The organism is Rhizobium sp. Leaf306 (assembly GCF_001423425.1).
GTDB classification, from domain to species: Bacteria; Pseudomonadota; Alphaproteobacteria; order Rhizobiales; family Rhizobiaceae; genus Neorhizobium; species Neorhizobium soli.
In genome coordinates this window covers 1-57,351 of the sequence record NZ_LMNX01000007.1, presented here as the reverse complement: position 1 = coordinate 57,351, position 57,351 = coordinate 1, and the positions used below count along the sequence as shown (strand labels likewise).

General features: G+C 60.5%; 53 protein-coding genes (1 of these 53 only partly in view). 28 read left to right on the top strand and 25 right to left on the bottom strand.

Annotated elements, in window-relative coordinates; all coding sequences use genetic code 11:
• The 6 genes from ASG19_RS22595 to ASG19_RS24660 all read right to left on the bottom strand — a co-directional run.
• Positions 1-235, bottom strand: the 5' portion of a protein-coding gene (locus ASG19_RS22595) for a sugar ABC transporter permease (RefSeq protein WP_062463209.1). 665 nt of this gene lie to the left of the window's left edge; the window shows 235 of its 900 coding nt (coding positions 1-235); it begins with the start codon at positions 233-235; the stop codon falls past the left edge of the window.
• A gap of 11 nt (positions 236-246) precedes the next feature.
• Entirely contained in the window at positions 247-1,314 is a 1,068-nt protein-coding gene (locus ASG19_RS22590; protein WP_062463206.1) for an ABC transporter ATP-binding protein, read from the bottom strand.
• Positions 1,315-1,384: 70 nt separating this feature from the next.
• On the bottom strand, positions 1,385-2,575 hold the full coding sequence (locus ASG19_RS22585; RefSeq protein WP_082476509.1) for an extracellular solute-binding protein: 1,191 nt from the start codon (positions 2,573-2,575) through the stop codon (positions 1,385-1,387).
• 75 nt (positions 2,576-2,650) lie between these two features.
• Positions 2,651-3,559 carry a dihydrodipicolinate synthase family protein gene (locus ASG19_RS22580; protein ID WP_062463203.1) on the bottom strand — a complete coding sequence of 303 codons (909 nt, stop codon included), beginning with the start codon at positions 3,557-3,559 and terminating at the stop codon, positions 2,651-2,653.
• Positions 3,556-4,254, bottom strand: coding sequence for a GntR family transcriptional regulator (locus tag ASG19_RS22575; RefSeq protein ID WP_082476507.1), 699 nt, complete (start codon positions 4,252-4,254; stop codon positions 3,556-3,558). The genes ASG19_RS22580 and ASG19_RS22575 overlap by 4 nt, the downstream gene beginning before the upstream one ends.
• Before the next feature lie 436 nt (positions 4,255-4,690).
• Complete coding sequence (locus ASG19_RS24660; RefSeq protein ID WP_082476506.1) at positions 4,691-4,900, bottom strand: tautomerase family protein; 210 nt, start codon at positions 4,898-4,900, stop codon at positions 4,691-4,693.
• Between the two features lie 390 nt (positions 4,901-5,290).
• On the opposite strand from ASG19_RS24660, the gene ASG19_RS24700 reads away from it, so the two are divergent.
• Both ASG19_RS24700 and ASG19_RS22570 read left to right on the top strand, forming a co-directional pair.
• Positions 5,291-5,743 (top strand): BA14K family protein, encoded by a 453-nt coding sequence (locus tag ASG19_RS24700; protein ID WP_200933939.1) that lies wholly within the window; start codon positions 5,291-5,293, stop codon positions 5,741-5,743.
• An 81-nt stretch (positions 5,744-5,824) separates the two neighbouring features.
• Positions 5,825-7,039 carry a patatin-like phospholipase family protein gene (locus tag ASG19_RS22570; protein WP_244476260.1) on the top strand — a complete coding sequence of 405 codons (1,215 nt, stop codon included), beginning with the start codon at positions 5,825-5,827 and terminating at the stop codon, positions 7,037-7,039.
• Here the strand turns inward: ASG19_RS22570 and ASG19_RS22565 are convergent.
• Positions 6,999-7,421, bottom strand: a complete 423-nt coding sequence (locus ASG19_RS22565) for an ABC transporter permease (RefSeq protein WP_062463200.1) — start codon at positions 7,419-7,421, stop codon at positions 6,999-7,001. The two genes, ASG19_RS22570 and ASG19_RS22565, sit on opposite strands and share 41 nt — an antisense overlap.
• Before the next feature lie 282 nt (positions 7,422-7,703).
• A complete protein-coding gene (locus ASG19_RS22560) occupies positions 7,704-8,090 on the bottom strand; it encodes a hypothetical protein (protein WP_062463197.1) in 387 nt (128 codons plus the stop codon).
• Positions 8,091-8,292: 202 nt separating this feature from the next.
• Here ASG19_RS22560 and ASG19_RS22555 point away from each other — a divergent pair, with 202 nt between their 5' ends.
• Together ASG19_RS22555 and ASG19_RS22550 are read left to right on the top strand one after the other, a co-directional pair.
• Positions 8,293-8,607 carry a hypothetical protein gene (locus ASG19_RS22555; RefSeq protein ID WP_244473955.1) on the top strand — a complete coding sequence of 105 codons (315 nt, stop codon included), beginning with the start codon at positions 8,293-8,295 and terminating at the stop codon, positions 8,605-8,607.
• Positions 8,604-9,227, top strand: a complete 624-nt coding sequence (locus ASG19_RS22550; protein ID WP_062463194.1) for an exopolysaccharide biosynthesis protein — start codon at positions 8,604-8,606, stop codon at positions 9,225-9,227. The genes ASG19_RS22555 and ASG19_RS22550 overlap by 4 nt, the downstream gene beginning before the upstream one ends.
• Positions 9,228-9,257: 30 nt before the next feature.
• Here the strand turns inward: ASG19_RS22550 and ASG19_RS22545 are convergent, their stop codons facing one another.
• From ASG19_RS22545 to ASG19_RS22525, 5 genes are all read right to left on the bottom strand, one after another.
• Positions 9,258-10,442 carry a M20 aminoacylase family protein gene (locus ASG19_RS22545; protein ID WP_062463191.1) on the bottom strand — a complete coding sequence of 395 codons (1,185 nt, stop codon included), beginning with the start codon at positions 10,440-10,442 and terminating at the stop codon, positions 9,258-9,260.
• 74 nt (positions 10,443-10,516) lie between these two features.
• Positions 10,517-11,296: an amino acid ABC transporter ATP-binding protein gene (locus tag ASG19_RS22540; RefSeq protein ID WP_062463188.1), complete on the bottom strand. Its 780-nt coding sequence runs from the start codon at positions 11,294-11,296 to the stop codon at positions 10,517-10,519.
• The gene (locus tag ASG19_RS22535; RefSeq protein WP_062463184.1) at positions 11,293-12,219 is read right to left on the bottom strand and encodes an amino acid ABC transporter permease; all 927 of its coding nucleotides are present in this window, start codon (positions 12,217-12,219) and stop codon (positions 11,293-11,295) included. The genes ASG19_RS22540 and ASG19_RS22535 overlap by 4 nt, the downstream gene beginning before the upstream one ends.
• Positions 12,216-13,103: an ABC transporter substrate-binding protein gene (locus ASG19_RS22530; protein ID WP_062463321.1), complete on the bottom strand. Its 888-nt coding sequence runs from the start codon at positions 13,101-13,103 to the stop codon at positions 12,216-12,218. The genes ASG19_RS22535 and ASG19_RS22530 overlap by 4 nt, the downstream gene beginning before the upstream one ends.
• Positions 13,104-13,163: 60 nt before the next feature.
• A complete protein-coding gene (locus ASG19_RS22525) occupies positions 13,164-14,132 on the bottom strand; it encodes a hypothetical protein (protein ID WP_062463182.1) in 969 nt (322 codons plus the stop codon).
• A gap of 101 nt (positions 14,133-14,233) precedes the next feature.
• Between ASG19_RS22525 and ASG19_RS22520 the strand changes: the two genes are divergently transcribed.
• Complete coding sequence (locus ASG19_RS22520) at positions 14,234-15,562, top strand: PLP-dependent aminotransferase family protein (protein WP_062463179.1); 1,329 nt, start codon at positions 14,234-14,236, stop codon at positions 15,560-15,562.
• A gap of 69 nt (positions 15,563-15,631) precedes the next feature.
• Here the strand turns inward: ASG19_RS22520 and ASG19_RS22515 are convergent, their stop codons facing one another.
• The 3 genes from ASG19_RS22515 to tauA form a co-directional block, all read right to left on the bottom strand.
• Entirely contained in the window at positions 15,632-16,486 is an 855-nt protein-coding gene (locus ASG19_RS22515) for an ABC transporter permease subunit (protein ID WP_062463176.1), read from the bottom strand.
• Positions 16,483-17,274: an ATP-binding cassette domain-containing protein gene (locus ASG19_RS22510; RefSeq protein ID WP_062463173.1), complete on the bottom strand. Its 792-nt coding sequence runs from the start codon at positions 17,272-17,274 to the stop codon at positions 16,483-16,485. The genes ASG19_RS22515 and ASG19_RS22510 overlap by 4 nt, the downstream gene beginning before the upstream one ends.
• 65 nt (positions 17,275-17,339) lie before the next feature.
• Entirely contained in the window at positions 17,340-18,347 is a 1,008-nt protein-coding gene (tauA, locus tag ASG19_RS22505) for a taurine ABC transporter substrate-binding protein (RefSeq protein WP_062463170.1), read from the bottom strand.
• Positions 18,348-18,564: 217 nt separating this feature from the next.
• Between tauA and ASG19_RS22500 the strand changes: the two genes are divergently transcribed.
• On the top strand, positions 18,565-19,308 hold the full coding sequence (locus ASG19_RS22500) for a sulfite exporter TauE/SafE family protein (RefSeq protein WP_062463167.1): 744 nt from the start codon (positions 18,565-18,567) through the stop codon (positions 19,306-19,308).
• Between the two features lie 27 nt (positions 19,309-19,335).
• Positions 19,336-20,097: an SDR family NAD(P)-dependent oxidoreductase gene (locus tag ASG19_RS22495; RefSeq protein WP_062463164.1), complete on the top strand. Its 762-nt coding sequence runs from the start codon at positions 19,336-19,338 to the stop codon at positions 20,095-20,097.
• 69 nt (positions 20,098-20,166) lie between these two features.
• Here ASG19_RS22495 and ASG19_RS22490 read toward each other — a convergent pair whose 3' ends face one another.
• Positions 20,167-21,549: an aminotransferase class III-fold pyridoxal phosphate-dependent enzyme gene (locus ASG19_RS22490; protein WP_062463161.1), complete on the bottom strand. Its 1,383-nt coding sequence runs from the start codon at positions 21,547-21,549 to the stop codon at positions 20,167-20,169.
• 105 nt (positions 21,550-21,654) lie between these two features.
• Positions 21,655-23,220 carry a PLP-dependent aminotransferase family protein gene (locus ASG19_RS22485; RefSeq protein WP_082476505.1) on the bottom strand — a complete coding sequence of 522 codons (1,566 nt, stop codon included), beginning with the start codon at positions 23,218-23,220 and terminating at the stop codon, positions 21,655-21,657.
• A 374-nt stretch (positions 23,221-23,594) separates the two neighbouring features.
• On the opposite strand from ASG19_RS22485, the gene ASG19_RS22480 reads away from it, so the two are divergent.
• Genes ASG19_RS22480 through ASG19_RS22460 form a run of 5 tightly spaced genes read left to right on the top strand, consistent with a single transcriptional unit; the run spans position 23,595 to position 29,855 of the window.
• Positions 23,595-25,184: an ABC transporter substrate-binding protein gene (locus ASG19_RS22480; RefSeq protein ID WP_200933938.1), complete on the top strand. Its 1,590-nt coding sequence runs from the start codon at positions 23,595-23,597 to the stop codon at positions 25,182-25,184.
• A gap of 10 nt (positions 25,185-25,194) precedes the next feature.
• Entirely contained in the window at positions 25,195-26,148 is a 954-nt protein-coding gene (locus tag ASG19_RS22475) for an ABC transporter permease (RefSeq protein WP_062463158.1), read from the top strand.
• Positions 26,145-28,067, top strand: a complete 1,923-nt coding sequence (locus ASG19_RS22470; protein WP_062463155.1) for a dipeptide/oligopeptide/nickel ABC transporter permease/ATP-binding protein — start codon at positions 26,145-26,147, stop codon at positions 28,065-28,067. Before ASG19_RS22475 ends, ASG19_RS22470 begins: the two co-directional genes overlap by 4 nt.
• Entirely contained in the window at positions 28,064-29,032 is a 969-nt protein-coding gene (locus ASG19_RS22465; protein ID WP_062463151.1) for an oligopeptide/dipeptide ABC transporter ATP-binding protein, read from the top strand. The genes ASG19_RS22470 and ASG19_RS22465 overlap by 4 nt, the downstream gene beginning before the upstream one ends.
• A gap of 10 nt (positions 29,033-29,042) precedes the next feature.
• On the top strand, positions 29,043-29,855 hold the full coding sequence (locus ASG19_RS22460) for a creatininase family protein (RefSeq protein ID WP_062463148.1): 813 nt from the start codon (positions 29,043-29,045) through the stop codon (positions 29,853-29,855).
• A gap of 91 nt (positions 29,856-29,946) precedes the next feature.
• On the opposite strand, the gene ASG19_RS22455 is transcribed toward ASG19_RS22460, so the two are convergent.
• On the bottom strand, positions 29,947-30,864 hold the full coding sequence (locus ASG19_RS22455; protein WP_062463145.1) for a LysR family transcriptional regulator: 918 nt from the start codon (positions 30,862-30,864) through the stop codon (positions 29,947-29,949).
• Between the two features lie 141 nt (positions 30,865-31,005).
• On the opposite strand from ASG19_RS22455, the gene ASG19_RS22450 reads away from it, so the two are divergent.
• The 8 genes from ASG19_RS22450 to ASG19_RS22415 all read left to right on the top strand — a co-directional run bounded on the left by ASG19_RS22450 (position 31,006) and on the right by ASG19_RS22415 (position 39,412).
• Positions 31,006-31,938, top strand: a complete 933-nt coding sequence (locus ASG19_RS22450; RefSeq protein ID WP_062463142.1) for a glyoxylate/hydroxypyruvate reductase A — start codon at positions 31,006-31,008, stop codon at positions 31,936-31,938.
• A gap of 362 nt (positions 31,939-32,300) precedes the next feature.
• Positions 32,301-33,350 (top strand): ABC transporter substrate-binding protein, encoded by a 1,050-nt coding sequence (locus ASG19_RS22445; protein WP_062463139.1) that lies wholly within the window; start codon positions 32,301-32,303, stop codon positions 33,348-33,350.
• Between the two features lie 17 nt (positions 33,351-33,367).
• Positions 33,368-34,462 (top strand): ABC transporter ATP-binding protein, encoded by a 1,095-nt coding sequence (locus ASG19_RS22440; protein ID WP_082476518.1) that lies wholly within the window; start codon positions 33,368-33,370, stop codon positions 34,460-34,462.
• Positions 34,459-35,328, top strand: coding sequence for an ABC transporter permease (locus tag ASG19_RS22435; RefSeq protein WP_062463136.1), 870 nt, complete (start codon positions 34,459-34,461; stop codon positions 35,326-35,328). The genes ASG19_RS22440 and ASG19_RS22435 overlap by 4 nt, the downstream gene beginning before the upstream one ends.
• 2 nt (positions 35,329-35,330) lie before the next feature.
• Positions 35,331-36,122: an ABC transporter permease gene (locus tag ASG19_RS22430; protein WP_062463133.1), complete on the top strand. Its 792-nt coding sequence runs from the start codon at positions 35,331-35,333 to the stop codon at positions 36,120-36,122.
• Between the two features lie 27 nt (positions 36,123-36,149).
• Positions 36,150-36,818 (top strand): RraA family protein, encoded by a 669-nt coding sequence (locus tag ASG19_RS22425; RefSeq protein ID WP_062463130.1) that lies wholly within the window; start codon positions 36,150-36,152, stop codon positions 36,816-36,818.
• Positions 36,819-36,893: 75 nt separating this feature from the next.
• Entirely contained in the window at positions 36,894-38,582 is a 1,689-nt protein-coding gene (gene ggt, locus ASG19_RS22420; RefSeq protein ID WP_062463127.1) for a gamma-glutamyltransferase, read from the top strand.
• A gap of 95 nt (positions 38,583-38,677) precedes the next feature.
• Entirely contained in the window at positions 38,678-39,412 is a 735-nt protein-coding gene (locus tag ASG19_RS22415; protein WP_062463124.1) for an SDR family oxidoreductase, read from the top strand.
• A 96-nt stretch (positions 39,413-39,508) separates the two neighbouring features.
• Here the strand turns inward: ASG19_RS22415 and ASG19_RS22410 are convergent, their stop codons facing one another.
• From ASG19_RS22410 to ASG19_RS22400, 3 genes are read right to left on the bottom strand one after another with little or no spacing between them, the layout of a single operon-like run.
• Entirely contained in the window at positions 39,509-40,924 is a 1,416-nt protein-coding gene (locus tag ASG19_RS22410) for an FGGY family carbohydrate kinase (protein ID WP_062463121.1), read from the bottom strand.
• Positions 40,921-42,165, bottom strand: coding sequence for an FAD-dependent oxidoreductase (locus tag ASG19_RS22405; protein ID WP_062463118.1), 1,245 nt, complete (start codon positions 42,163-42,165; stop codon positions 40,921-40,923). Before ASG19_RS22405 ends, ASG19_RS22410 begins: the two co-directional genes overlap by 4 nt.
• A complete protein-coding gene (locus ASG19_RS22400) occupies positions 42,162-43,556 on the bottom strand; it encodes an NAD(P)/FAD-dependent oxidoreductase (RefSeq protein WP_062463115.1) in 1,395 nt (464 codons plus the stop codon). Before ASG19_RS22400 ends, ASG19_RS22405 begins: the two co-directional genes overlap by 4 nt.
• Positions 43,557-43,808: 252 nt before the next feature.
• On the opposite strand from ASG19_RS22400, the gene ASG19_RS22395 reads away from it, so the two are divergent.
• Positions 43,809-46,670 (top strand): FAD-binding and (Fe-S)-binding domain-containing protein, encoded by a 2,862-nt coding sequence (locus ASG19_RS22395; RefSeq protein ID WP_062463112.1) that lies wholly within the window; start codon positions 43,809-43,811, stop codon positions 46,668-46,670.
• Positions 46,671-46,673: 3 nt separating this feature from the next.
• Positions 46,674-47,459, top strand: coding sequence for a DeoR/GlpR family DNA-binding transcription regulator (locus ASG19_RS22390; RefSeq protein WP_062463109.1), 786 nt, complete (start codon positions 46,674-46,676; stop codon positions 47,457-47,459).
• A 976-nt stretch (positions 47,460-48,435) separates the two neighbouring features.
• Here ASG19_RS22390 and ASG19_RS22380 read toward each other — a convergent pair.
• The gene (locus ASG19_RS22380) at positions 48,436-49,191 is read right to left on the bottom strand and encodes a hypothetical protein (protein WP_244476259.1); all 756 of its coding nucleotides are present in this window, start codon (positions 49,189-49,191) and stop codon (positions 48,436-48,438) included.
• Between the two features lie 152 nt (positions 49,192-49,343).
• Here ASG19_RS22380 and ASG19_RS22375 point away from each other — a divergent pair, with 152 nt between their 5' ends.
• The gene (locus ASG19_RS22375) at positions 49,344-50,858 is read left to right on the top strand and encodes an amidohydrolase family protein (RefSeq protein WP_244476258.1); all 1,515 of its coding nucleotides are present in this window, start codon (positions 49,344-49,346) and stop codon (positions 50,856-50,858) included.
• Between the two features lie 59 nt (positions 50,859-50,917).
• Here the strand turns inward: ASG19_RS22375 and ASG19_RS22370 are convergent, their stop codons facing one another.
• Positions 50,918-52,555 (bottom strand): alpha/beta-hydrolase family protein, encoded by a 1,638-nt coding sequence (locus tag ASG19_RS22370; protein WP_062463098.1) that lies wholly within the window; start codon positions 52,553-52,555, stop codon positions 50,918-50,920.
• A gap of 589 nt (positions 52,556-53,144) precedes the next feature.
• Positions 53,145-54,155, bottom strand: coding sequence for an NAD(P)-dependent alcohol dehydrogenase (locus ASG19_RS22365; RefSeq protein WP_156466593.1), 1,011 nt, complete (start codon positions 54,153-54,155; stop codon positions 53,145-53,147).
• Positions 54,156-54,303: 148 nt separating this feature from the next.
• Between ASG19_RS22365 and ASG19_RS22360 the strand changes: the two genes are divergently transcribed.
• The 5 genes from ASG19_RS22360 (at position 54,304) to ASG19_RS24035 (ending at position 57,160) form a co-directional block, all read left to right on the top strand.
• Positions 54,304-55,200 carry a LysR family transcriptional regulator gene (locus ASG19_RS22360; RefSeq protein ID WP_062463095.1) on the top strand — a complete coding sequence of 299 codons (897 nt, stop codon included), beginning with the start codon at positions 54,304-54,306 and terminating at the stop codon, positions 55,198-55,200.
• A 280-nt stretch (positions 55,201-55,480) separates the two neighbouring features.
• The gene (locus tag ASG19_RS22350) at positions 55,481-55,717 is read left to right on the top strand and encodes a hypothetical protein (RefSeq protein WP_139283871.1); all 237 of its coding nucleotides are present in this window, start codon (positions 55,481-55,483) and stop codon (positions 55,715-55,717) included.
• 375 nt (positions 55,718-56,092) lie between these two features.
• Positions 56,093-56,410: a hypothetical protein gene (locus ASG19_RS22345; RefSeq protein ID WP_062463086.1), complete on the top strand. Its 318-nt coding sequence runs from the start codon at positions 56,093-56,095 to the stop codon at positions 56,408-56,410.
• Between the two features lie 169 nt (positions 56,411-56,579).
• On the top strand, positions 56,580-56,888 hold the full coding sequence (locus tag ASG19_RS22340; protein ID WP_062463082.1) for a sigma 54-interacting transcriptional regulator: 309 nt from the start codon (positions 56,580-56,582) through the stop codon (positions 56,886-56,888).
• 128 nt (positions 56,889-57,016) lie between these two features.
• Positions 57,017-57,160, top strand: a complete 144-nt coding sequence (locus tag ASG19_RS24035) for a hypothetical protein (RefSeq protein WP_156466592.1) — start codon at positions 57,017-57,019, stop codon at positions 57,158-57,160.
• Positions 57,161-57,351: the final 191 nt, after the last annotated feature.

Here is a 57,351-nt window from a genome sequence, read left to right as displayed (position 1 = left end):
TCGCGGCGATCGTGTTGTAGAGATAGGGATCGGAGAAGAATGTGATGTAGTTGGCAAACATGCCGCCTTCGCGCAGCGGCTTGAAGGACAGCAGCAACCCGTGAATGAACGGGTAGATGAAGATCGCCAGCACGAAGAGCATGGACGGCAGGACGAGCAGCGTAACGCCGTCTATGCCGCGCAACGCAAGCTTTTGGCGAAATGAGGTTGTTTCCTGGGATGTGGAGGAGGTCATGGCCATCTCCTTCAGGCCGCAAACACGAGTGCGCGGGCCGGATCGATCGACAGCGACACGGTGCTGCCGGGTGCCGCCGCGTGATCGGCGTGGAAAATGATCTCCACCCCGTCCGGCGTTCTGGCGATGCCGACATATTCGCGGCCGCGGTATTCGATCGCCTCGACCGTGACGGGAACGCCGCCGGGAGCCCCGTCGGACAGCGTCACGTCGTCGGGACGAACGGCAAGGACCGCCGACGCGCCGGGCTGCAGGTCTTCGGCAACCGTGCCCGAGACGGAGAAGGAGCCGGCAGAAACCGTGGCGCGTTCGCCTTGACGCGAGACAACTTTGCCGGAGAAGCGGTTGCGGAACCCCATGAATTCGGCGACGTCCAGATGCGCCGGGCGCTCGTAAAGCTCATGCGGCGTGCCGACCTGGCGGATGGCCCCGTTGCGCAGCACCACGATCCGGTCGGCCAGCGACAGCGCCTCGTCCTGGTCATGGGTGACGTAGATGGTCGTCGCCTTCATCTGGTTGTGGATGCGGCGGATTTCGGCGCGCATCTCCAGCCGCAGCTTGGCGTCGAGGTTGGACAGCGGCTCGTCCATCAGCACCAGCGGCGGCTCGATGACGATGGCACGGGCGATCGCGACGCGCTGCTGCTGCCCGCCGGACAGCTGGCCGGGCAGTTTTTCCGCCTGACCTTGAAGGCGCACCAGCGCCAGTGCCTCATCGACCTTTGTGTCGATCTCGGCCTTGGGCCTTGAACGCATTTTCAGGCCGAAGCCGATATTCTTTCGCACGCTCATGTGCGGAAACAGGGCGTAGTTCTGGAACACCATGCCGAAGCCGCGGTCTTCCGGCTTGAACTGGTCGATGCGCTTGTCGTCGATATAGATCCCGCCGCCCGTCGTCGACAGGAGGCCGGCAATGCAATTGAGAGCGGTGGATTTGCCACAGCCGGACGGGCCAAGAAGTGCGATGAACTCACCCTTCTTTATCGACAGGCTGATGTCGCGCAAGGCATTCAGCGCTCCGAATGAGCGGCTCATCCGGTCGAGGCGGATTTCATTGAAGGGCATGGAAGCAAGCTGCATCGATCGGCCTCGTCATGGGAGAACATGGCCCCGCGGAGCGGAGGCCATGTGTATCCGGATATGTGTCTCGTTACTTGGCGACCGCTGCGACGTCTTCGTCCCAGCGGCGGAAGGCAACGACCAGCGCTTCCGGCTCGAGCGGCAGCTCGACCGGATTGTTCTTGATCCAGTCGTCGTATTCCGGACGGCCGAACTCGGCGATGGCATCCTGGCTAGCCTTGGGCGCCATCGAGAGCGGAACATCTTTGACGGCCGGACCCGGATAGAAATAGCCCTTGTCATAGGTGATGGCCTGCTGCGCCGGCTGCAGCATGAAGGTGATCATGTCGAGAATGACGGCCAGCTTTTCGTCCGAAATGCCCTTGGGCACGCTGATGTAATGCGCGTCGCAGACCCAGTGGAACCCTTCGAGCGTGCCGATGGCTGCCTCTTTCGGCACCACGCCGAGAACGCGCGGATTGATGTCCCAGCCGGTCGTGGTCACCGTCATGTCGCGGGTGCCTTCGCCGAATTCCTTCATCAGCGCGCCCGTGCCGGCGGGGTAGTATTCGATGTTCTTGTGCAGTTCCTTGAGGAAGGCCCAGGTCTTGTCCCAGCCCTTGACCGGATCCTTGGGATTGCTGTCCTTCAGAAGATAAGGCAGGCCCATCAGGAAGGTGCGGCCCGGGCCGGAATTGGCCGGCCGCGCATAGATGAACTTGTTGGGGTTCTGTCTCGTCCAGTCGAGCAGCTGTTCGGCTGTCTTCGGCACGGTCTTGACCTTGGCCGGCATATAGCCGAGCAGCGGACCAGACGGGTAGTAGGTGATGGTGACGCCGCGGCCCTTGGACAGCCCCTGCATGCGATAGGCCGGTTCCTGGTAGATAGCCTTCAGATCCGGCAGGCCGCTGTCCTTTATGGACGCAATATCGACCCACATGTCCTGTGCAAGGCCCGCCGAAAGCGCGTCCGGCCCTATCAGCACGACGTCAATATCGAGGCGCTTGGCAGCCTGTTGGGCCTTGATCTTGCCGGGCAGTTCCGGCGAGGTCGCCTTGGTGAACGTCATGCGCGACACAAGGTTGGGTTTTGCCGCCGCATAAGCGTCGAACGCCCCCTGCGTCAGCGCCAGATTGCCGGCCGCATCAACGATATTAAGCGTGACGGGCGACGTGGGCAGCGGCAGGCCGGCGGCCATGGCGCGAATGGACGAGAGCGTCATGGCAGCAGTGCTGGCTGCGGCAACGCCTAAGAAACCGCGGCGTGAAAATTTCGAATACATATTCATTCCTCCTCACCAGACCTGACTTAGCGTATCGGCGCAGGCGTGCCGGCATCGTAGTCCTCCCCGTCCCGCTTATGCGGGCATGGCCTCCCAGCCTTCGAGAATTGTTTCGAGAGCTTTGCGATCGTCAGCATCGAGCTTGGTCAAACCCGGCAGTCGAACAGGCCCGACGCTGTCTCCACGCAACGTCAGCGCCTCCTTGACGACCGTGACATTGGCACCGTTGTTGAACTTGGCCCGCAGCGCTTCGAAACCGGCGATCGGAGCGACCAGCATCCGTACCTTGCCGTAGTCTCCGGCCTCCAGCGCCATCCAGATCGCCATCGACCGCACTGGGTCGACATTGACCAGACCGGAGGTAAAGCCCTTGGCGCCAAGCGCGTAGAAGGGAGCCGCCCAGCCTTCCGCCAGACCGCAGATCCAAACCGCATCCGTTCCCTCCGTCGCGCGGACGCATTCGGAAAACAGCATCATGTCGGTCGATGCGAATTTGACGCCAGCGATGTTCGGATGCGTGGCGATCCGGGCGAGATCGTGGACGGCCATGGCATTGGAGCGCACATAAGCAACGAGCGGCAGCTCCGACGCTTCGGCAATGGCGATAAAATAGTCGGCCTGGGTCTTCGGCGCCGCGAACGGGTCGAGAGGATGATGGACCATCACGCCCTGCGCGCCTTCGCGCTTTGCCGACCGGGCGGTGGCGATGGCTTCGCCGATCGAGCGTCCGGCCGCCGCTGTAACGGCAGCCTTGCCGTCTGCCGCTGTGACGCAGATGGCCTGCAGGCGCAGCACTTCATCAGGCTGAAGGCTGTAGAATTCGCCGGTATTGCCACCAGTGACGATATTGTGGATGCCGGCGTCGGCGATGCGGCGAATGATCCTGCCGGTCATATGGGGTTCGATGGCGCCGAAATCGTCATAGGCTGTTACGTGGACGCCGGAGATTCCCCCAAGAGCCCGTCTATAGTCACGAATATTCATGCCCGATCTTTCTGATCTTCGGATTGAGACACGCGGATGAGATGCTTCTCACCCGATCGGATGACATGATCGCGCATTCGCTGCTCGGCGAGGTCCGGCTTGCGCTCAGCGATGGCGTCGGCAATGGCTTCGTGTTCTTCGACGGCGAGGAACCGCTCGCGTTCTTCCGAGAGCACGCTAAGGCGCGCCGTGTGATTGTAGATGCTCTGCCCGCCCTGCAGGCGACGCAGATAGGCGCAGCCCGAGGCCTCGTGAATGACGTTGTGGAACCGCTCATTGAGATTGATCAGTTCCAGGACATCCACCGTTTCGAGGCCTGTGCGCATTTCGATGAGGAGTGCGCGCATACGCAGGATCTGTTCCTCGGAGACACGCTTTGCCGCCTGCCGCGCGATCATGCTTTCGATCGCAGCGCGGGCCAGCATCATCTCTTCCGCCTGGGCCGGATCGAACGTCACATAGATCCCGCGACGCGGTTCTGACCTCACAAGCCCTTCGGCCTCCAGAATTCTGAACGCCTCTTTGAGCGGCGTCGTGCTTATGCCGAGACTGCCAGCCAGCTGCCGCTCGTTGAGCTTCTCCCCGCTCTTGAGCTTGCCCGACAGGATCGCATCGCGGACCAGTCCATAGACATGGCTGCGCAGACTTTTCAGAAAGACCGGCTCAACCGGCAAAAGCACATCGTCGCGTTCCATCCGTCCAGCTTTCCTCCCACGGTGAGGCTCGATCTAGCAGCTAGATAATGTCGTTTCAACTGAAATTTGAAATCTGATATATCAAACGCAAACAAAAAAGATTGCCCGTTACCGATCATGTGCGTGGCAGCCGACCTGCGTCGGATTTTGAATGCTGTGCCGCGCAGGCGAACTACAGCCTCCCACCGACCATTTACGATAGCGGGTATGAATGATCCATCGCCATGGATACGGTCAGTCACGCTCTTCGGCATGTTTCCAGGTGCAGTCAGAACACGGCAAAGATTTGTACCTTAGACTAGTGGCAATATCCGGAGGTTCGGGTTCCGGCGACTTAATAGGTCTCCTGCGTCTAAGAGATCCCGAACAGTGGAAACGTGATCTGCCTGACTACCCGTCACATCAACGCACATGGTCCTGCAATATGAGGTCCGCCTCACCGCTCGTTGAATGGAATTGCACCCTTTATCTTGTCAGCGAGAGTCGCCTCGATAATCTGCACCGTGACCGAGCCCGGCGCAGCTCCGAATTCCTCAACCACCGCGTCTGTAATTTTCTTCATCAGCTTGGTGTTTTGGTCGCGTGTCCGACCTGCCGCGCAAAAAACGTGAACCTCAGGGACGAATGTGACCCCATTCTTCGCGATATCTTCAGTATTTTCAGAGCCTAAAACCGCAATTGAGGCGCCATTCCACTAGTGCGCCCAGCTAGTTATAGTGTCTCGGAGTCGAGTGCTAACTGAGAATGTTCCTCCCGCACCACTACTACGCTCATGTCCGCGACGCAGATCCACCAGAACGCGGACACGTCGCGGCAACTGTCCGCGGGTAAGATAGACGAGTTGCACCGCGGCGCCGGGCTCGTCCTGGCCGGTCAAGACCTGCACCAGAGCGCTTATTCCCCGAGTTGTCTAATCTGTTGTTAAGATAATGACGACTTCAGTAAAGCAGAGTAAATAAGACGCTATCACACAGTAATCGCTCGATTTTTGCCATAGTGTGCCGACTTTGGTTCTCGCGTTAACGAGAGAACAACAATGAATAAATTATCGATTGCACTTCTGTCAGTGTCCGTCGTCATCGCCTCGCCGGCCTGGGCACAATTCTTCCCGCCTATTAATGAGGCCCCCAAATCCATCATTGTCGCGCAGAATGGGCCCGGTTTTTTGAACGGCTATCGCGGCGAACCTGAGCCGAGAGGCGGGTTACGTCGTGGCCTCGATGGATGGTGGTACCCACTGTCGGCGTTTGCGGCCGGCTCGATAGTTGGCGGAGCGATCGCCGCGCAGGATGATGGTCCGCCACCTCCACCTCCGGGTTACGAGCCGCCACCACCAGGATACAGACCACCTGGCCACCGCATGCGTCAGGATTTGCCACCGGAACATTTCGCTTGGTGCGCGAAGCGTTACCGATCCTATGTCGCATCTGACAACAGCTATGTTCCGCGAGCAGGAATACGCGCGCATTGCATGTCACCCTACAGCTAACGCGTAGTGTGAGAGCCGTCCTGATCGCGAAGAGCTTTCGCGATCAGGATAACGTTGAAGCGCTAATCAAGGCCTGCAAAATTGGCGTCACCCTTCCGTGCGGCTTTGATAAAGCTGCCAACGTTCTGCTTAAGAGGCGTGCTTAGCAGCCTCATCATCGCTCTGGGTTTGTTCGGCTGTACATCGGCAAGAGAGCCTTACTCTCGAGACGATGCGCGTGGCGCCGAGATCCCCGGATTTGCGAATGTGCGCAAGCCTTTGGACGGCGAAGTCGGACTATTTGCCAAGAAAAGAGTACCGCGGACACCATCTCCATTGCGGCATAAATATCTGGCAATTTCTGGCGGCGGCGCTGGCGGTGCGTTCTCTGTGGGCGCTCTCAAAGCGTGGTCGCAACGCGGCGACCGTCCAACATTCGACGTTGTCAGTGGCGTCAGCACGGGAGCACTCATCGCCCCGTTTGCGTTTCTCGGCCCTGACTACGACGATACGCTGGAGCATCTATACACGAGTGGAGTCGCTGAAGATCTGCTCCAACGCAGACCAATTATTTCTGGGCTTCTCGGCGAGAGCCTATACTACCAGAAGCCTTTAATGAACATGGTCGAGCAACACGTAACGCAAGAAGTACTCGACCGAATTGCGGTGGAATACCGAAAAGGCAGAGATCTTTTTGTCCTGACAACCAATCTCGATACTCAGCGCGGCATGCTCTGGGACATGGGCGCGATTGCCGCCAGCTCGCGCCCGGATGCGCTTAATCTGTTCCGCAATGTATTGGTGGCATCTGCCAGTATTCCCGGCGCTTTTCCAGCGGTAAAGATCATTGCTACGATCGATGGTCGAACGATTTCCGAGCTTCATTCAGATGGAGCCCCGTCTTCCCAGATCGTGACTGTTCCCGAAGCGATGTTGTCGGATACGAATGTCTCGTTGCCCGCAGTCATTCGCGGGGCGGACATGTATTTCTTAATCAACAATACACTGATGCCTGAGTTTTCTGTCACGTCCAATTCGACCGTACCCGTAGTGACGCGGGCTTACGCAAGCTTGGTTAAATCTCAGACACGGCAGTCTCTCTACGCGGCCTACGAGTATTGCAGGCGTACCGGAGTAAACTTCCACATGGCAGTCATTGACGCCCCTGTCCCCTACAATTTCAGTCAACCCTTCGGCAATGTGTACATGAGGGCGGTGTTCAAGATCGGTTACGATCGCATGGAACAGGGCCGGATATGGCGACAAAAGCCTATTTTCACTCCCGGCGTACCCCAAGCCCTTTCCGGTGCAAGATAGCTGTCTCGTTTGGCGACACGAGCATGATCGCAGCTGACGAGATCGCCCGGTCGAAAATTGAACCTCTCCAGATGGCGGCGACGATACCGAGACCGAGCGCCAGCGGAATGGTGATCGCCATGGTGATGGCAGCGAGTGTGAGCGAGTTCGGCAGGCGTTCGGCGACGAGGTTGGCAACCGGCCGGTCAGAGACATGCGAGTAACCGAGGTCGCCGGTCAGCAGCCCAAAAATCCACTCGAAATAACGCAGGATTGCCGGACGATCGAGACCGAGCGTTTCGCGAAGCTGGGATGCGGCTTCCGTCGTCACGGCTTGGCCAAGCAGTTCTTGTGAGGTATCGCCGGGCAACAACTCCGTGATGAAGAAGACCGCCAGCGACACGAGGAACAGCGACAGTCACTTCCAACGCATCGTGAATCCCGTCAAAGCACCACCGAGCACTTCCGCAAGGCGACCGACATCGGCTGTCGAAATCATCCCTCTGCGATTTTCTTCGAAGGGCAGGATGCCTAACCATGCTTGCAGCAAAAAAAAGCTGCTTGCTGAAAGCGCTGTGGCGCATGGCTAATTCAACGGTTGCGGCGGTGACGCTTCCAGTCCGAACGATCCCCTCAAGGAACAGTAGCAGCTCTTCTCAACTGTCTTCCGGAAGTTTCCCTTGGCTCATCCATGAGTGCGATCAAATAAAGCCATGATGACCAGCCCCGCTGTTACGCCGGCTGCAAACAGGCTCAATCCTAGAATAACACTCCTGGCTGACAGGACAGGCCGCTTGGAGACATTTGCATCGGCTTGATTGACGCCTGAGGCCTCAAGCACGATGTCTTGCTGGATCCGTTTCGGGGATGATCGAGGATCTTGCGCAGTCGGTTGCGCGGCTCCCCATGCAGGGACGTTGGCAACCGTCACCTGCCGGATCGTCTCTTCATCGTGTTTGACGGTGAATCTCACGGCGGAATCCGACTTCAACTTCGTGAGGACTTTCCGAGCGGCTTCAACTTCATCCGCACCCTCCACGAGCGACGTCTGGGTGACGAGGTAATATGGCATGCAGCATTGCTTTCTGTTCGCGCGATTGCAGTGTGATCGACCAGGCCGACTTGCGCCGTCAAGGCCCCACAGCCTTGAACACTCCCACTCCTCTTCCCAAATCATGTTCGACCCGCTGGTCCGGGCCCCTCTGGTGAAAGTCTTCGGCGCTTTCACGATGTCGGACCCCATACCGACAGATGCCGTAAGACACGGGACCAGGATGATGATCGCAGACATTGCCGCATGGATTTTTACGCTATTCGTTATCGATCCGCTGCATGCCGAGATGCGGCAACATCTCGATAACGCTAACGCGCCGGTAGAGCTTGTGCAGCAGTCGCGCCAATGCCTCGCTATTGAGGTTCCACGCCTCATCGACAAGGCCGGCAATGAGCCGGGCTGGGCGACGGCTACAGCGATCGGCATCTCGATTGGGTGGATGTCACCTGAACGGGTGTTTGATGGTGCCGATCCGAGCTGCGGCGCGTTGCGCGCACTGATCAGCACTAAAAATACGCGCGAGGCGGAAGGTTGACCCTGGCAGGGCCCGACGGCGAGCACGATACCGGCACAGCGTCCAAGACCTTGTCACATCTTGTAGCAAACGCACGCACCCGGGACGGCCTGACGATTGCCGACGCTCTCGAGCTCATAGGGAGGTCCGGCTTCGGTTTCGTGATGCTTCTTCTGGCACTGCCGGCGCTGATCCCGATCCCCGGTCCTTTCGGGATGATATTCGGCTCCGCGCTCGCAATTGTTTCGCTTCAATTCGCGATCGGACTGGAATCCCTATGGCTTCCGTCGCTGCTAGCCAATCGACGCATATCGGCAAAGGCATTCGAAGCGTTGGAGCGGTATGCATCGCCGTTGGTCCGACGGATCGAACAATTTGTCCGGCCGGGTCGGATGAAGGCATTTGCCGGACCACGCATGCCCTACCTGCTTGCGCTTCCGGTCTTCTGCCTTGCAGTCGCCGTCGCTCTGCCAATCCCGTTTGGAAACCTTGCCCCCGTTGCGGCACTCTGTGCGATCGCCATCGGTCTGATCGAGCGCGACGGTCTCGTGGTTCTTCTCGGGCTTAGTATGACGGCCATCGCGCTCGGCATCACGGGAGCGCTCCTTTACATGGCGGCTGGCGCCATCCCCTTGATTTAAGCTTCGTACTTCAGGACTTGCCAGTTTCGCCTACTGGTCGAGATAACGCTCTGCGAGCCGAGCCCACATCGCGGCCCCGGTGGTGAGGCTGCCGTCGTTGAAGTCATATCCCGAGGAGTGCAGGATTGCTGAGTCTTTGCCGTTTCCGAGACGCAGGAAGCTGCCGGGGCGATGCTGAAGGAAGTAGGAAAAATCCTCGCTGCCAGGAAGTAGCGGACATGTCGCCACGTTTTCAGCGCCGACTAGTTCCTCCGCGACGGCCTGGGCAAACGCGGTTTCCTTTTCCGAATTGACCACGACAGGATAGCCGTGTTCGTAGTCGATCTCGGTGGTGGCGCCATGCCCTTCGGCAACGCTTGCCGTCAGCTTGCGGATGCGCTCTTCGAGGAAGGAGCGGATCGCAGGATCAAAAGATCGCACGCTCATTGCGATCTTTGCCGTGTTGGCAATAACGTTCGAGGCTTCGCCGGCATGAATGGTGCTGACGGTCACAACCGCGGTCTGGGTCGGATCGACATTGCGTGACACGATCGACTGGAGTGTCATGACAAGGTTGCAGGCGATCAAGACCGGGTCCACCGTCAGATGCGGGCGCGACGCGTGTCCGCCCTTGCCGATGATGGTGATCCGGACGGTATCCCCCGCCGCCATGATCGGGCCCGGGCGCGTCAGCAGTGTTCCAGCCGGCATGCCGGGATGATTGTGCAGGCCAAAGATAGCGTCGATTGGAAACCGATCGAACAGACCGTCGGCGATCATCTTCTGGGCGCCGCTGACTTTTCCGGCTTCTTCCGCCGGCTGGAAGATTAGTGTCACGGTGCCGTTGAAACGCCGGGTCTCGGCGAGGTACTCGGCCGCTCCAAGAAGAACAGTCGTGTGGCCATCGTGCCCGCAGGCGTGCATCTTGCCCGGAAAAGTGCTAGCATAGGCCACGCCGGTCTCTTCCTCGATCGGCAAGGCGTCCATGTCCGCCCGGATACCGATGCTCCTGGTGCCCGTGCCATTCTTTAGCACCGCGACGACACCATGGCCGCCGACGCTGCGGGTCACGTCGTATCCCCAGCCTTCCAGCTTATCAGCGACGTAACGCGCCGTTTCGGCTTCTTCAAAGGAGAGTTCCGGGTGGGCATGCAGGTGATGGCGGGTCGCCTTCAGGTCTGCTTCCATGGCTTCGAAATCGGAGACGCGAGCGTAGAGATTGTCTTGACTTGGCATGCGGATTCCAGATTTTTTGAAGATTGGCGGACTGTTCCCCCGGCAATCAACCGAGGGCTCAAAGGGGATTTCGCTCAGAGGAAGCGCGACAGGAAAGACTGCGTGCGCGGATGCTGCGGATTGCCGATCACATCCTCGGGCTTGCCTTGCTCAACGATGACGCCGCCATCCATGAACACGACGCGATCGGCGGCTTCCCTGGCAAAGCTGATCTCATGCGTTACGACGATCATGGTCAGGCCCTGTTTTGCCAGATCCCGCATGGTCGCCAGCACTTCGCCGACCAGTTCGGGATCGAGCGCCGAGGTCGGCTCGTCGAACAGCATCAGCTTCGGCTTGATCGCCAAGGCCCGGGCGATCGCGACACGCTGCTGCTGGCCACCGGAGAGCTGGCGGGGATAGGCATCCACCTTTTCCGAGAGGCCAACCCGTTTCAGCAGCTGCTTGGCATTCTCGATGGCATCCTTGCGGCTTTCGCGGTGAACACCGACCGGCGCCTCGATGATGTTCTGCAGAACCGTCATGTGGGGGTAGAGGTTGAACTGCTGGAACACCATCCCGATCTTGCGGCGCTGCTTGGCAATGCCGATGGCGGACAGCTTTTCCAGACGGTCGTTTTTAAGCCTGTAGCCGATCTGCTCTCCATCCACTTCGATGAAGCCCTTCTGGATGGCCTCCAGATGGTTGATGCAGCGCAGGAAGGTCGATTTTCCGGAGCCGGATGGGCCAAGGATGACGACAACTTCGCCCGGCATGACATCGAGATCGATGCCCTTCAGCACTTCAAGATGATCGAACGCCTTGTGGACGTTCCGGGCCTGCACCAATGGCTTTGCGGTGTCGATCACGGTCAATGGCTCGCCTCCCCTGTCGCGGCTTCGACCTTGGCGACGCCGGCATTGCGGCGCTCGCTGCGGCCGTAATAGGCCTCGATATAGCTCTGGCCGAGATTGAGGACCGAAGTGATGAGCAGGTACCAGAGGACCGCGACCAGCAACATCGGTATGATTTCGAAGGTGCGGTTGTAAATCGACTGGACGGAGTAGAGCAGATCGGCCATGGCGATAACGCTGACCAAGGAGGTCGCCTTGATCATGCTGATCAGCTGGTTGCCAGTCGGCGGTACGATCGACCGCATCGCCTGCGGGATGATGATCCGCCACAGGGCACGACCCTTGGTCATGCCGAAGGCCTCTGCGGTTTCGGCCTGGCCGCGATCGACCGAAATCAGGCCGCCACGGATGATTTCCGCCATGTATGCCGCTTCGTTGAGAGCAAGTCCGACGATGGCAGCCGTCATCGGGGTGATCACCGAATTGGTGTCCCAGCTGGCCAGCGTCGGGCCGAACGGAATGGAGATCGAAATCTCCGGAAACAGCGTCGACATGTTGTACCAGAAGATCAGCTGGACCAAGAGCGGCGTGCCGCGGAAGAACCAGATGAACAGGGAGGCAAAACCGTTGGCGAGCCCGTCATTCGACATGCGCATGATGGCGATCACCAGGCCGATCACGACGCCGAGGATCATGGCGACCACAGTCAAGCCGAGGCTGACGTAAAGACCGCTGATTACGGTGGGATCGAAGAAGTACTGGGCGACGACCGGCCAACCGAAGCCTTCGTTATGGGCGATGATCCAGCCGAAATCTATGACGACAAAAGCGATCACCAGCCAAAGAAGCAGACGGCCGGTTCTGAAAGGCGTGTGGGCCGTCGCCACATCGCGAAAATTCGCAACGCCCTGAGGCGCCGCATCACTTTGTGTGCTGTTGATCATTTTGGAAGCTGCCCACCCAGATTGAGGCCGGGCTGCTTGATCATGTTGTTCTCGAGGCCCCACTTCTTCATGATTGCGCCATAGGTGCCGTTATCCATCAGTACCTTGATGGCATCGACGAAGAGCGGGCCAAGTGGCGAGCCCTTGGGGACGACCGCACCCTGGAAGATGTCTTCGAAACCGTTCTTCTGGCCGACGCCGGCCAATTCCAGCTGGCCATTCGCCTGGGAGACGAAGTAGGTCAGAGGCGCCTGGGAGGAGAAGAAGGCGTCAGCACGCTTGGAGCGGACGGCGAGGATGGATGCCGGCTGGTCCGTATAGGACTGGACCGTGACCGCCCCCTTGCCGTCAGCCACGCATTTTTCCGATTGGACCTTGATCACCCGTTCGGCAGAGCCGCCGGCCATGACCGAGACGCGTTGGCCGCAGGCCGTATCGAGCGACGTGACGCCCTTGGGATTTCCCTTCAGCGTCGCGAAAACCACGAACTCCTGGACCCAGTCGACAAAGTCGTTGGCCGTCTCGCGTTCCTTGTAGTCGCCGACCGGGCCGAAAGCGAACTGGTAGCGGCCCGAGTTCACACCCGCCAGCAGCGCCGGCAGGCCACCCACTGTGGCGTGCTCGATCTTGACGCCGAGAACCTGTCCCAGAGCGTCCGTGAGATCGGCGCTGGCACCGGTCATCTCCGTGCCGGTGACGATTTCATAGGGAGGGAAAGAGCCGTTGTTGACGGAGATCATCTTGCCGGCGGTCTTGATGTCTTCCGGCAGTCTGTCGTGCAGTTCCTTGTTCACGTCCAACTTCGGGGCAGCGTCCTGCGCCTGGGCGACACAGGCCAGAGCGACGCCGGCGAAGGTAAGAGCAATCAGTTTCTTATGCGACATGGTCATTCCCCTTGTTTTACGAATGCGTGTTTCTTCGGAACTTGCAGTTTCGGCGAGAGATCAGATCTGGTTGCCGTCCGTATCGAACTGGAAAAGCTCTTCCGGCATCATCTCGCGCTTCATGATGCCCTGCGCATGGAGCTCCTTGGCGAAGTCGCCAATCATCTTGCGGTTGGCAGCAAAGCCGCTGGCGTCCCACCCTTCAGGGAGTTCACGGGAGGTCTTGAGCACCTCATCGAACATCCACGGCGTGGTTTCCGCATACTTGCGGCGCTTCTCCGTCCACATTTTCTGGCTTTCATCAACGAGGCGGCTGATCTCGGCAATCACCCATGGATTTTCCGCCACAACCTCGGCCTTGATGCCGATCAGGTGCATGCCGGGCACATAACCGACGTCAGCGAAGTAGCGCTGCTCCTCGCTGCGGAAATCAGGAAGCACCTGACGGAAGGGCGAACCGGGTTCGAAATAGCCGTTCGGCATGAACGGTGTGAAGATCGCATCCAGCGCGCCTTCGCGCAGAAGGTCCACCATCGGCCGCTCGCCGGGGCATGCCTCGATCAGGCCGGGCTGCCCAAAACCATCAAGGCGGTCGGCGATCGGATGCGCTTCCGTCAGCCGTCCGGCATACCACATGGCATCGGTAACCTCGACACCTTCGCGGCGGATGGCGGCGCGGGTCCAGGTGTTGCCACTGTCTCGCCAGCCCGTGACCCCGATGCGCTTGCCGGCCAGTTGGTCAAGCGTGGTGATGTCGCTGTCGCCCATGGTCATGATGCAGCGGTGACGAAAGCCGCGCATGATGAAGTTGGGGATTCCGACAACGCTTTCATCGCCGTCGTGGCGCAGCTGGGTGTAGCGGCTGAAGGAGACTTCGGCCGCCTCGTGGTCCGGGTCCTTGCCAATGTGCGACACCAGCGTCCCGATGCGATCGACCTGAAGATCAAGCTTGTCGGAAGAGACATCGCCCAGGACAAGCGGCGTTATGTAGTCCCAGTCACGGAGTGCAATTCGAAGGCGCAGTGTCATTTGAGTTACTCACGACAGAAATGCTGATAGGCCGAAGATAAAATGTTCAATTCGAAATGATCAAACGGTATTACGTTATTGAACATTTAAATGGTGACGAAATGAGCGATGCCTATAATTCGAGCTGGTTTGCTGAAAAATTGACCGATCGCTCAATTCGCGGAATAGCGTTGGAGACCAGCGCCTTAATCCGGGCCGGAGCGCTGCCGGTCGGCGCTAAGCTGCCTCCAATCCGCGATCTGGCATTTTCGCTGGGCGTGAGCCCCGCGACCATTTCGGAGGCCTGGAGCGAGCTTCGTCGCCAAAAGATCATCACCGGGCGCGGCCGTAACGGCACCTGGGTGAGTGGCGACAGCTTTGTCGCCAAGCCGGAGCGACTGGCCAGTGTCGGCCATTACGGTGCCGGCGTGCTGGACCTGACCATGGCCGTGCCCGACAGGGCGTTGCTGCCGGCGCTCGGGAATGCACTGGTTCATGCGGTATCGACGGAGAAGCTGAACAGCTACGAGCGCAGTCGCATCCTGCCGGAGCTTGAGGCAGACGTTCGCAGGACCTGGCCCTACGAGGCGGAGGCATTTCTGGCGACGAACGGCGGATATAACGCGGTCTACACGCTGATCCATGCGCTTGTGCCGCCAGGTGCCGCCGTTGCCATTGAAGAACCGACGGGCATGCGGCTTCTCGATATCCTCGAGGATCACGGCGCCAGGATCGTGCCGGTCGTCTGCGATTCCGACGGCCCCCTGCCCGCGTCCCTAAGGCAGGCAATGCTGAGCAAGCCGGTCGCCTTCATATTCCAGCCAAGGCTGCACTCAGTGACGGGTCAGACCGTGGCAACCCGGCGAATGGCGGAACTTGCCGAGGAACTGCGTGATACCGACGTGCTGATCATCGAGGATGACGGCCTTGCGGATATTTCCGACGCGCCACGCCAATCGCTCGGGCGCGTGTTCCCCGATCGGGTCATCCATATCCTGTCCTATTCGAAGACCTTGGGACCGGATCTCCGCCTGGCGGTCCTTTCCAGCACGCGCTTGATCATCGAGCAGATCCAGTCCTACCGGAGTTTCAGCTCTGGCTGGACAAGTCGCATCCTGCAGGGCGCAGCCGCCTGGCTGCTGCGCGATGAGACGACGGCAGAAGGCTTGAAGGAGGCACGCCGGCTCTACCAGGCGCGCCGCGACAATCTTGTCAGGGCTCTGGCAGAGCGTGACGTGATCGTGCCGTCAGGCGGTGGACTCTGTGCCTGGGTTCCTGTGGCATCGGAGCCATTCGCTCTCGTCACGCTTGCAGCGCGCGGCATTGCCGTCCACCCGGGCAAGAAATTCGCGGTTCAGCCCACCCACCATCTGCGGGTGGCGACCAGCAACCTCACCGATCGATATGAAGAGGTTGCGAATGCGATTGCACTGGCCGCTTCGGGTGGTTAAGCACCCAACGCGCGGATACTTTGGCGGCACTGCCGGCGATCTGACCGCCGTCTCTGGCAGGTGCGCTTGCTAGGCCATGCCACGCCACGGAACCAGCTTCTTCTCCAGCCAGCGCATGGCAAATTCGAAGACCACCGCGAAGAAGCCGATCACAAAAATGCCCATCAACACGATGTCGGTGCGCAGGAAGTTCGAAGCGTTGAGGACCATCTGGCCGACGCCCGTCGAGGCCGCCACCATTTCGGCGGCAACCAGCGTCGTCCAGCCGACACCCATGCCGATCCTCAAACCGACCAGAATGTCGGGAAGTGCTGCCGGCAGGATCACGAAGCTCAGCAGCTGCAGGCGGCTGGCGCCCAGTGCTCGCGCAGCGTTGATCTGGTCGGACGAGGCGGCCAGCACCCCGGCGCGCGCGGCCAGCGCCACCGGTGCGAAACAGGCGAGGAAGATCAGCAAAACCTTCGAGGTCTCGCCGATGCCGAACCAGATGATCACCAGCGGCAGATAGGCGAGCGGTGGCAGCGGCCGGTAAAATTCGATGAAGGGGTCCAACATGGCACGGATAGCCGGGCTGATGCCCATGGCGAGGCCAACGGGAATGCCGACCAGCGCCGCGAGCAGAAAGGCGAAAACGACCCGGAACAGGCTCATCGCCACATGTTCCGTCAGCGGCGCCCCGTCAATTCGTCCATCGATCGCATCTGAAAACGCCTTGAGCACCGTCTCCGGCTTCGGCAGGAACAGCGGCTTGACAAGGCCGAGATGGGTGACGACCAGCCAGACGGCCAGCATGAAGGCCACCATCAGCAGGCTGATCAGGCCGATCTGCATGCCGCTGAGCGGCCTCCTACGACGGATTTTCTTAAGCTGCCTGCGGGCCGGGATGGCTGCCGTTACCGAATGACTTTCCGAGAGATCGTTCATGCTGCGGCCTCCCGTGTCATCCTGTCTCCCTGGTGGATGGCGGCAAGGACTTCCTCGCGAACAGCGATGAAGTCCGGCGAGGATTTTAACGCCCGCGCATTGCCGCTTTCGAGGAACCGCCTGCTGAACTCCAGCGGCATGATCCTGGCTATTCGGCCCGGTCTCGGCGTCATGATGATCAGTCTGGTGGCAAGGAAAATGGCTTCCTCGACGTCATGGGTGATGAAGAAAGCCATCTTGCTGGTCTTTGCCCAGACGCCGAGGATCAGCTCCTGCACCTGCTCACGGGTAAAGGCGTCCAGCGCGCCAAGCGGCTCGTCCATCAAAAGCATGCGCGGATCGGCTGCCAGCGCGCGGGCGATTCCGACGCGTTGCTGCATGCCGCCCGAAAGTTCGTAGATCTTCTTTTCGGCAGAACCGTCGAGCCTGACGAGTTCGAGCATGTGGCGGGCACGCTGAAGCCGCTCCGCTTTTGGCATGCCCTGCATGCGCAAGCCAAACGCCACGTTCTCGACGACGGACAACCAAGGCATCAGTGCGTGGCGCTGGAATACCACGCCGCGATCGGGGCCCGGTCCGCTCACCGGTTTCCCGTCGATCAAGATCGTGCCGTCGGTCACCGGCTGGAAACCGGCGATGCAGGAAAGAAGCGTGGTCTTGCCGCAGCCGGAGGCACCGAGCGCCACGACGAATTCTCCTGGTCCGATATCGAGATCGATACGCGATAGCGCGACAGTTCCTCCTTCGCCTTCTCCGTAGTGGACGCTTACATTGCGGATCTGAAGCATCGGGATCACTCCGTCAGAAGCTGTACCGGACCGAAATCCTCGGCCCGGCCTTTAAGAAACGTCGCTTACTTGGCGGCTGACTTCACATATTTGTCGGTCACGAAGGCCGCATAGTCGGGAGCGAGATCGGTGACACGGCCCTGTTCCTTGAGGAACTCGGAGGTCGATTGCAGAGCCTTGGCGGCACCGCCGCCAAGCCAGGCCGCCGACGCCTGTTCCTCAAGTGGCGGGAATTTGTAGGCGGCCATGCCGGCCGGAACGTCGGCGGCGTTCGCGCCGGTCCATTTGACGACAGCGCGAACCTCAGTGGAGTCCGGCGTCCAGGCGGCCTTGTTCTTGGCGTAGTCCGCGTCGGAGGCGGCCAGGAGCTTGACGAAGGTCGTCATGAACTCGGCATTGGCGTCGGCGAACTCGTCGGTGACGACGATCCCGTCAAAGGTCGCCTTGCCCTTGGCGGCGAAATCGCCCGCACTGGCGATGACGGTGCCGCTTTTTCTGGCGACATCGAGAACCGGTGCCCAGATAAATGTCGCATCGATGTCACCGCGTTCCCACGCGGCGGCGATTTCCGGCGGCCGCATGTTGAGCAGCTTGACGTCCTTGGACGAAAGGCCGGCTTCTGAGAGCGCATACATCAGTTGGTAATGCGAGGTCGACACGAACGGCACGGCAACCGTCTTGCCCTTGAGGTCTGCGATCGTCTTGATGTTGCTGCCGTTGCGGGCCACCAGCTGCTCGGCATTTGCGATGTCGTCGAGGATCCAGAACAGCTTGATCGGCAGGCCCTGGGAAGCTGCCGCCGCAACCGGCGAGGAACCAGCTTCGCCCATATTGACGTCACCGGACGACATGGCGCGGATGACGTCGCCACCCCCACCGAACTTCACCCATTTGATCTTGTAGCCGGTTTCGGCCTCGAGCTTGCCGGATTCCATCAGCACGCGGATGGGGGTCATCATGTCCTGATAGGCGAATGTCAGGCTTTTGTCCGCCGCCGAGGCGGTGACGGATGCGCCGAACACCATGCTGCAGGCCATGGCCACGGATGCGAATGCTTTGCTCAGGCGCTTCATGAACTTCACTCCTAAAAGAGGACCGGAAACTACCCGCATTAAGCGTGAAGCAATTGCCATGCCGAAAGAGCCAGTTGCGGCGATTTGACAGCCATCTGGCCCTGTGCATGTCGACTGGCCCCATCGTTGCTGCCGTCTGGCTCTCACCGGCATTGGCCCGTTTGCCTAGACCGGTCCGCAGAAGTGGCTCGGCAGCCGCTCTGGCTTGGGAGGGGAAATGGAGGCGCTGGCAATTGCAATCGTGACGATCGGCGCGGGCGGATTTCGCGGCGTGACCGGCTTCGGTTACGCGATGGTCGCCTCACTTGGGATCTCGGGGGCGATGATGCTGCCGGCCGTCAGCGTGCCATTCATTCTGTTCAACGATTTGCTTCTGACAGGCTTCACATTGCTCAATCGCAAGCATGGCGCGATTGACTGGGTTGCGGGCCGCATTCTTCTTCTCTCGGGTCTGTGCGGCGCCATCTGCGGCGGATTGCTGGCAGCACGGCTCGACGGAGACATCGCCCGGATGATGGTCGCGATTATCGTCGCGCTTACGGCCTGCGTGGCCATGATCCGCAATCCACCCAGTTGGCTGGCCGGCCGATCCATCGGCATGCTGATAGGTTTTACCGTCGGACTGCTGCTATCAGCCTTTGCCGTCGGCGGGCCGCTGGCGGCCGCATGGCTGCTGGCCGGCGGAACGCAGCGGCTATATGTTCGCGGCACATTGGCGGTCTTTTTCGGCGTCGTCGATCTCGCCAGCCTCGTCAGCCGTTTTTTTCTCGGCACGATCGATCTGCAGCTCATGCAACTGCTTGCCTTCTATTTCCCGCTGACGCTCGCCGGTTTCGGTGTCGGCTTTTTCCTGTCACGCCGAATGTCACCGGAGCTTTGGCATAGAGTATCGTCCGGCGGTCTGGTTCTGATCGCCACCATCGGCCTTGTCCAAGCCATCGGCGCATTCCTCGCCGTCTGATTTCTGATCCCCCGAAAGGAACCTATCATGTCGAAAACCGCCCTCATTACCGGCGCCACCGCGGGCTTCGGCGAGGCCATCGCCCGGCGTTTCGTGGCCGAAGGCTGGAACGTCATCGTCACCGGCCGGCGAAAGGATCGTCTCGATCAGCTGGTCCTTGAACTGGGAGGAGAGACACGCGCCATCGGTATCTGTTTTGACATCCGGGATGAGGCAGCCACGCGAGCTGCACTCGCGTCGCTGCCCTTGGACTTCCAGGCGATCGATGCCCTGATCAACAATGCCGGTCTGGCGCTTGGCACCGGAATGGCCGACACATGCGATCTTGCCGAATGGAAAACGATGATCGACACCAATATCACCGGTCTCGTCACCATCACCCGGCTTCTGCTGGAAACGCTGGTTACGCGCCGCGGGCTTGTGGTCAACCTGGCGTCGATCGCGGCCAACTGGCCCTATCCCGGCGGCAACGTCTATGGTGCCAGCAAGGCTTTCGTGCGCCAGTTCTCGCTGGGCCTGCGTAGCGACCTTTCGAGCAAGGGCGTACGCGTGACGTCGATCGAGCCGGGGCTGTCGGAAAGTGAGTTTACCCTGGTGCGCACCGGCGGCGATCAGGCGTCCTACGACCGACTGTATCAGGGCGCCAATCCGCTTCAGCCGGAGGACATCGCCGAAACCATCTACTGGGTCTCCAGCCTGCCGGCGCATGTCAACATCAACAGCCTCGAGATCATGCCGGTCAGCCAGTCCTGGGCGCCGTTCCAGGTTCATCGCGAACAGACGACCTGATCAGCCAATGAACAAGGGCCCGGCCAATCATGGCGAGCCCTTGTCTGGAACGGAAGCCGTGCGCAGCTGTCAGCCGAACACCTTTGTCAGCGCCCGATCGACAGTGGATGTGATCGCGTCGATATCAGCGGCCGTCGCGATCAAGGCCGGGCTGAAGCACAGCGTGTTGTTCAAGCCTGGCAGCGACCTATTGGTCGCGCCGATAATGACGCCATCGCTCAAGCAGGCACCGATGACTGCCTGAACCTGTTTTTCCTCGACGGGTGTCTTCGACTGCCGGTCGCTGACCAGTTCCGCACCGCAAAAAAGACCCAGACCCCGGACATCGCCGATTACCGCGTGGCGTTCTTGCAGCTCCCGCAGGTTGGCGCGCATACGTTCACCCATGCGGGTGGTGTTTTCCAACAGCTCTTCCTCTTCGATGATGCGCATGTTTTCCAGCGCAGCAACCGGGCCGGCAACACAGCCGCCAAACGTCGAGATGTCGCGGAAATAGGACATCGGGTCCGATGGGTCGTCCTTGAAGAGGTTGAAAACCTTTTCATGGGTGACGGTGCAGGAAATCGCCGCATAACCGGAGGCGACGCCTTTTGCCATTGTCACGAAATCAGGTTCGACGCCGAAATGCTGGTAACCGAACCATTTCCCGGTGCGGCCGATACCGCAGACAACCTCGTCGATATGGAGGAGAATGTCGTATTTCCGGCAGATTTCCTGGACCCGGGGCCAATAGCCGTCGGGTGGAACGATGACGCCGCCGCCGGCTGTGACGGGTTCGAGGCAGAGCGCGCCGATCGTCTGCGGCCCCTCCCGCAGGATGACCTCTTCGATGGCGTCGGCGGCACGCTCGAAGTAGTTGTCGATGTCGCCATACTGGCTGCGGTATTCGAGGCAATGCGGCACCTCGACGAAACCCTCGGGCAGCGGTCCGTACTGTTCGCGCCGTTCCGGCTGGCCGCCAGCCGCCAGCGTGCCGAGCGTGGTGCCGTGGTAATCGCGTTCGCGGTAGAGGATCTTGTATTTCTGGCCGCCATGATGACGATGCGAAATCTGGCGCACCATCTTGAAGACCTTCTCATTGGCCTCCGATCCTGAATTCGAATAATAGACGCGGCTCATGCCCGGCATCTTTTCGATCAGCTTTTGCGCAAAAAGCGCGCCCGCGACGGAGCCGGCGGAATTGGCGAAATAGTTGAGCTTGACAAGCTGATCGCGGACCGCGTCGGCAATGCTTTCCCGGCCAAAGCCGACATTGACTGTCCACACGCCGCCGGAAAGAGCATCCAGATATTCACGTCCGGTCGCATCCCAGACCCGCATGCCGCGTCCCTCGACGAAAATGCGCGGATCGGCCGTCTCGAAGGTCTTGTGCTGGGTCAAATGGTGCCAGACATGGGCGCGGTCGGCTTCGATCACGGCCTGGATATCGTTGGGCAATATCGCCGAATTCATGGGGCATCTCCTTGAACGTGGAATGTCCGCATAGCACGGCCCCGCAGCCTAGTGATGGCCCAACCCTCTCTGGTACCATCGAATGTCCGTTCTGGACCCACGGCGTCAGGGAGCGCTCAATGTCGGATGGAGGGAGGCGACCGCTCGACGTGGCACGGATGGCGCGACGGTTGGTCGGGACGGCTCGACGAATGGCGCCAGGCGCGACAGACCCGCCTCGATGCGGTTTGCCGCAATCGAACCGAAGCCGAGCCGGAAGAGGCGGCGGCCGTGCGCCGGATCGCTGAAGAAGATGTCGCCCGCTTCGACCAGGATGCCCGCCTGGCGGGCTGCCTCCATCATGCGGCGGGCGTCAAAATCCTTCGGTCCCTCGATCCAGAAGCTCGTTGCTCCCTCGCCTCGCGTCACCCTGCAGGATGGCAACAGATGCGGAAGGCATTCGGAAATGATCCGCGCCCTTTCCAGCATCACGGTTCCGGTGCGTTTGAGGTGCTGGCGGTAGTGGCCGAGCGCGATGAAGTTTGCGAGCGCACGCTGGTTGTTGGTGGGCGGGTGGCGCAGCATCAGGCGGCGCAGCACGCGCAGCTCGTCAATGACCGGGCGTGGCGCAACGATGTAGCCCACCCGCAATCCCGGTGCGAGCACCTTGGAAAAGCTGCCGACATAGATGACCCGACCATCGCTATCCAGGCTCTTGAGCGAGGGGATGTCACCATCGCTTTCAATCGAAAGATCGGCCTCGTAATCGTCTTCCACAATCAGGACATCATCGACACGCGCCGCCTGAAGCAACATTTTGCGGCGCTCGAGCGGCATCACCGACGTGGTCGGGCATTGGTGGCTGACGGTCAGGAAGGCGACGTTGCTGCGCGCAAAATTCGCATCCGGAATGACGCCCTGGCGGTCGAGGTTAAGGCAGACGATGTTCGATGTCGCGAGGCTCACCATGTTGCGCACATCCGGGTAACCCGGATCCTCGATGCCGGCCGCAGTGCGGCGGCTGACCAGCAGCTGCACGAGCATCGACAGGGCCTGCTGCGAGCCGATCGTCACGATGATTTCGCCAGCACCGGCAAAGATGCCGCGACGCGGAAGGACCTGGCTGCGCAATTGTTCGACCAGATCCGGGTCGTCATCATCGATCATGTCTCCCGCCCAGCCCTGGATCTCCCTGACACTGGACGCAGCGCGCACGGCTTCGCGCCAGTTGTTGGTCGGAAAGAGTGCCGGGTCGTATTGCCCGAACAGGAAGGGATAGGGATAGTCCAACCAGTCCCTCGGCTTGCAGATCTGCCGCTGTGCGGAGGGCTGGATGGCAAACCTTGCCTGCCACTGGTCGAACGAAGCCGACGGCGGCTGGTTGACCACCGGTGCCGCTCCGACGGCCGCCACGAAAATGCCGCTGCGCTCCTTCGAGATCAGGAAACCTTCGTCGGCCAGCAACTGATAGGCCGTCGTCACCGTGTTGCGGGCAATACCCAGAAGGGCCGCAAGCTGTCGGGTCGATGGTAATCTCGTATTGCGACTGAGCACACCGGTCTCGATGGCATTAACGATCATGCGGCGGATTTGCAGGTTGAGAGCCTGCCCGTCCTTGTTCAACGCACTGAACAGGCGCCGCCATGTGACATCCGTGACCGATTGCTGGCGCTGGTTTTTCAAAGTCTTCATGGCATGTGCGAAGCAAAGAACGGGCCAGTTCTCACCCTGTCGGTTACGGCTGATTGCAATATCCCCCTCCTCCGCCAAACCGGAGAATGGGAACGGCCTAAGCGCGGGTGTTTTGACCAACGCGCCGCCTTGAGACCTTCCGTATCGGTAGCCGCACCGGAGAAGTAACTGCACCGATTGGCCCATTAGAATAGGGATCGCGGAAAATAATGTTCGCATTCTTGTTTGCTAGGGCGCGAGATCTGATTACGATTTGTGCATTAGAATCAATTGGTAAATTATCAGGCAAACCCGTCTGATGGTGGCCGGCAAAGAAATCTATATTCCACCAAAATTTTTTCGATTGGACACCAGACGGCTTCGACGCTGGACTGATGGAACAACCGAAGCCGCATTTTCCCTCCAACAAACCCGAGGTATCTGTGACACCTTCCGACTGCCTGTCCCCCACCAGACGCGGTGTACTGATCAGCCTCGGCGCTGGCATTGTCGCGATGACCTTGCCGCACGGCACGCTTGCCCAGACACCGCCCTCCGTGTTGAAGTTCGGCCTCTCGACCTTCCCGCCGACCATCAAGCCCTTCGATAATACCGGGGGCGCTGCCAACACCGTCAAGCTGATGCTGTACCGCGGATTGATGGGTTACGACGCGAGCGGCAAGCTGGTGACCGAACTGGCCGAAAGCTTCTCATGGACCGACCCTACCACTGTCGTTTTCAAGCTGCGCCCGAACGCCGTCTTCCACGACGGCAGCCCGGTGACTTCGGCGGACGTTGCCTTCTCGCTGAACGAGATCACCAAGAATGGCTCCACAGCCTTTCTGAAAAGCGATCTCAAGATCATTTCTTCTGTCGAGGCGGTCGACGACAAAACGGTCAAGATCACCCTGAAAGCGCCGAGCGCCATTTTCCTTGACCTGCTGGCCAGCTATTGCTGCCCGGTGATTTCGAAGAAAAGCACCGACGGCGAGACGATCGGCGCCGGCCCCTTTACGTTGAAGGGCAGCGAAAAGAACGTCTATATCGAAGTTGCGCGCTTCAAAGACTTCTACATGGCCGACCAGCCGCGGGTCGAGGGCATCCGCTTCGTCGCCTATGCCGACGAAAACCTGCGTTATGCAGCACTCGAAGCCGGTGACGTCGACCTGATCGAATATCTTCCCTGGACGCAGTTCGACACGGTCGAGGCGTCCAAGACGCTGAAGATGAAGGCCACGCTGGGACCCTTCATGTTCCTACTGTTCAACGTCACCAGCGGCCCGTTCGCCAATCCCAAGGTGCGTCAGGCGGTTGGCTACGCAATCGAACGCCAGGATGTGGTCGATGCTGCCTTTGCCGGACGAGGCGAACCGCTGTTTGGTTTCCCGAACCCACGCGGCTCCAAATTTGATCTCGCCGATCCGGCCCATGAATGGAAATACGATGTCGAGAAAGCCAAGGCGCTGCTTGCCGAGGCGGGATATGCAAACGGCTTCGAATGCCGGCTACTGGCAACGGCCACCTACGGCATGCACCAGGACACCGCCTCCGTAGTCCAGGCCTATCTCGGCGCCATCGGCATCAATGCGACGCTCGATCTGCCCGACTGGGGCACCCGCGTGACGGCCGGCAAGGAAGGCAAGTATGACATCGCAGTCCACGGGACGTCGGGCAATTACAACGACCCCGATGCACTCTGGTCTCTGCTCTATTCCGGCAATCCGTCCTATCTGCAATCCTTCGGTTTCAAGAGTGCGCGCATAGACGGCCTGCTGGAACAGGGCCGCAACGAGGTCGATCCGGACAAGCGCAAGGCCATCTACCAACAGCTGGTCGTCGCCTATTACGAGGAGGTGCCGCAGGTTCCACTGAACTGGCGCATCCAGGCCTATGCCATGAAGCAGTCGGTCGAAGGCTTCGAGCAGTTGCCGGGCTTCCTCAGCGGTTCATCGGGTTACGCGCTCGACGAGACGAAATTCGCATAAGGAGCGTTGCATGCTGGCCTTCATTTCTCGTCGCATGGCGGCAGCTGTTGCCATGCTTCTGGTCATCGGCACGATCATCTTTTCGCTTCTCATCATCGTACCGGGTGACCCGGCCGAACTGCTGCTGTCGACCGGCGGCGGTTCCGCTTCCGCAGAAGCCATCGCCAATCTGCGGGTCAACATGGGCCTCGACAAGCCGGTCCTCACGCAATACGTGACCTTCCTTTACAATACCGCGCGGCTGGATTTCGGCACGTCGATTGTCGACAACGGCTCGATTTCCTCTGTCATAGCCCTGCGCCTTCCGCGCACGCTCGAAATCATTATCGCCGGCACGATTTTCGCGCTGTTGCTGGCCATTCCCGCGGGCACCGCGGCCGGATTGCGGGCAGGCGGAAAATTCGACATTGCCGCCTCCGCCATCAATGCGCTTCTGACCTCGATTCCGGGCTTCGTGCTCGGCACGCTATTCATCTTTTTCTTCGCACAGGTCCTGGGCTGGCTGCCGGCCGGCGGTTATGTCGCCTTCGCGGCCAATCCGATGCAGCATCTTCAGATGCTGGTTCTGCCCGCATTGACCGTCGGCCTGCACCTGGCGACGATCGTGTTTCGCATGACCCGGGCGAGCGTGCTGGAAATGCGGGGGCACGACTGGGTGCGCACCGCCGTGGCCAAGGGACTTCGCCGCAAGCGGGTGGTTCGCCGACACATCCTCTACAATGCGCTCGGACCGATCATCACCGTCGTCGGCCTGCAACTCGGCATCCTTCTCGGCTCTACCGTCCTTGTCGAGTTCATCTACAACTGGCCCGGCCTTAGTGGCCTGCTGGTTTCGGCGGTCGAACAACGCGATTACCCGACGGTCCGCGCCGTCATCCTGACCGTCGCGGCCATCTTCATCGGTATCAATCTCGTGATCGATATCCTGTCCTCGCTGCTTGATCCGAGGATCCGCCTGCAATGATGTCAGTCCGAAATTTTCCCAAGCGCATGATCCTGCCCAGCCTGTTTCTGGCAGCCTTGATCATCATTCCCTTTGCCGCTCCGCTGATCACTGCCGACGATCCCGTCAAGATCGCTGTTCGCTATCGGCTCGCCGCCCCTGACCTGGAGCATTGGCTGGGTCGGGACGAATTCGGCCGCGATCGGCTGGCCCGCGTGCTCTACGGCGGCCAGGTATCGCTGACCGTCGCTTTTGTGGCGACCACCATTGCCTGCATCATCGGTACGCTTTTCGGTCTGGTCGGCGCCTATTTCCGTGGACCCTCGGAATTTGTGACGAGCCGGCTATCCGACATCGTCCTCTGTTTCCCGCCCATCCTTCTGGCGCTGCTCGTCGTCACCCTGTTCGGACCGGGCAGCGTCACGCTGGTTGCCGTGCTCTCGGTCCTGTATTTTCCGACCTTTGCGCGCATTACCTTTTCCGAGGCACTGCGGGTTACCTCCCTTGATTTTGTCGAAGCGTCCCGCGCGCTTGGCACGCCTTCGTACCGCATCGTGCTTGGAACCGTTCTGCCGAACATCGCCGGCCCCCTGTCGGTTCAGTATTCGCTGACGGCAGCCGCCGCGATCACGATCGAAAGCGGCCTGTCCTTCCTCGGCCTCGGCGTGGTGCCGCCGGCCCCCTCCTGGGGCCAGATGATCCGCGGTGCGCGTCAATTCATGAACCAGGATCCGCTCGGCATCATGATCCCCTGTGCCGCTCTGGTGCTGACAATCTATGCCATCAACTTCTTCTGCGACCGCCTGCGCGACACACTGGACCCGAAAGGCACTTCAGGCAGCAGCATGGATGAGGTTTCCAAGCCGAAGTCGCGGGCAAATGCGCCGACCATCAAAGACCCGGACGTGGTTGCCGTCATCAACAACCTAAGGCTCGAGACTGCGCATTTCGGAACACCTGCCGTTATCGAGGACGTTTCGCTTACTTTGCGTGCCAACCAGTGCACGGCACTTGTCGGCGAAAGCGGATCGGGAAAATCGCTCTCGTCTCTGGCGCTGATGGGCCTCCTGCCTGGCGCTATCCGGCAGGTAGGCGGCACGCTGCAGCTGCGACGCAAGTCTGACGAGGTTGTTGACCTCGGCTTTCTCGATGCCCGCAGGCTCGAGGACATCCGCGGCAACGACATCGCCATGATATTCCAAGAGCCGATGACCTCGCTCAATCCGATCCACAAGATCAGCGACCAGATGATCGAGGCCATCACCGCGCATCGGCCGATGTCGAAGTCCGACGCCCGCGCCCATGCAATCGCGCTCCTGAAGCGCGTGGGCATGAACGACGCCGAGCGGCGGATCGACAGCTACCCCGACCAGATGTCGGGTGGCATGCGCCAGCGCGTCATGATCGGAATGGCGCTGAGCTGCGAACCGCGCCTGCTGATCGCAGACGAGCCGACCACCGCGCTCGACGTGACGATCCAGGCGGAGATCATCGAACTGCTGCAAACCCTGCGGCAGGATCAGGGGAACGGGCTCAGCCTGCTGTTCATCAGCCACAATCTCGGTGTCGTTGCAGATATCGCCGACCGCGTGGCGGTGATGTATTCGGGCCTGATCGTGGAGGAGGGTCCCGCCGCGCAAATCCTGCGCGATCCGCACCACCCCTATACACGTGCCCTGATCGAAAGCATGCCGTCCTCGCATGAAGAGCTGAACTCGGCCCGTGGTGACCGGCTTCCAGCAATTTCAGGCACGCCACCGCTACCATCTGCCCGCCCCTCGGGCTGCACGTTCCGTGACCGCTGTCCAATCGCGTTGCCGGCCTGCGCCCACATCCGGCCGGCCCTTTATCCGAGCGCAGACGGCGAACGCGCCGTGCGCTGCCTGCGGGCGCCGGAAGCACCGGCGGGCGTGATGAACCACCAGACGGAGGCCGCATGACAGCCGCACCCCTTCTCGACGTCCGCAATCTGAAGAAGAGCTATTCGATCGGACGCAGTGGTCTTTTTTCCAAGCGATCACTCAAGGTGCTGCATGATGTCAGCTTCAGCGTCGCACCGGGCGAAGTGCTCGGCCTCGTCGGCGAAAGCGGCTCCGGGAAAAGCACGATCGGCCGCGCGATCCTGCGGCTGATCGAGTCGCAAAGCGACGTGATGCGTTTCGACGGACAGGACCTGAACAGCATTTCGCCTGTCCGGATGCGCAGCCTGCGCAAGCAGATGCAGATCATCTTCCAGGACCCTTATGCCAGCCTCGACCCTCGCAAGACCATCCGGGCGGTGCTGTCGGAGGCGCTCGACGCACACGGCTTGCACAAGGGTGCTGCCCGGGTGCCGCGCCTGATCGAACTCGTCACGCTGGTCGGCCTGGATCCGAGCTTCCTCGACCGCCGCCCGCACGAATTTTCTGGCGGGCAGCGGCAACGCATCGGCATTGCCCGCGCGCTTGCCGTCGAGCCGAGCTTCATTGTCTGCGACGAAGCCGTGTCCGCGCTGGACGTCTCCATCCAGGCGCAGGTGCTGAACCTTCTGGCCGACCTGCGTGCCAAGACCGGTGTATCGCTCATGTTCATCAGCCACGATCTTTCGGTGGTGCGCTACATTTCCGACCGGGTGATGGTGCTTTATCTCGGCCGCGTCATGGAGGTCGGTCCTGCCGATCAGGTCCATTTTTCACCCAAACATCCTTATACGGCGGCGCTTGTTTCGGCCGAACCAAGCCTGCACCGCGAGAACCGCCGCATCCGGCTGACCGGCGAGATCCCCTCGCCGCTCGTCCTGCCCTCCGGCTGCATCTTCCGCAGCCGCTGTCCCTATGCCCAGCCCGCCTGTGCCGAGACCGTCCCGCCGTTGCAAACGGTTGGTGATCAACACCAGTCGGCCTGTCTCAGAACCGACATACTGTAAGGAAATCACCATGCTGACTGAAAAGATCAAGATCGCTGAACTGACCAGCGAAGAAGCCCGCCAGTTTCTCAACGACGATGCCGTCATCCTCCTGCCAATGGGATCGCTGGAAGACCAGGGAACCCATGCGCCGATGGGCGACTATCTCGCCGCCGAAGCCGTCGCACTCGACATAGCCCGCGCCGCACGTGCCGAAGGCATCCCAACCTTCATCGCGCCTGTCATCCCGTTCGGCGGCGCCGATTATTTCGGCTCCTCACATGGGGGCATAGCGGTCAGCCAATCAACGCTTGTTGCCTTGCTGGACGACATGTTTGCCAGTCTGGCCCGTCACGGATTGACCAAGCTGTTGGTCATCAACGGTCATGGCGGCAATGTCGGAGCGATCAATGACGTCTCCCTGAAATGGCGCCAGACCAACGGCATGTTCGTGGCTTCGATGTATCTGTGGCAGATTAGCTATGAAATACTGAAAGAGATCCTCGGCCCGGAAGCAGCTGCAAAGTCTTCAGGCCATGGCGGCGATCCCCTGACATCGGTCGGCTTACATTATTACCCCGATATCTTGCGCATGGACCTGGCACAGTCACCGCCGAAGGACCAGAAGGCGATGGGTGTGGATGTGGCGGGCTTTGCCGCGCTGAAATACGCTGGCGCTCGCCTGCAGGCACCGATCGAGGCCATGGAAACAGCGCCGCATGGCGTATGGGGCGGCGATCCGGTATTTTGTTCAGCCGAAACCGGCGCGGCGCTGACCGAGCGCTTGGTCAAAATCGGGTCCGGCTTCATACGCGATCACGTTTCCAAGCGCTATGCCGCCTGATGACTTGCAGTCTGGAATCCGGCACCGGTGGTGCCGCATTCCAGAAAAAATCCGTGACATGATCAGGTTTGTAGTGCGACCTTATGGAAACTCAGGTCTTGCGAAAGCTGACATAACGCGGATGGGCCGCGACCCATTCCTCGGCAGCCTGTCGGGCCAGCTGGAATATCTGCTCCGTCTGCGCCTTGCGCGCTCTGTTCTGATGGACGCAGCGGATATCGAGAGGGGCAAGCTGAACGGTGGTCGGGATTTCGACCAGCATTCCGGTGGCAATTTCCGGCTCTAGCGACACCAACGGCATTGCCGAGGCGCCGTAGCCGGCCCTGACCATCTCACAGATGGTGGCGAGAGAATTGCCGGTGTGGCGAGAATTGGGGCGTCGTTTCGTCTCTTCTATCAGGTCGGCGACAGGGCCGAACAGCGGCGATGTATGCGGGTAGAGGACCAGAGGCAACTCACGCAATTCATCCGGTGTCAGCGGGCGCTTGATCTCGCCGACCACGTCCGGCCGAGCCACCCAACCGACATGATACTGGACCGAGAAGCTATCCTCGATTTGCGGCAACCCGGCCTCTCCGGTAACGAACGCCATGTCGAGCGCGCCGGACTTGACCATCGGTCGGAGATCGAGATTGGCGCCCGAATAGAAATCGACCAGAGGGGGATCCGGAAGGGCAGCAATCTTGTGGCGCAGGGTAACTGCCCACGTCTGGGTGACCATGGAAACAACGCCGATCGTGTAACGTCGTTTTTGCTTTGACTTCAGACGGCTTGTCAACGTCTCACTGAGATTGAGAAAGGTCTCGGCATATTCGGCGACCTCATGCCCTTGCTCAGTCAGAGTGAAATCGGACTGGGCACGATCAATAAGAGGAATGCCCAGACTATCTTCCAGCCCTGAGATGCGAGCTGAAACAGCCGGTTGCGTCAAACCGATATGATCGGCAACGCGTTGATAGCTCTTGAGACGCGTGAGCCAGTAGAAGGCTTCCAGCTGTTTGAAATTCATGACTAGAACCTAGCGGAAACCGACGGGAAAACTCCATAAAAAAATTCTATGAGAGCGACAGGAATTTTTGCTTTGACCCGCACGTCCCTCCTGCAGTGAATGGGAGGCATACCATGACGCATGAGCCAATGAGGATGCTCCATGAACATTGTCGTTTCGCTACCAGCCGCAGACAAGACGGAATGGTGGTGCCAGATGCTGCGCGATCTGATGCCGGACTGGAATGTCTACCCGATAGACCAAGTGCCTGATCCCGATGCCGTCACCTATTCGGTGCTCTGGCGACCGGCGACCGGCGCCATGAAACCGTTCCGAAACCTGAAGGCGATCGTTTCGCTGGGGGCCGGCATCGACCACGTCCTGGCAGACGAGCAATTGCCGATACACGTGCCGATCATCCGCACCGTCGGCACCGATCTGACGCAGCGGATGAAGGAGTATGTCGTCCTTCACGTCCTGCGCCATCACCGCGAACTGCCGGCCATCCAGGCCAACCAGGCCCGCCAGCTCTGGGAGCAGATCGTCGTGCCACCCGCCCCCCAGCGCCGCGTCGGTGTGATGGGACTGGGCAATCTTGGTGCCGCCGCGGCAGACCTTTTGAAACAGATCGGCTTCGAAGTGCGCGGCTGGTCACGATCCCCGAAGGATCTGCCCGGCATCCAGTGCTTTTCCGGAAGCGAAGGATTTGGGGCGTTTCTGGAAGGCACGGAAATCCTTGTCTGCCTGCTGCCCCTGACCGAAAGTACACGCGGCATTCTCAATGTCGACACGTTCAATCGCTTGAAGCGCGGCGCCAGCATCGTCAACGCGGCACGGGGTCCGCATCTGGTCGACAGCGACCTTGTCGACGCCCTGAATTCGGGCCAGATCAGCAGTGCGACACTCGATGTCTTCCATGTCGAGCCGCTTCCCAAAACGCATCCGTTCTGGACCAATCCGAAGATCACCGTCACGCCGCATGTCGCCTCGCTGATCGACGCTCCGACAGGTAGCAAAATTGTCGCAAAGAACATCCGGACCTTCCAGGAAACCGGGACAGTCGCCGATCTCGCGGACGCAAAACGCGGCTACTAGCCCATAGATTTTTCTTGGGGACTACTCTCAGCCCTTCGGTTGCCACTGCGTGACCGAAGGGCTTTTTTGTTCAAATAATCATCGCAATCCAGTCTCTTAGTGCGGCAATCGGATTAAATAACTACCTGTTTTTCATCCAAAATTTTTCTGATGCAAGACACAAGAAATTTCGATTGGACAACGGTGGCCGCAGATCGTTGCATCAGGGGCAGTGGATCGTTCGATAAGCCCTCCAGCTTTGCCGGGATAGGACCAACCGTCGCGGAGAAGGCTCCAGCAGATTCACATTTCACCGTGCTGCCTGCCATGCTGGCAGCCGCCTCGACAAACCGGGCCGCTTCACCCGACAGGAGAATGTGCCGATGATCACCCGCCTTCTTGCCTCCGTCGTCTTCGCCGCGCTGATCAGCACCACAGCTCCGGCCCACTCAGCCGATGTCTCGGGGGAGATCACCCTCACCGCCTATTCGGGGATCTTTCAGGACAAATACAACGAAGCGGTGATCAAGCCCTTTTTGGCGAAATACCCCGATGTGAAGGTCAACTATTTTCCTGCCGGCGCCTCCTCGGCAATGCTGGGAAACCTGCGTTCGCAGGCCGGTGACCCGCAGACCGACGTGGTGATCTTCGACGTTTCCACGTCGCTGATCGGCGACAAGGAAGGGCTGCTGGCACCCTTGACCAAGACCGACGTCCCCAACCTTGCCGACCTGCTGCCGCAGGCCATCGTCAAGGAAGGTTATGGCCCAGCCGTCACCTTCGACAATCTGGTGGTCATCTACAACAAGGAAGCCTTCCCGACGGCGCCGACCTCGCTCGAGGTTCTCTGGGACAAGGCCTATGCCGGAAAGATGGCCGTCACCTCGATGCCCTCCATCCTCGGCTCCGGCCTGATGGTGATGACGTCTGCCATGCTGGGTGAAGACTATACCAAGTCAGTCAAACAGTCCGTCGCCAAGCTTGCCGAGATGGCGCCCGGCGTGCAGACCTTCGACCCCAAGCCCGACGCCTACACCCTTGTCATCAACGGGACCGATGTGCTGGGGACCGGGTGGAATGCCCGCAGCCAGTATTATGCCGACGAATCCAAGGGCAAGCTGGGCGTGATGCTGCCGAAGGAAGGCACTATCCTGCAGATCAACACCATCAACCTTGTAAAGGGCGCCAAGAACCCGGTCGCGGCAAAGGCCTTCATCGATTACGCGCTGTCGCCGGAAGCCCAGGCAGCCTTTACGGAAGCGATGTTCTACGCGCCGGTGAATGCCAAGGCAAAGGTCAGCCCCGAGGCCAGGGCCCGTACGGTTGCCGGCCAGCTCGACAAGACACTGCCGCTCGACTGGGCTTGGGCCGCCACAAAATCGGATGAATGGAACCAGCTCTGGAAGCGCCAGATCATCTCGGCCGGCAAGTGAAACAGCAGGACGAACCCATGTCCCTCGCCTCAACGCCCGCCCATATCCGCATCGACAAGCTGACCTTTGACTATGGCGGCGAACGCCCGGCCGTCGACACCTTGTCCTTCGATATCGCCAAGGGCGAATTCATCGGGCTTTTGGGTCCGTCCGGCTGTGGCAAGTCCACCACGCTGCGGATGGTTGCCGGGCTTCTGGCACCGACGTCCGGACAGATCATCATGGGCGGCGAGGACATCGTGTCTCGCCCCCCGTGGGAGCGCAATCTCGGCCTGGTGTTCCAGTCCTATGCGCTGTTTCCACACATGACGGTGGCGCAGAACGTCGCCTTTGGCCTGCGGCTGCGCAAGGTCGGCAAGGAGGAAAGTGCAGCCCGGGTTGCCGAGGCACTGCGTGCGGTACGGCTTGAAGGATTTGGCAATCGCCGCCCGGCCGAGTTGTCGGGAGGCCAGCAACAGCGCGTCGCGATTGCCCGCGCCATCGTCATCGAGCCGGAAATCCTGCTGCTCGACGAACCGTTGTCGAACCTCGACGCCCGCCTGCGCGACGAAATGCGCTTCGAGATCCGAGACATCCAGTCCCGCACCGGCATCACCACATTGTTCGTCACCCACGACCAGCAGGAAGCACTGACCATGTGCGACCGGATCGCGGTGATGAATGGCGGCAAGCTGGAACAGATCGGAACTCCGGTCGAGATCTACGACAAGCCTGCAACGCCCTTCGTCGCCGGGTTCATCGGCCGCGCCAACAGCGTGCCGGCGACCCTAAGTCTCGGAACGGGTGGGCCGCGCCTCGATCACGAAGGACAGGCGCTGCCCGCGCCGGACCTCCAGGAATTGCCTGCAGATGCTGGTGATGGCGCCAAATTGGCCGCCATGGTCCGGCCACATGCCATTCAGCTTTCCAGGCCGGATGGCGATGGTCTGACGGCACGCGTCAACCGCAGCGTGTTCGTCGGCAGCGTGATCGAGGTTGAGCTTGAGCTCGCCGGTGGCCAGAAGCTGGTGGCCGAACTTCGGCCCGGCAGCGAGGAAGCCCAACTCGCACAACCGGGTGCAGACGTCGCACTCACCTGGCGCACCACCGACATGCGGATCTTTGCCGCATGAACCGCTTCACCGTTCCCGGAACCAGCACGAGAATGACACCCTGGCTGCTTCTCGCACCGGTGCTGCTCGTGCTGACGATTTCCTTCATTGGCCCCATCCTGTGGCTGTTCCGCATGTCGCTGAACATTTCCGACTACGGCGCCATTACCAAGGCCATCAGCCTGCAGACCTATATCGGCATCCTCCAGGACAGCTACTATCTGGATCTGCTCGGCCGGACACTGCAGCTGTCGATCACCTGCTCCGTGGTCGCACTGCTCCTGGCCTATCCGATGGCCTTGTCGCTGTCGCGGATGACGTCGCGTTGGCGCACGCCGCTGACCGTGCTGGCTGCCTCGCCGCTGCTGATCTCGGCTGTGGTGCGGTCGTTCGGCTGGCTGGTGACCTTGGGAGATGCCGGCCCCGTCAATCACCTCTTGCGGGTGCTGGGACTGATCAGCGAGCCGCTGCGGATGGTCAATAATTACTCGGGTGTGATCATCGGCCTGTCGGAAAGCATCATGCCCTACATGTTTCTCACCATCGCGGCGGGACTCGGCAAACTCGACAGACGCCTCGACGATGCCGCCATGTCGCTCGGCGCACCGCCCCAGAAGGTCTTCTGGCATGTCACGCTGCCACTCAGCTTGCCGGCCATCCTTGCCGGGCTGACGATCGGCTTCGTGCTTTGCGTCTCGTCTTTCATCACACCGTCCCTGCTGGGCGGCGGCCGTGTGTTTCTGCTGGCAACCGAGGTTTATGACCTTGCCCTCGTTTCGCTCGACTGGCCGACGGCGGCGGCTTTGTCCTTCCTTATGCTGGCGTTTTTCGTCCTCGCCATGGGATTGACCGGCCTCGTGCTGCGACTGCTGACCCGGAGGACATAGACATGACGAAATTCCTCTCCTTCATCTCTCGCACCTATGTCACGCTGGTCTTCTGCATCGTCTTCATGCCGATGGCGATCATCCTCGTCATCTCCTTCAGCGCCGATAGCTACCTGTCCTTCCCGCCTTCGGGCTGGAGCCTGAAGTGGTATGGAACGGTGCTCGGCAATACCAGCTTCATGCAGGGCTTCCGCAACAGCGCCATCATCGCGGTCATCGTTGCGGCGCTCAGCCTCGCCCTTGGGCTACCGGCCGCCTATGCGCTGGTGCGTCTGGACTTTCCCGGCCGGGCCCTGATCCGCAGCCTGGTCATCGCGCCGCTCGTTTTGCCGGCGATGATGCTGGGCCTCGGCATCCTGATGGTGTTCACACCGGCCGGACTGGTGGCAACCTATCCCGGCCTGGTGCTGGCGCATCTGGTGATGACGCTGCCCTTCAGCATCCGCATCCTGCAGACGTCGCTGAGCAATCTCGGCACCGATGTCGACGAGGCGGCGATGACACTCGGCGCCCGGCCTCTGCAGGTCTTCATGCAGATCACCCTGCCGCGGCTGACGCCCGGTGTGATCGCCTCCAGCGCCATCGCGCTCATCCTGTCTTTCGACGAGATCGTGCTGTCGCTGTTCATCGTCGGGCCGCGGCTGCAGACGCTGCCGGTCGCGCTCTACCGTTATGTGGACGAGCGCACCGATCCGATGGTGGCCGTGCTGGCGGTTTTGATGATCGCCCTTTCGCTTGCCATCGTCCTCGTCGTCGAACGCAGCGTCGGTTTCGCCAAGGCCTTTGGCCGCTAACTTCCACACCCCAGATTGGATCCGAAAATGGCTTACAAAATCAACCCAATGCCGGCACAGATCGCCAAGCAGGACCTGGACCTGCTGGCGCAGGTCGAAACCGCGACGCTCGGCCACTGGCGGCATTTCGGCTTCCTGCACCGGCAGATCCAGCCGCTGATCCCGGGCCGCCGCGTTGTCGGCACCGCCGTCACCATCGCCATCCCCGGGCCGGACTCCACGCTGCTGCACCATATCCTCAGCCTCATCCGGCCGGGCGATTTCGTCATCGTCGACCGGCTGCACGATGACCGTTACGCTTGCTGGGGCGGCGGGGTGACGGTCGGTGCCAAGGCCGCGGGCGCCGTCGGGGCGGTGGTCGACGGACCCTGCACGGACCTTGAAGAAATCGTCCAGTCGGATTTCCCGATGTGGTGCCGCGGCATTTCGCCGATTACCACGCGCATCTACGATCTCGGCGGAGCGATCAATGTTCCGGTATCGGTCGGCAACACCGTCGTCATGCCGGGTTATGCCGTTTTGGCCGACGAGAGCGGCGTCATCGTGCTGCCACCGGAGGAAGTGGCCTCGGAGGCACAGAAGGCCATCGACATCCAGATTCGCGGCAAGTCGCGCGAGGCCAGTGTTCGCGAAACCGGCGTCAAGCTCGGCGATCTGTCGGGTGCCACGGCCAAAGTTCTGGCCAATCTGATCTGAACCATGCTTTCTAGCCGGAGTATCTTCACCGGCTAGTCTCCTGCGCCGGCCATACCTACCGAATTGAGAACCGACATGACCGCTCCCCGCCTGCCATTCACCTGCGAAAAATCCCCGGCCAGTGGTGCTGGCGGAATGGTGGTCACTAACCATCCCCTTGGCTCGGCGGCAGGTTTCGAGATGTTGGCGGCCGGTGGCAATGCGGTCGATGCCGCGGTCGCGTCGCTTCTGGCGCTGACCGTGGTGGAACCGATGATGGTCGGCATTGCCGGCGGCGGCCTTTCGCATATCCGCATGGCTGGCGGCCCGCATGTGGTAATCGACGCGCTGTCTTCGGCCGCCGCGACCATGCACCCCGAAATCTACGAGCCGGTTTCGGACGAGCCGGCCCGCTACATGGATGCCAAGGGGCGCCGCAACATCATCGGCGCCTCCTCCGTTGCCGTTCCCGGCAACCTGGCGGGCTGGTGCGACATGCAGGCGCGCTACGGCAAGCTGCCATTTGCCGACGTGGTAGAACCGGCGATCAGGCTGGCTTCACGCGGTTTTGCCGTTACCCACTACCTTTCCGGTGCGATCGGCGAGGCCGCCGGCGAGCTTTCGCAGGACGCGGAGATCGCCAAAATCCTCATGCCCAGCGGCGCGGCACCTGCTCCGGGCGACCGCCTCCTGATGGGCGATTACGCCGAAAGCCTGCGGCTGATCCAGCGTGAGGGCGCGGCTGCCCTGCATGGTGGCGCGCTCGGCGCAGCACTGGCTGCAAGAATGCAGACGGGCGGCGATGATGCCGGCTGGGTTACCGAAGCCGACCTGCGCGCCTATCGACCGATCGAGCGTCAGCCCATCATCGGCAGCTATCGTGGCTTCGAGATTGCCGGACCGCCGCCGCCGGCCTCGTCCGGCGTGCATGTCACCCAGATGCTGAACATGCTGGAAGCCTATGACGTTGCCGCTATGGGTTTTGGCAGCGTTGCCTCTCTCCATCTTCTCGTCGAGGTGATCCGCATTGCCTTTGCGGATCGCCGCTCACATTCCGGCGACCCGGCATTTGTCGACGTGCCGGTCGAGCGGCTGACCTCGAAGGCCTATGCCGCCGAATGCCGGTCCCAGATCCGCCAGGCGGCAAGCCTGCCCGCCGCGTATGAACCGGGTTATGAGAGCCAAGACACCACGCATATCACCATTGCCGATCGCGACGGCAATGTCGTCAGCGCCACCCACACGATCAACGGACTGTTCGGCGCACGCCTGGCGGTGCCCGGTACCGGCATCATCCCCAACAACTACATGAGCAATTTCGATCCGCATCCGGGCAACGCCCTCTCCGTCGTGCCCGGCAAGCGCGTGCCGACATCGATGGCGCCGATGATCCTAATTCAGGATGGCGCACCGGTGTTCGCACTCGGCCTGCCCGGGGGCCTCAGGATCTTCCCCTCGGCCATGCAGGCGATCGTCAACCTGATCGACCACGGGATGAGCCTGCAGGAAGCGGTCGAAGCGCCGCGGATTTGGACGCAAGGCCAGGAAGTGGAAATCGAGCAGGCCTATGCACCGCAGCGGGAAAAGCTTGAGGAACTCGGTCACGAAGTTCGTGTCATGCCGCATATCGGCGGTGGCATGAACGCCATTGCCTTTGGCGACACGATGACCGGTGCGGCCTGCTGGCGCGCCGATGGCACCGTGGCAGCCCTCGGCGGCGGACTGGCCCGTCCAGGCGTGCGGTTCTGGCCGGACAAGGCGCCGGCAAAGCCTGCCCAGAATTGATGCGGATTAAACCGCACGACAGAAAATCCGTTGACCCTGAGCGATCGTACCATTGCCAGGACAGGGTCGACTGCCCCATCCCAAGGAGATGACCCATGACACAACCCTCTATCCTTCTGACGGGTGCAAGCCGTGGCATCGGACATGCAACGGTCAAGCTGTTCCTGGAAAAAGGCTGGCGTGTCCTCACCGTGTCACGCCAACCTTTTTCGGAGGAGTGCCTCTGGCCCTCGGCCCGTGAAAGCCATATCCAGGCAGATCTCGCCGACCTGGCGCAGATCGACAAGCTGGTGGCCGACGTTCGCGAGCGACTGAATGGCGCGGGGCTGCATGCGCTGGTCAACAATGCGGGCATTTCGCCCAAAGGTGCCGGTGGCGCCCGCCTCGGCGTCATCGGTTCCGACGCCGCCACCTGGACGACGGTGCTGAATGTCAATCTCGTTTCCATCGCCCTGCTCGCGCGGGCGCTTCTGCCCGAACTGGAGGCTGCGAAAGGATCGATCGTCAACGTCACGTCGATTGCCGGCTCGCGCGTGCACCCGTTTGCTGGCGTTGCCTATGCGGCCTCAAAGGCGGGCCTTGCGGCCCTGACGCGGGAAATCGCCCATGAGTTCGGCCCGCATGGCGTTCGTGCCAATGCCATCGCACCGGGTGAGATCGACACCGCTATCCTGTCGGAGGGCACGGACCTTCTGGTGGAAGCAAATGTGCCGATGAAAAGGCTCGGCACGCCGCGGGAAGTGGCCGAGACAATCCACTTTCTTTGCAGCGAAACGTCCGCCTACATCAATGGCGCGGAAATCCACATCAATGGCGGCCAGCATGTCTGACACGGCAACGGCGTGCGGAGCTTGGAGCGGCAGAGCATGACAGGTTTTCAGCCCGGACGATGCAATTCCATCAACCGGGTTGCCATCTCCACAGGGCTATCCGACGGGTAGCGTGTGCCAGTCTCTGGACCGATCCACCGCTTGCGCGAACCGCGCAAGCCGCGCTGCCCCGTCACAACGGTTGGGGATAATGGTTTGCGAAGGCTGCGGGGTCTCCAACGTTTCGCCCAGCGCACAGGCGGCAAGCTGGGCGGTGCCGTAGGCGGTCAGTTCGTCGACACCGGGGATGACCACCGTGCACCCCGTCGTGTCGGCAAGAAACTGGCACAGATAACGGGAACGGCTGACGCCGCCATCCACCGATATCCGTGTGATCGGCGCATCTGACGCCATGGCCACGACGATTTCGCTGGCTCGCAACGCAATGCCTTCGATCAGCGCCTGCTGCATGTCCTGGCGGGTCGTTGCCCCCGTCATGCCGATGAAAAGCCCGGCGGCGCTGTCATCCCAATGCGGGCTTCCGAGTCCTGACAGCGCCGGCACGAAGGCCAGGCCGCGGTCGATGGCCGGGCCCGCTGCAAAGGCATTGAGTTCGGTCGGTTCGTTCAGAAGCCCTATCCTCTGGGCCCAGTTGATGGCCGCGCCAGCGGCATGGACGCCACCGTCTGTCGCATAACTGGTTTCGCCACGGATCAACCAGGCAACGGTCGGCAGCAGGCCGTTCTGGCCAGCCGGTCGCCGGTTCGGGCCGGTGAGCGACAGTGCGAAGGCGCCGGTGCCGAACGTAATCTTGGTGTCACCTGCGACCCGGCAGCCATGACCGTAAAGGGCTGCCTGCTGATCCACCACCGATGCCGTCAGCGGTGTGCCGTCAATGTCTCCGAAATCGCCGACGGTCGGCAGGATGGGGGGCAGGCATTCGATCGGAACGCCGAAAATCTGGCAAAGCCTGCTGTCCCACTCGCCGGTTGCGATATTCATCAGGGACGTGCGCGAGGCGGTGGTGATGTCGGTTGCCGCGCGTCCGGTAAGCCGCTGCAGGAAAAACGCATCCGTGGTGCCGAGCATCAGTCTGCCGGCACGCCGCGCATCCTTGACGTCGTCATTGTTCTCCAAAAGCCAGGCCAGTTTTGCGGCAGAAAAATAGGGGCTGAGCGGAAGGCCGGACAGCTCCATGATCTCGGGTTGCGCAGGGGAAAGGGCGGCGACCTGCGCCGCCGTTCGGCGGTCCTGCCAGACGATCACGGGCGAGAGCGGTCTTCCATCGATCGCATCCCAGGCAAGGCAGCTTTCACCCTGATTGGACAGACCGATCGCGGTGACTTCGCCCGCGGCGGAGAGCGCCGCGCTCAGATTGGCGAGCAGTTCCTCAGGATCGTGTTCGACCCGATCCGTACCGGAGAAATGCTGCGCATGTGCCGCGGAAAAGACGATGCTGGCCGTACCGTCTGCTGCGACCTTGAGGGCGCGCGTTGATGTGGTACCCTGATCGAGGGCCAGGAAAATGCTCATGCCTTCGGCTCCAGTCGCAACCTAAGATCGCTGCTCTCGCCAGCAAGGTCCAGCCCCGCCAGGGAAAAGCGGATTGGTTTCTGCGGTGCGGCGTTGATGCTTTGTGATCGCAGGATGGTGCCGCTGCCATCCGACAGGATCAATTGCCCATTGGCAGCGCCGAGCGCTCGCACATTCAAAACCGGTGCGGTGCCTGTGCCTTCGGTCGTCAGGCGTTGCGGGACCACGTACTTCAGCCCGGCACCGGCAATGACGCGGCGGCCCCGCGCCTCTTTCGGTTCAGATTTTGCCCGATCCGCAAGTTCGGCGGCAATCATCCCGGCAACGCGGCGACCCTCGGCCCAGCAATGGCCTGCCGTCTCGATTGGGTGAACCATGTTGCCGGCGAAAAATATGCCGGGATCGGAGCCTCGACCGTGCTGGTCGATTTCCGGGCCACCGGTTGCCGGATCGAGCACGAGGGCGCTCGCTTCCGTAAGGGCCGCCTCCGGAACGAAGCGGCCGGAAAAGATCACGCCGTCGCACGCCAATAGCGTCTCCGTACCGTCGGCCAGCCGCAACCGCACAGAGGTCACCCGCGGACGACCTTCAATGGCAAGGATCTGCGCGCCTGGCATGACGGGCACGCGAAGCACACGGGGCAAGGCAAAGAATGCCCGCCGGGCCTGGACGTCAAGTTCATTCTCCACCATGGCGATGGGTCGGATGCCATGGCTTCGACAGGTGAGGATAGCCGACAATGACACCAGTTCGCTGCCGACGATGAGCGGACGTCGAAACGGCACACGCCCTTCCTGGTAGACGAAGGCCTGAAGCGCTGCCGTATTCATCACACCCAGCGGCCGCAGGCCGGGCACCAGCAACTGCGCCCGGGTGGCCTCGCGGGCACCGGTGGCGATCAGGATGCGGGCTGCCTGGATCGTCTCGATGCCGTTGGGGCTCGCGACTGTCAGCCGGCCGCCGGGGCCGGTATGGACGACCGTATGTTTCGGCAGGACGGTGACTCCAGCAGCCAGTGCTGCGGCCACGAGGCGGCGCGCATAGGCAGGTCCTGTCAGGATGCGTCCGAACTCGCGCATGCCGAAAAGTGGATGGCCGCAGTGTCGGGGGATGCCGCCGGCCTCGTCTCCACGCTCGAAGAGCGCGACCTTCGCCACGCCACGGGCTCTCAACTCGATGGCAGCGGAAAGCCCGGCCGGACCACCGCCGACGATCGCAACGTCGTAAGAAGCCGCGCTCATCGGTCGGCCTCCGGTGCGATCGGCACCGACAGCCGGCCTTCGGTGAGGCTGTTCAGACGGGCTAGACAGTTGAACCCCTGACAACGCCCCATGGCACAGCGCGTGCGTCGCCGCAGCCCGCCAAAATCGCCGGGCGGCAGGGGGCTGCTCAGCGCGGCCTCGATCTCCCGCCCGGTCACCATTTCGCAATGACAGACGATGCCGCCATGCCCGGGCACCTGCCAGTCACGCGGCAGGTGCTCGGCCAGATTAGGCAACGGGAAGATCGGCGGCGCCGTGATCGGTTTGCCGCCGGCAGTTCGGTCCTGCGCCCATAATCCATGGACATGGCGGGCAATCCCGAGCGCCGCAGTCAGCCCGGTGGAGCGTATGCCGCCGGCGCAGAAATAGCCCTTTTCCGGAAGGCTGTGCAGACGATAGTGTTTCTCCTCGGAGGCCGGTCGCAAGCCGGCATAAACGGCCGTCACCTGGGCCTGCGCCAATGCCGGTACCAGTTCGACGGCCTTGGCGATCAGCATATCGAGTTCCGGACGGGTGACATCGGGGCGATCGCGCTCTTCCTGTTCCTCCGCCGTCGGTCCGACCAGCAGGTTGCCGAAGATCGTTCGTATGAGCACCACACCCTTGGTGCGGGCCGTCGGCACCGGCAGCAGGATCGTTCGGAGATGTTTGGCGGCAGCCTTGTCGAAGACGACGAACTGACCTTTTCGCGGACGAATCTCAAACTGCGAGCCGCCGATTAGCATGCGTTCGACGCTATCGCCGTGAATACCTGCAGCGTTGATGACGCTGCGGGCAGTCAGCGTGCCAATGGGCGTTTGAAGATGCCACAGATCGCCATCGAAACGGGCCGACAACAGCCCGGCATTGAAGTGAAACCCCGCGCCCAATGCCTTGGCCTGCATCGCATAGGCGAGTGGCGCCGACCATGGATCGATGATGACCTCGCGCGGGACGAGAAGTGCCGCCCGCACATGTGCCCCCAAAGCCGGTTCGCGGGCGACTACCTCGGCGCGGCTGAGAAGCCGGGCGTCGGCAACTCCGTTGAGGAGCGCCTGCTCCAGCAGTTCGGGAAGCCGGGCCTCCTCGCTGTCACTCCAGGCAGCAACCATCGCACCGGTGTCGAGGATCGGAAGGTTGAAATCCTCGCGGATCTGCATGTATTCAGCGTAACCCGCCTGCATGCATTGCAGCTCGACGCTGCCGGGCGGCGCATCGAAACCGGTGTGCAGGATGGCGCTGTTGGCTTTCGATGCGCCAGATAGGATATCGGGCGCCCGCTCGAGAACGACGACACTGGCACCTTCCAGGCAAAAACGGCGCGCCATGGCACAGCCGACGACACCGGCACCGATGATGGCTGTGTCCACAGGATTGCCGAAAGCAACCAAAAGCGGTCTCCTTGTCAGCGCACACCGTCGGGTGGCGGTCACCCGAGAACGTCGCCCATGCTTACCGTTGTCATCGCTGTTTGACGAGAATAAATTGTACGTTCGGTCATTTTATTGACTGAATGTGTTGTTTTGTGTGTCGATTAATCGTGCTAGTGACGGAGAACGGTGGTCCAATGCACCAACTTGCAGATGCTCATGAAAGATCGCATGCGGCGCTGTGATCGCATTTCTTGTGCCGAGGTAACGTAAGTGACGTCTCCCGCCCTCCTGCAATCCGCGGATTACAACGCCTTCGTAGACACCCTGAAATCGAAGGGTTTCCGTGGCGACGCGACCGTCGCTGCATCGGATCGTGTGGTTTTGGCGACGGACAATTCGATCTACCAGCTTCTGCCGGATGCCGTGGCCTGGCCGATGGACGAGAACGATCTCGTGCTGATCGCACGTCTGCTCGACGAGCCGCGTTTCCACGGCATCGTTTTGCGCCCACGCGGAGGCGGCACGGGCACCAACGGCCAGTCGCTTGGCAATGGGTTGGTGGTCGATTGTTCGCGCCACATGACCGGGATCCTCGAGATCAACGCTGAACAGGGCTGGGTACGGGTTGAGCCCGGGGTCATCAAGGACCAGCTGAACGCAGCGCTGAAACCGCTCGGCCTGTTCTTTGCCCCGGAACTGTCGACCTCGTCACGCGCGACACTTGGCGGCATGATCTCCACCGATGCCTGCGGACAGGGGTCCTGCGTCTACGGCAAGACCTCCAACCATGTCATCAACCTGCGTGCTGTGCTGGTTGGCGGCGAGATCCTGGAAACCAGACGGGCGCCTCTCGACCCGACGATCAGCGGCCGTGCCGGCGAGATTCTCGCTTGTCTCGACGACATCTCGGCCAGCCAGGCGGAGCTGATCGAGGCGCGGTTTCCGAAACTCAACCGGTCGCTGACGGGATACGACCTTGCCCATATCCGTGAGGGCGACACGATCGATCCGGCGGCGGTCCTCTGCGGTTCGGAAGGCACGCTGGCACTGATTGCCGAGGCGAGGCTGAATGTTCTGCCCATTCCGACGGCAGCCTCGCTGATCCTGATCTTCTACCCCGATTTCCAGTCGGCTCTTCGGGATGCGCGCGAAATGGCCGTGCTCGGCGCCACGTCGGTCGAAACCATCGACAGCCGCGTACTCGGTCTGGCGCGCGAGGAGCCGACCTTTTCTGCCGTCGCACATCTTTTTCCGCAGGCCGGTGCGCAAGGGGTCAACATCGTCGAATTCACCGACGACGATCCGGCAACGCTTGCCGAGCGGATTGCAGGGCTTGTGACACAGCTTGCAGGCCTGCCCGCGCGGCTGGCAATGACGGTTGCCAACGGCCGCGAGGTCGAGCTCGTCTGGGGACTGCGCAAGGCCGCCGTTGGCCTGCTCGGACGCGCTATCGGCGACAAGCGACCGATCCCCTTCGTCGAAGACTGCGCCGTTCCGCCCGAAAACCTCGAGCCCTTCATTGCCGGTTTCCGGGCAATCCTCGATCGCGAGGGACTTGCCTACGGCATGTTCGGCCATGTCGATGCTGGCGTCCTGCATGTGCGCCCGGCGATCGACCTCACCGATCCCGCCCAGGAACCACTGATCCGGCGCGTGACCGAGGCCGTCGAGGCGCTGGCGCGCAGCCATGGCGGCCTTCTCTGGGGCGAGCATGGCAAAGGCGTCCGCTCCGAATTCGTGCCTGAGGTTTTTGGCCCGCTCTACCCGTCGCTGCAGCGGATCAAGGCGGCCTTCGATCCGCGCAACCAGATGAACCCCGGCAAGATCGCGACGCCAGACAACGGGCCTTTGTGGAGGATCGACGAGGTCGCACTGCGCGGCCAGAACGACCGCACCGTGCCGGCCGATCTGCGCATCGAATATTCCTCCGCTTTCGGCTGCAACGGCAATGGTGCCTGTTTCAACCGCACCCTCGATGACGTCATGTGCCCCTCCTACAAGGTCACCGGCGACCGACGACACTCGCCGAAGGGACGGGTCGGGCTGGTGCGCGAATGGTTGCGGCAAGGCGGCCCGGAGGGTCGCGCCGATCCGCAGTTCGAAATCGAGGTCAAGCAGGCGATCGACGGCTGTCTCAGCTGCGGGGCCTGTACCAGCCAATGTCCGGTGCGTGTCAACGTACCCTCCATCCGATCGCTGTTTCTCAACAGTTTTTATCGGCGCCATCGCCGGTCCCTGGGTGACACCGCGCTCGCCCATCTGGAAGGCCTGCTTCCGCTTGCCGCAAAATTCCGCTGGGGTTTCAATCTGATGACCGAGGGCCCCGGCGCGGCATTGATGTCCGCCATCGGCCTGACGGCGCTGCCAAGCATGCCGAAACAGGTTCGAGGGCTTCGCTGGCTGAAACAAGCCGATATCGCTGGGCTCGACCCGAAGATCGACGTGGTTTTGGTGCCTGACGCTTTTACGCAATTTTTCGAGCCGAAGGTCGTCGCGGATCTCGACTTGGTCATGACCCATCTGCAGAAAAGACTGTGGCTGGCCCCTTATCGGCCATCGGGCAAGGCCCGGAAGGTCCTCGGCCGGCTGGCCGGATTTTCGCGCCAAGCGGAAAGGCAGAAGGACAGCCTCAAGGCTATCGCCGCAAGCGGCGTGCCGCTGATGGGGCTCGAGCCGCCGGTGACACTCTCCTATCGCACCGACTATCCCGATGACACGCCGGCCGTCGCGCTGCCGCAGCAGCTGCTTGCGCCGCTGATCGCCGCGTTACCGGCCCGGACGTCGCAAATGGCAGTGCGGCTTCTGCCCCATTGCAGCGAACGGGTTCTCGGTACCGGCGTCACCGCCGAGTGGCGAACTATTTTCGATCGTTTCGGCATCTCGCTTCACATGCCTCCCACCGGGTGCTGCGGCATGGCGGGAATGTGGGGGCATGAAACTGTCAATCGTGCCAAGTCGGACAAGATTTTTCACCATAGCTGGAAGGCGGCGACTGCGCTCGGCGTAGATGCCATCCTGGCCACTGGCTTTTCCTGCCGATGTCAGACCAGGCATGTCACCGGCATCGAGCTGCAACACCCAGTCTCCTTGCTACGGCAGTTGCTGCAAGCGCCTGCGACCATGAAGGTATAGACGATGAGACCGGCAGCAAGACGCGAGGCCATTCTTCGGGTTCTCGAAGAAATCGGCGAAGTCACCGTCGAGGACCTGGCCGAACGCTTTGGCGCCTCGCGCGAGACAGTCAGGCGGGATCTCTCCGATCTCGACATCGGCGGTCACATCCGAAAATTTCATGGCGGCGCGCGCGCCCTGAAACTCAAGGAGGCTTCCCTATACGAGAGCGAGTTCGACGCGCGCATGAATGAACGGAAGGCGGAAAAAGCCGCCATCGCCCGACAGGCCGCATCCCTGTTCGCCGAGGGCTCAGTGCTGTTTATCGACACTGGTTCGACCACGATCGCCTTTGCGGAGGCTCTGGCAAGGCGGCGCAACATGACGGTGATTACCAATTCTCCGCAGATCGCCCGGATTCTGGCAAAGGCGGAGATGCGCCACCGAGTCTATTTACTCGGCGGCGAAGTGGCTGCAGAAGGCCGTGAGACTTTGGGGGCGATGGCAATCGCGCAGACCGCTTTTTTCAAAGCCGAGCAGGTCGTTCTGACCGTCGGGGCAATCACCACCACCGCCATTATGGACTACGACCTGCGGGAAACCGAGATGGCACGTGCCATGATTGCACAGGCGCAGAGCGTAACCGTTCTGGCCGATCATGACAAACTGGGGCGTCCGGCCGTCTTCGAGGTGGCGGGCCTGACAGAGGTGACGCGGCTGGTCACTGACAGCCCTCCCACCCTGGAAATGGCTACGGCATTGGCTGCGGCTGGCGTCGATGTGATCCTCGCTGGTTCAGCCGCCTCCTAGCGGGACAAGACTACGGCGCGAAGGGTAGCCTGTGTCCGCATATCCCATCTCCGGCGAGACGCCTCATGACGCCGCTCTTGAGTTGGCCGAGATCCTGCAGGACTATGGAGGTGATGCCATCGCAGCGGTGTAGACGCTGCTCGCCGACTGCCGTCATCTGCGCGATGGAAAGCTGAAGCTGGATCGTTGAAGAAGCCGAGATCCACAACAGTTCTCGATGATAATGGCTATGGGGAAAACAGGCCGCATGACGCCAGATTAAGAACTCAAGACTCTTCAGAAATGGAGGGCGTTGGGTCTCAGGTCAAACCTGAAGAAGGTAACGCGGCCTTGGAATATCATTTGAACGCTGAAACCTGCACCCGTCCAGCGACGTCTGCGGCCGTGGCAGAGGGCAACCAACACAAGCGTCGCTCGAAGAGTTGTCAGGATTGACTGAGGGGAAGGCCAGCAAATCGGAGCCCACCCGTCGCCTTCCGTCTCTGGCAGACGCGACGTATCGGCTGTCGATGCGGTTTGGGTCGGCCACGAACGCAAAACACCCGCAGCTTATCGCTACGGGTGTTTTGAGATGATTTGGTTGCGGGGCCCGAGTGCACCGTGACTTGTAAAATCGACCACCTTGAACGGAATCGGACCGGCTACCCCGAGGTTCACTAACTTTGAGGAATTGTTGTTCTTTAGTTGGGCAACGACTGAGCTCCGGAACGGACGGAATGGGCCGTGAGAAGACTATCAGCTATAGGGACTTCTCTCGCAGAAAGCAGCCACCAGCGAAGCCTAACTCCCGAGGACCACGGCCGAGGTTGAAGTCGGAACAGCGCTCCACGAGAACATCGCTGGACCGTCAGCGCCAGAAGCGGATGCCCGCGCTGGCGCTATCCACGTCCATTTCGGGATCGCACGCTGTCTGTTGGACATCCAGACGTCCTCGCTGACTTGATCTCGGATGCAGATCACTGGGATCGAGACACCGTCAGAAACGCATGGAAAAGCCCAATACCGGGCCATGCTGGGTAACGTCCCAGCGAAATTTGTTTCCGGTGAAATCGTCCGTTTCGTAGTCTTGCGAAAGCACACGATACCCAACGCGCAAAATCGTTGGATGATTAAACATGTAGGTCCGGTATCCGAGATAGGCCTGGGCATTTACTGCGAGCTTCGAACCAATATCGAACCCGCCAATGTCGGCTTCGCCGGCCAGGTTCCACCGGTCGGAAAGGTCTGTGCTCAGACGCATGCCCACGAACGGGTCAAGCCAGTCCGCAGACTTGTTTGCCGAGGTGAAGCCTGCATCAGCATGCGCTTCGAGTTTTGTCCAACGGATGCCGACCGTAGGCTCGACGGTGAAATGCCGCGGTTCACCAAACACCGTGTCGCCCCCAAGTGCGAGGTCGTAGACGCGGTAGTAAGCGCCGGCTGCCAGAATAGTCGTCTTGATCTTCAAGCCGACCTCGAAGTCGGCGAGATCCTCGTCCTGGCTCGTCTGAACGTACTGTCCATCAAAGTAGAAGCCGAAAAGTCCGTTCGTCACTTCGACATTGCCCATGGCCGCAAGATCGAGGTGTTTGAAAATATCCGAAAACGGAATATCGACATTGCTATCCAAACCTGCCAGCGACGCATCGCCATCCAGGGACGCAGCCCAGACATAGGGACTGACGATGATGCTCCATTCACGGTCAGCAAGTAGATCAGTCGCCTGATCTTCGGCGGATGCCGGAAGCGACAATGCGAGCGTAAGTCCGGCCGCGAGAACGATGTTGTAAAACATAGGTTTCTCCCATCGGAAACTGTGCGTACTTCCACGATATCACTATAGTTTTTGCTTGCAAGCAGTGGTTATTCACGCGTAACCTATTTCGACTTTTCGTGGAAAACTGAATGCGGGCGTATGCTTGTGTCGTGATGCTCGCGGAGGGGGGAAGCATGAGATTTCGGTTTGGCACCAAGTACGATCATCTCACCAGCGACCTGCCGTGCAAATGTTGCGATCCCGTATTGCAGACGCTCACGCGCCGAATGAATAGCGATCTCCGGCGCCGCGGATTTTTCGTCGGCGCCGCTGCGATGCTGGCGGGGTTCGGGCTGGCGGGTCTGCCGAGCGCCGTGCGGGCTCAGGCAACGCCGACAAAAGCCGTGTTGTTCGAAAATGTGCGCATATTCGACGGTATGTCGGAAATGTTGTCCAATCCATCCAATGTGCTGGTGATCGGCAACCGGATAACGTCGATTTCACCATCACCGATCCAGATTCCAGCCGATCTTTCCGTCACGCGAATAGCGGGCGGCGGGCGAACACTGATGCCGGGCATGATCGACGCGCATACCCACATCATGTTTGCGACGGTTCCCCAATTGGCTGTCCTGACGTCTGACATCGGCTTCATCAATGTCGCGGCAGTGAAGGCGGCCAACGACACCTTGATGAGAGGGTTCACCACAATTCGCGATATGGGCGGCCCATGCTTCGGGTTGAAGCGCGGCATCGATGCCGGGCTCGTTCCCGGGCCCAGGATCTGGCCATCGGGCGCGTTCATTTCGCAAACGGGTGGCCACGGCGACTTCAGGCTTCCGATCGACCTCCCCGCGCGGCCGGACGATTTCACCTACAGTGAGCGTGTGGGCGGCTCGGCCATTGCCGACGATCCCGGCACGGTCCGAAAGCGCGCCCGCGAACAACTGGCACTCGGCGCGTCGCAGATCAAGATCATGGCGGGTGGAGGCGTGTCATCCGCGTTCGACCCGCTCGATGTGACGCAGTTCACGCTTGAGGAAATGGAAGCGGGCGTCGGCGCTTCGGAGAACTGGGGGACCTACGCGACGGTTCATGCCTATACGCCAAAAGCAGTCGCCCAGGCGGTCGCCGTAGGCGTTCGGTGCATAGAGCATGGCAACCTGCTCGACGACGAGACGGTGGCCCTGCTCGCGGAAAAAGGTATCTGGTGGTGCCTACAGCCCTTTCTGGACGATCAGGACGCAACGCCCTTTGCCGAGGGGTCGCCAAACAGACGCAAGCAACTGCAGATGTTTTCCGGCACCGACGCCGCCTACGCGCTTGCCAAGAAGCACAAGGTCAAGACGGCCTGGGGTACCGACACGCTGTTCGATGATAAGGCAGCCGCGCGGCAGGGTGCACAACTCACAAAACTCACCCGCTGGTACAAGCCTGCCGAAATCCTGAAGATGGCGACGGGGGACAATGGCCAGCTACTCGCGCTCTCCGGCCTTCGGAGCCCTTACGAAGGCAAGCTGGGCGTGGTTCAGGAAGGCGCACTCGCCGACTTGTTGCTGGTCGACGGCGACCCGATTGCGGACATCGCCTTGATCGAGGACCCGGCGAAAAACTTCCTTGTGATCATGAAGGATGGGCAGTTGAACAAGAACATTGCTGCGTAGATCAGTTCGTCCTCTGGCCGTCCCCTCCCACGGAGATTATTGGATCACGCCGAAATCGGTCACTTGGCAAACCGCGCCTTGAGTTGCTCGACCACCGAGTGATCCATATTGGGCGGATCGGTCAATGCGATCCAACTGTCGATGTAGTCCTCCGGTGCATAGACGTGGCCAAACCCCATTGGCGATGTTGTGCCGATCGCCATGTCAAATGTCAGTTGCAGCATGGTCACCACTGGAAACCACCTGAGCCGCGGCGAGACATCCGGGCCTCTTTCCCCCTTCATCCAATCCGGCTCCTTGAACAACGAAGCAGTTTCAAAAAAGACGATCGGGTCACTAGCATATTGCAAGTAGACAAACCGTATCGGTCCCCAGGACGCATCAAACTGGACAGGAGGGGATGCCTGGTTCGCAAAGCGCACCAAGGAACCATCGCGAAACCTGGGAAGCCACGCAGGCGAAAGGTCTTGCCGCTGATCTGTGATTGTGCGCCATCTTTGACTGCGGAATGGGGGACCGGTCCAAAGTGCTCCCTGGAACGGATCGGCCACAACATCATAGATGTCCGTCGATAGCTGCGAATTGAGCGCACCGAGGCTCAAGCCATACAGATAAAGCTTCGGCCGCCGTTCACGCGGAAGCGTTTTCCAGTGGCTGTAGACTTCGGTGAACAATGCCCTCGCCGCAGCCTGACCATTGTACGGCTCCACCATCAAAGACAACCAGCTCGCAAGATAGGAATATTGGAGCGCGACGCTGGCCACATCGCCGCGGTGAAGAAACTCGAGCGTGTCCATGGCGGCTGGATCAACCCATCCGGTTCCTGTCGGGACGATAACGACGAGGATCGACCGATCGAAACCTCCCTGTCGCTGAAGCTCTCTCAGGGCAAGCGCGGCTCTTGCTTCCACCGTATCGCCGTTGTTGAGCCCGACATAGGCACGGATCGGCTCCTCGGCTGTCTGCTGCCAGAACGCGCCGACGTCGGGCGCAGTGGGGCCAGAGCTGACAAAACGGCGCCCCTGCAGTCCAAGGCCCTCCCACGACACCAGTGAAGATGCGCTCCCGGTTTTCGCCTGGTCGGTCGGTTCAGGAGTGTCGTCGTCAATCAGCGCGTCCACTTTCTGGAACGAGGCATCCGTTGCGTCCAGCGCCCATCGCAGCAGCAGCCCCTGCCCGGCAGTCCAGAACAACAGGGCGGCCAGGGTCACGCCTAGGGCGTTCGCCACCCGTCGAGGAACGTACCTGTTGATCCACCCCGAAAGACCGCGAGCCGCAAGCTGAAAGACACGTCCTGTAAAGAGCAGCACGGCGAAGGCGAGGATGGCAACGGCAGCCAGTTTCAAAGGTTCAGCGCTATCGAGCGCATCCATGCCCCAAAGCAAGCGAATGGAGTTTTGCCATTCGACCGCGTGCCAGAGAAAAACACCCAGGATGGCAATGGCAGCGATGAGGAATGCGACCTTCAGGGGTCGTTCCCTGCTCGACGCGCGAGGAAGTTCCAGGTATCGCCAAAGCCAAGCCACTGCCACGCCCGCCATATAGCCCACGGCGGCGCAGACGCCCGAAAGCGCTCCTTGCACCAGGTAAGACCGAGGCAAGAGACTTGGAGTGAGAGAGGCAGCAAAGAAAACAAGCGCGATGAACGTGCCTGTGTGGGACAAAGAACTAAGAAAACGTCGGACCATTTGGTACATCAAACCGCTCCTAACCGGAGTTTCGCTACCCATAGCATCACATCGCGGGAAATCGTCGCCGGCATCATTGCCCTATGCTCAAAGCTGATTTTGCGGTGCGTGCTCGAAGGCGTCGAGACCCAATAGGAGATGGCTGTTCTTGCTGCCCTCAAGCCGCATCTGATCAAGGGATACCTGTCGGACTGCCCATGAGCGATAGGGATGCCAGCCAACCCATCGAAAGTCAGCGGCAATTAAATGCAAATCAAACAGCATTACAAATCCAGTCTGCTCGAGGGATCAAGATTTGAAATCTTCACTGGATCCGACAGCGTAGTCTCCCCGTTTCTGAAGCGGAGACAAGTGTTTCACAAAGCTATTGGCCTGTCATCGAAGGCGCAGCGAACGACTGGTTACGGGATTTAGGTCCAAGGTCGCGAATGACCGATTGGCGGGGCGCGGTGCGGTGCGGTGCGGTGCGGTGCGGTGCGGTGCGGAAATCATTCGCGCATGCGGCCCGAAGCGTCTACCGGCGATCATAGCGGCGTGCCGCTACGATCGGTTTTTGAGGCATTGATACAGGTGATCCGACTGCTGACTGCGGCATCTTCTATTCGGCTACGTCGATGACGATTTTCCCAAATGCTCCTCGATCCAAATGGTCGAAGGCCGCTGGAAGATCGGCCAGAGAATAGCAGGAGTTCACAACAGGGACGATACGCGTCTGATCGATCGCTCTAACGAACCTTTCCAGCGCCGTCCTGCTCCCAGTTCCAATACCATGAACTGTTATGTCCTTGAGCATCAGCGGCATAGCTGCGGAACTGATGTCCCAACCGTCGAGCGCGCCGATCTGACAGACATGACCACCCACCGTCGTGACCTGGATGGATTTGCCGAAATGCTTGCCGCCAATAACCTCCAGGGCGACGTTAACGCCTCGGTCCGACGTCAACTGGTAAACCGTTTCCATCCAGTCGGTGCTTGCGTCGATGAAATGGTCCGCGCCCTGGGCCTTCGCGTAGTCTTCGTTTTCAGGTCGACCACAAACGATCACCCTTGCACCGTGAGCTTTTGCGATCTGCAGTCCGAACAGAGCAACGCCGCCGGTGCTCGGGATGAGCACCGTATCGCCAGCTCGAACGCCCGCCCGCTCGACGAGCGCAAACCAGGCCGTAAGACCAGCGACTGGGAGTGTGCAAGCCTGCCGGGCGGTGAGTGTCTCAGGTGCCACGACAAACCAGTCTTCCGGCATCGCGACGTATTCAGCCAGCACACCCGGATAAAAGCCACCTAATGTTTGATAGGCGGGCGTTCGGGCAGTGCCGTCGCGCAGACCGTCGATCCAGTCCGGCGTTGCCGTCGAGATGACGTTCGAGCCCAACCTCAATCGGGAAGCGCCCTGTCCGAGACCGACGACTTCTCCGGCGAGGTCCGAGCCCGGCGTGAAAGGGAAGGTCAGAGGAAGTCCTCGTCCTGTCTCGACAACCATCTTGTCGCGGTAATTCAGCGCAACCGCGTTCACTTTTATCAAGACCTCTTTCGGACCAGGTTTTGGCACTTCGACATCGTTCAGTTTCAGGTGCTGCCTGCCAACCACGTCAATTTCCCAGCGCTTCATCGTCGCATCTCCGCTCGTTTCGGAAGACGACTGCGACCCGATAGTTCATCGGTCCGTTCACCCTGTCTTCTGTCACAGTTATGCAGCATGGCGATTGTGGTTGAATATGGTATCAATTCGGCATGACGTATTGCCTTTGAGGATCATAATGGACGGTGCGGAATTTTCCCAACTCAAGGCCTTTGTCGCAGTCTGCGATGAGCGGGCGTTCGGCCGTGCTGCAAAACGGCTGGCGATATCGCCTTCTGCTTTGAGCCGCATCGTTCGCGCGTTAGAGAGCCGTCTCGGGATACGCCTCCTTAATCGAACCACCCGCAGTGTCGGGCTGACGGAAGCGGGAAGCGTGCTCTACGATCGCATCAAGCCGATGATGATGGGGATGGATGACGCCGTCTCGGCCGTCGGAGCCTACCAGAGTGAGCCGAAGGGCGTGGTTCGTGTCAATCTGCCGAGCATTGCCGCGCAGATTGCGGTTCTGCCAAGACTGCGCCAGTTCCGTCTTGCCTATCCTGAGGTCCGCCTTGATCTGGTGATAGACAACGATATCACGGATGTCGTTGCGGAAGGTTTTGACGCGGGCGTTCGGATTGGAGGGCAAATCAGCCGGGATATGATCGCTGTCCGGATCACGCCCGATCTGCGTATGGCGGTTGTGGGCGCACCCTCTTATTTTGCTAATCGGCCGCCGCCCCAGGCGCCAGCCGACCTCAAGGACCACCTCTGCCTCACTTACAAGTGGAAAAGCACGGGAGCCCTGTACCCATGGCGGTTCGAAGGTGCAGATGGCGTCCTCGATGTTGATGTCGAGAACGTCGTTACCGTCAACGATACGGAGCTACTCCTTTCAGCAGCTCGCGAGGGACTTGGACTGGCTTACCTCATCGAGGACCTGGTGGAACCCTATTTGAAAACCAACGAACTCATGCGAGTGCTCGAACCGGTTTGCAAGCTCTTCCCCGGCTTCTATCTCTACTACTCCGAACGCTCTCACATGGCCGCATCTGTTCGGGCATTCATCGATTTCATGAAAGCCAGGAGCTCTTAGACGATCGGCCGATGCGAAAGATTGCTTCCCAGCCTTTCAGAAGGAGCGACCAGTAATTCACCGTTTTGACCCGACCGCATCGCGCGACATTGAGGAAGATGGTGTTGTCCGCGAGAGGGAAAAGCAGGATGGCGAAAATGAGTTTGCGATAAACCAATGTCATACACACGCCTCCTGCGATCAATCTCTCGCTCTGAGCACGAAAGGACACGCTCGACAGTTTAGGTGCTATGAAGGTGATCCGGTTGCTGGTAGCACGTTGCATCACATAGGAATGATCATGACCCTGGACGAAACAAACCAAATTATCGTCAACGCTTTTAAGAATAACAAGTTTGGCGTATCACCGACTTCGACACGCGGTGCTGTGCAAAACTTTTCGAAGAAGCATGGCCTCGAAGGTGCCGAATTCACAGAGGCCCTCGCTTCAGCGATCGCAAGCGGCCTTATCGCACCCATGGCGGACTCAGCGCTCACAATTAGAAATGCCGGCCGAGCCATGCTGCCTGCGCGCTAATCCTGTCTTCTTATCTTCTGGTGCGGGCAAGGCTGCCACTTGGGATAGGTGGGAGTGGTCTGATGAATACCCGTTTGCTGGAAGTCGGATGTGAACGACCATTTCGCGATGATCACGCCGTCGGGCAGTGAGCGGGTGATCGACTTCTAGCAGGTGCAACCACGATCGAAGGTCGTCGAGGGCGCGGCAGTGTGGCTCGACCGCCCCAAGGACCTCGTGGATGGTTCTTCCTGAGCGAGACTTGTGTTCTCAATTTCCACCGTCTGATCCCGCTTTCTGGTTCCCGAAATTCTCTTGAGAAGCCCGCAGCACCGACGAAAGGAACTAAAATCGCGCAACATCCGTTCTTCAAGTGAATAGAAGATCGGTTCTCAGATGCGCAACGTCGCCAAGCTCGCCTCCATCGTCTCCTTCAGCGGTCTCATGTTTGCCGCTTTCGTGGCCCCTGCCAATGCGTTTCAGCTCCCCGAGCCTCAGGCGAACGCAGAAGCTTTCGGTGGGAACTCGGCCTCGGCATATGCCGAGAATGGACAAGGTTTGGCGACCGCGAATTCCTCCAAGCTGTCGCCGAGCGAAGTCCGACATATTACATGGTGCGCCGCCCGGTATCGGCTGAGCTACGATGCAGTCAATGACGTCCACATCGGCGAAGGCGGCGTCCAGTCGAAGTGTATATCTCCCAGAACGTATTAGCGGCACCTTGACGGCTGACTTCCCGACTGATGGGTTTTATCCAAACCGTGTTCTTTGCTGCCAACAAGGCATGACGGACGCGTTATCCCAAGTCGCGACATCGACAGTCGACGCATGATGGCAGCACGAATCAGTCGCGGCCGTCCTCGCGGAACTGGCCGCCCACCTGATGTCTGGCATCATTGCGAACAGTAGCGTCGAGATCGATCTGGGCATTCTCCGGATTAGCGTAGCCGCCGATCTCGATCTGAAGCAGGCCGTGCAGAACCCGGAGTTTCGGGAGGACCTCTTCTTCCGTCTGGCGGTGCTCTTAATCGAGTCGGTGCCTCTGCGGGACCTGAGGCAAGACATTCCCCTCATCGCCCAGCGTTTTATGGGACGGCAGAGCGTCGCCCACCGGCGCGAGTTGACGCTGTCGAACGCCATTCTCCAGACCCTGCAGCGATATGCTTGGCCAGGCAATGTCCGCGAGTTTTAGAACGTGATCGAACGGGCCTCCATTTTGTCACAGCAGAGCCGCATTGATTTTGCCTTCGCGGACTCTCCAGCACCCGGAGCGCTGCATCGACCGTCCGGGCGGCTGGAGCGGTCCTCACGGAAGCCGAGATGCGCCAGCGCGGCCGGGACAATATCAGCAACGCCCTGCAGCACAGCTGCGCCAAGGTCTCCGGGAAGGTAGGCGGCGCCGAACTGCTGGACATGAAGCCGACAACGCTTGATCCGAAGATGAAAGCGCTCGGCATTGTCTGAGGGCTCGGGGAAGAGGATCACGAGTGCAAGTATGGCTGGAGACCTCGCTCTAGCCTCGCAAGCAAGGTAACCACAAACGCAAAACACCCGCAGCTTTCGCTACGGGTGTTTTTCAATAATGATGATTTGGTTGCGGGGGCAGGATTTGAACCTGCGGCCTTCAGGTTATGAGCCTGACGAGCTACCGGGCT

Bases quoted from the DNA above. Each gene is read 5' to 3' on its own strand.
- ASG19_RS22425 (WP_062463130.1), top strand. From the start codon at position 36,150: ATGGCTTACAAAATCAACCCAATGCCGGCACAGATCGCCAAGCAGGAC.
- tauA (WP_062463170.1), bottom strand. From the start codon at position 18,347: ATGAAGCGCCTGAGCAAAGCATTCGCATCCGTGGCCATGGCCTGCAGC.
- ASG19_RS22575 (WP_082476507.1), bottom strand. From the start codon at position 4,254: ATGGAACGCGACGATGTGCTTTTGCCGGTTGAGCCGGTCTTTCTGAAA.
- ASG19_RS22370 (WP_062463098.1), bottom strand. From the start codon at position 52,555: ATGTACCAAATGGTCCGACGTTTTCTTAGTTCTTTGTCCCACACAGGC.
- ASG19_RS22530 (WP_062463321.1), bottom strand. From the start codon at position 13,103: ATGTCGCATAAGAAACTGATTGCTCTTACCTTCGCCGGCGTCGCTCTG.
- ASG19_RS22430 (WP_062463133.1), top strand. From the start codon at position 35,331: ATGACGAAATTCCTCTCCTTCATCTCTCGCACCTATGTCACGCTGGTC.
- ASG19_RS22475 (WP_062463158.1), top strand. From the start codon at position 25,195: ATGCTGGCCTTCATTTCTCGTCGCATGGCGGCAGCTGTTGCCATGCTT.
- ASG19_RS22445 (WP_062463139.1), top strand. From the start codon at position 32,301: ATGATCACCCGCCTTCTTGCCTCCGTCGTCTTCGCCGCGCTGATCAGC.
- ASG19_RS22555 (WP_244473955.1), top strand. From the start codon at position 8,293: ATGATGATCGCAGACATTGCCGCATGGATTTTTACGCTATTCGTTATC.
- ASG19_RS22410 (WP_062463121.1), bottom strand. From the start codon at position 40,924: ATGAGCATTTTCCTGGCCCTCGATCAGGGTACCACATCAACGCGCGCC.
- ASG19_RS22435 (WP_062463136.1), top strand. From the start codon at position 34,459: ATGAACCGCTTCACCGTTCCCGGAACCAGCACGAGAATGACACCCTGG.
- ASG19_RS22455 (WP_062463145.1), bottom strand. From the start codon at position 30,864: ATGAATTTCAAACAGCTGGAAGCCTTCTACTGGCTCACGCGTCTCAAG.
- ASG19_RS22490 (WP_062463161.1), bottom strand. From the start codon at position 21,549: ATGAATTCGGCGATATTGCCCAACGATATCCAGGCCGTGATCGAAGCC.
- ASG19_RS22585 (WP_082476509.1), bottom strand. From the start codon at position 2,575: ATGTATTCGAAATTTTCACGCCGCGGTTTCTTAGGCGTTGCCGCAGCC.
- ASG19_RS22450 (WP_062463142.1), top strand. From the start codon at position 31,006: ATGAACATTGTCGTTTCGCTACCAGCCGCAGACAAGACGGAATGGTGG.
- ASG19_RS22520 (WP_062463179.1), top strand. From the start codon at position 14,234: ATGAGCGATGCCTATAATTCGAGCTGGTTTGCTGAAAAATTGACCGAT.
- ASG19_RS22485 (WP_082476505.1), bottom strand. From the start codon at position 23,220: ATGAAGACTTTGAAAAACCAGCGCCAGCAATCGGTCACGGATGTCACA.
- ASG19_RS22465 (WP_062463151.1), top strand. From the start codon at position 28,064: ATGACAGCCGCACCCCTTCTCGACGTCCGCAATCTGAAGAAGAGCTAT.
- ASG19_RS22390 (WP_062463109.1), top strand. From the start codon at position 46,674: ATGAGACCGGCAGCAAGACGCGAGGCCATTCTTCGGGTTCTCGAAGAA.
- ASG19_RS22545 (WP_062463191.1), bottom strand. From the start codon at position 10,442: ATGCCAAGTCAAGACAATCTCTACGCTCGCGTCTCCGATTTCGAAGCC.
- ASG19_RS24035 (WP_156466592.1), top strand. From the start codon at position 57,017: ATGCGCCAGCGCGGCCGGGACAATATCAGCAACGCCCTGCAGCACAGC.
- ASG19_RS22415 (WP_062463124.1), top strand. From the start codon at position 38,678: ATGACACAACCCTCTATCCTTCTGACGGGTGCAAGCCGTGGCATCGGA.
- ASG19_RS22470 (WP_062463155.1), top strand. From the start codon at position 26,145: ATGATGTCAGTCCGAAATTTTCCCAAGCGCATGATCCTGCCCAGCCTG.
- ASG19_RS22405 (WP_062463118.1), bottom strand. From the start codon at position 42,165: ATGAGCGCGGCTTCTTACGACGTTGCGATCGTCGGCGGTGGTCCGGCC.
- ASG19_RS22460 (WP_062463148.1), top strand. From the start codon at position 29,043: ATGCTGACTGAAAAGATCAAGATCGCTGAACTGACCAGCGAAGAAGCC.
- ASG19_RS22350 (WP_139283871.1), top strand. From the start codon at position 55,481: ATGACCCTGGACGAAACAAACCAAATTATCGTCAACGCTTTTAAGAAT.
- ASG19_RS22535 (WP_062463184.1), bottom strand. From the start codon at position 12,219: ATGATCAACAGCACACAAAGTGATGCGGCGCCTCAGGGCGTTGCGAAT.
- ASG19_RS22480 (WP_200933938.1), top strand. From the start codon at position 23,595: ATGGAACAACCGAAGCCGCATTTTCCCTCCAACAAACCCGAGGTATCT.
- ASG19_RS22365 (WP_156466593.1), bottom strand. From the start codon at position 54,155: ATGAAGCGCTGGGAAATTGACGTGGTTGGCAGGCAGCACCTGAAACTG.
- ASG19_RS22560 (WP_062463197.1), bottom strand. From the start codon at position 8,090: ATGCCATATTACCTCGTCACCCAGACGTCGCTCGTGGAGGGTGCGGAT.
- ASG19_RS22525 (WP_062463182.1), bottom strand. From the start codon at position 14,132: ATGACACTGCGCCTTCGAATTGCACTCCGTGACTGGGACTACATAACG.
- ASG19_RS22510 (WP_062463173.1), bottom strand. From the start codon at position 17,274: ATGCTTCAGATCCGCAATGTAAGCGTCCACTACGGAGAAGGCGAAGGA.
- ASG19_RS24700 (WP_200933939.1), top strand. From the start codon at position 5,291: ATGAATAAATTATCGATTGCACTTCTGTCAGTGTCCGTCGTCATCGCC.
- ASG19_RS22345 (WP_062463086.1), top strand. From the start codon at position 56,093: ATGCGCAACGTCGCCAAGCTCGCCTCCATCGTCTCCTTCAGCGGTCTC.
- ASG19_RS22440 (WP_082476518.1), top strand. From the start codon at position 33,368: ATGTCCCTCGCCTCAACGCCCGCCCATATCCGCATCGACAAGCTGACC.
- ASG19_RS22500 (WP_062463167.1), top strand. From the start codon at position 18,565: ATGGAGGCGCTGGCAATTGCAATCGTGACGATCGGCGCGGGCGGATTT.
- ASG19_RS22495 (WP_062463164.1), top strand. From the start codon at position 19,336: ATGTCGAAAACCGCCCTCATTACCGGCGCCACCGCGGGCTTCGGCGAG.
- ASG19_RS22515 (WP_062463176.1), bottom strand. From the start codon at position 16,486: ATGAACGATCTCTCGGAAAGTCATTCGGTAACGGCAGCCATCCCGGCC.
- ASG19_RS22340 (WP_062463082.1), top strand. From the start codon at position 56,580: ATGTCTGGCATCATTGCGAACAGTAGCGTCGAGATCGATCTGGGCATT.
- ASG19_RS22375 (WP_244476258.1), top strand. From the start codon at position 49,344: ATGCGGGCGTATGCTTGTGTCGTGATGCTCGCGGAGGGGGGAAGCATG.
- ASG19_RS22360 (WP_062463095.1), top strand. From the start codon at position 54,304: ATGGACGGTGCGGAATTTTCCCAACTCAAGGCCTTTGTCGCAGTCTGC.
- ASG19_RS22580 (WP_062463203.1), bottom strand. From the start codon at position 3,559: ATGAATATTCGTGACTATAGACGGGCTCTTGGGGGAATCTCCGGCGTC.
- ASG19_RS22590 (WP_062463206.1), bottom strand. From the start codon at position 1,314: ATGCAGCTTGCTTCCATGCCCTTCAATGAAATCCGCCTCGACCGGATG.
- ggt (WP_062463127.1), top strand. From the start codon at position 36,894: ATGACCGCTCCCCGCCTGCCATTCACCTGCGAAAAATCCCCGGCCAGT.